At 37.3% G+C, this 55,837-nt stretch carries 52 protein-coding genes and 5 pseudogenes; 54 read left to right on the top strand and 3 right to left on the bottom strand.

The genetic code is table 11. From position 1 onward, the window contains the following. From E7C97_RS04875 to E7C97_RS04755, 25 genes and pseudogenes are all read left to right on the top strand, one after another. Nucleotides 1-202 (top strand): annotated as a pseudogene (locus E7C97_RS04875) (phosphopyruvate hydratase); the annotation flags it as partial. A gap of 249 nt (nt 203-451) precedes the next feature. Next, complete coding sequence (gene xseA, locus E7C97_RS04870; RefSeq protein ID WP_316108327.1) at nt 452-1,792, top strand: exodeoxyribonuclease VII large subunit; 1,341 nt, start codon at nt 452-454, stop codon at nt 1,790-1,792. Next, the gene (locus tag E7C97_RS04865) at nt 1,770-1,982 is read left to right on the top strand and encodes an exodeoxyribonuclease VII small subunit (RefSeq protein WP_000043228.1); all 213 of its coding nucleotides are present in this window, start codon (nt 1,770-1,772) and stop codon (nt 1,980-1,982) included. Before xseA ends, E7C97_RS04865 begins: the two co-directional genes overlap by 23 nt. Then, nucleotides 1,979-2,854 (top strand): farnesyl diphosphate synthase, encoded by an 876-nt coding sequence (locus E7C97_RS04860; RefSeq protein WP_316108326.1) that lies wholly within the window; start codon nt 1,979-1,981, stop codon nt 2,852-2,854. The genes E7C97_RS04865 and E7C97_RS04860 overlap by 4 nt, the downstream gene beginning before the upstream one ends. Next, on the top strand, nt 2,847-3,662 hold the full coding sequence (locus tag E7C97_RS04855; RefSeq protein ID WP_316108325.1) for a TlyA family RNA methyltransferase: 816 nt from the start codon (nt 2,847-2,849) through the stop codon (nt 3,660-3,662). The genes E7C97_RS04860 and E7C97_RS04855 overlap by 8 nt, the downstream gene beginning before the upstream one ends. Further along, complete coding sequence (locus tag E7C97_RS04850; protein WP_075227667.1) at nt 3,655-4,086, top strand: arginine repressor; 432 nt, start codon at nt 3,655-3,657, stop codon at nt 4,084-4,086. The genes E7C97_RS04855 and E7C97_RS04850 overlap by 8 nt, the downstream gene beginning before the upstream one ends. A gap of 6 nt (nt 4,087-4,092) precedes the next feature. Further along, entirely contained in the window at nt 4,093-5,760 is a 1,668-nt protein-coding gene (gene recN / locus E7C97_RS04845) for a DNA repair protein RecN (protein WP_316108324.1), read from the top strand. Next, nucleotides 5,761-6,489: a metallophosphoesterase family protein gene (locus E7C97_RS04840; RefSeq protein WP_316108323.1), complete on the top strand. Its 729-nt coding sequence runs from the start codon at nt 5,761-5,763 to the stop codon at nt 6,487-6,489. Between the two features lie 78 nt (nt 6,490-6,567). Further along, complete coding sequence (lepA, locus tag E7C97_RS04835; RefSeq protein ID WP_049510208.1) at nt 6,568-8,391, top strand: translation elongation factor 4; 1,824 nt, start codon at nt 6,568-6,570, stop codon at nt 8,389-8,391. A gap of 197 nt (nt 8,392-8,588) precedes the next feature. Continuing rightward, on the top strand, nt 8,589-9,197 hold the full coding sequence (locus tag E7C97_RS04830) for a hypothetical protein (RefSeq protein WP_049504634.1): 609 nt from the start codon (nt 8,589-8,591) through the stop codon (nt 9,195-9,197). A 200-nt stretch (nt 9,198-9,397) separates the two neighbouring features. Further along, nucleotides 9,398-9,874 (top strand): PTS sugar transporter subunit IIA, encoded by a 477-nt coding sequence (locus E7C97_RS04825; protein ID WP_316108322.1) that lies wholly within the window; start codon nt 9,398-9,400, stop codon nt 9,872-9,874. Between the two features lie 39 nt (nt 9,875-9,913). Then, the gene (locus E7C97_RS04820) at nt 9,914-10,219 is read left to right on the top strand and encodes a PTS sugar transporter subunit IIB (RefSeq protein ID WP_000590576.1); all 306 of its coding nucleotides are present in this window, start codon (nt 9,914-9,916) and stop codon (nt 10,217-10,219) included. Between the two features lie 44 nt (nt 10,220-10,263). After that, the gene (locus tag E7C97_RS04815; RefSeq protein ID WP_075227662.1) at nt 10,264-11,739 is read left to right on the top strand and encodes a PTS galactitol transporter subunit IIC; all 1,476 of its coding nucleotides are present in this window, start codon (nt 10,264-10,266) and stop codon (nt 11,737-11,739) included. Between the two features lie 102 nt (nt 11,740-11,841). Beyond that, nucleotides 11,842-12,735, top strand: a complete 894-nt coding sequence (locus E7C97_RS04810) for an aldose 1-epimerase family protein (protein WP_316108321.1) — start codon at nt 11,842-11,844, stop codon at nt 12,733-12,735. A gap of 257 nt (nt 12,736-12,992) precedes the next feature. Next, nucleotides 12,993-13,418 carry a galactose-6-phosphate isomerase subunit LacA gene (lacA, locus tag E7C97_RS04805; RefSeq protein ID WP_000029280.1) on the top strand — a complete coding sequence of 142 codons (426 nt, stop codon included), beginning with the start codon at nt 12,993-12,995 and terminating at the stop codon, nt 13,416-13,418. Nucleotides 13,419-13,566: 148 nt separating this feature from the next. After that, complete coding sequence (lacB, locus tag E7C97_RS04800) at nt 13,567-14,082, top strand: galactose-6-phosphate isomerase subunit LacB (protein ID WP_316108320.1); 516 nt, start codon at nt 13,567-13,569, stop codon at nt 14,080-14,082. A 10-nt stretch (nt 14,083-14,092) separates the two neighbouring features. Beyond that, on the top strand, nt 14,093-15,022 hold the full coding sequence (locus E7C97_RS04795; RefSeq protein ID WP_316108319.1) for a tagatose-6-phosphate kinase: 930 nt from the start codon (nt 14,093-14,095) through the stop codon (nt 15,020-15,022). A gap of 1 nt (nt 15,023) precedes the next feature. Continuing rightward, nucleotides 15,024-16,004 carry a tagatose-bisphosphate aldolase gene (gene lacD, locus E7C97_RS04790; protein ID WP_316108318.1) on the top strand — a complete coding sequence of 327 codons (981 nt, stop codon included), beginning with the start codon at nt 15,024-15,026 and terminating at the stop codon, nt 16,002-16,004. Nucleotides 16,005-16,238: 234 nt separating this feature from the next. Then, entirely contained in the window at nt 16,239-17,075 is an 837-nt protein-coding gene (locus E7C97_RS04785) for a PRD domain-containing protein (protein WP_061863124.1), read from the top strand. A gap of 35 nt (nt 17,076-17,110) precedes the next feature. Then, nucleotides 17,111-17,428 carry a PTS lactose/cellobiose transporter subunit IIA gene (locus E7C97_RS04780; protein ID WP_049527213.1) on the top strand — a complete coding sequence of 106 codons (318 nt, stop codon included), beginning with the start codon at nt 17,111-17,113 and terminating at the stop codon, nt 17,426-17,428. Further along, nucleotides 17,428-19,119, top strand: a complete 1,692-nt coding sequence (locus E7C97_RS04775) for a lactose-specific PTS transporter subunit EIIC (protein WP_316108317.1) — start codon at nt 17,428-17,430, stop codon at nt 19,117-19,119. Before E7C97_RS04780 ends, E7C97_RS04775 begins: the two co-directional genes overlap by 1 nt. Nucleotides 19,120-19,217: 98 nt before the next feature. Then, on the top strand, nt 19,218-20,624 hold the full coding sequence (lacG, locus tag E7C97_RS04770) for a 6-phospho-beta-galactosidase (protein ID WP_316108316.1): 1,407 nt from the start codon (nt 19,218-19,220) through the stop codon (nt 20,622-20,624). A gap of 343 nt (nt 20,625-20,967) precedes the next feature. After that, a complete protein-coding gene (locus E7C97_RS04765; RefSeq protein ID WP_316108315.1) occupies nt 20,968-24,069 on the top strand; it encodes a pneumococcal-type histidine triad protein in 3,102 nt (1,033 codons plus the stop codon). A gap of 164 nt (nt 24,070-24,233) precedes the next feature. Beyond that, nucleotides 24,234-25,163: a metal ABC transporter solute-binding protein, Zn/Mn family gene (locus tag E7C97_RS04760; protein ID WP_316108314.1), complete on the top strand. Its 930-nt coding sequence runs from the start codon at nt 24,234-24,236 to the stop codon at nt 25,161-25,163. Between the two features lie 7 nt (nt 25,164-25,170). Beyond that, the gene (locus E7C97_RS04755; protein WP_398581237.1) at nt 25,171-28,608 is read left to right on the top strand and encodes a pneumococcal-type histidine triad protein; all 3,438 of its coding nucleotides are present in this window, start codon (nt 25,171-25,173) and stop codon (nt 28,606-28,608) included. A gap of 77 nt (nt 28,609-28,685) precedes the next feature. Here E7C97_RS04755 and pepT read toward each other — a convergent pair whose 3' ends face one another. After that, nucleotides 28,686-29,909, bottom strand: coding sequence for a peptidase T (gene pepT, locus E7C97_RS04750; RefSeq protein WP_075228568.1), 1,224 nt, complete (start codon nt 29,907-29,909; stop codon nt 28,686-28,688). A 153-nt stretch (nt 29,910-30,062) separates the two neighbouring features. Here pepT and hemH point away from each other — a divergent pair, with 153 nt between their 5' ends. Further along, a complete protein-coding gene (gene hemH, locus E7C97_RS04745; RefSeq protein WP_075228569.1) occupies nt 30,063-31,157 on the top strand; it encodes a ferrochelatase in 1,095 nt (364 codons plus the stop codon). Between the two features lie 392 nt (nt 31,158-31,549). Here the strand turns inward: hemH and mnmE are convergent, their stop codons facing one another. After that, nucleotides 31,550-32,923, bottom strand: coding sequence for a tRNA uridine-5-carboxymethylaminomethyl(34) synthesis GTPase MnmE (mnmE, locus tag E7C97_RS04740; RefSeq protein ID WP_316108313.1), 1,374 nt, complete (start codon nt 32,921-32,923; stop codon nt 31,550-31,552). Nucleotides 32,924-33,045: 122 nt separating this feature from the next. Next, a complete protein-coding gene (locus tag E7C97_RS04735) occupies nt 33,046-33,228 on the bottom strand; it encodes a 4-oxalocrotonate tautomerase (protein WP_001117401.1) in 183 nt (60 codons plus the stop codon). A 123-nt stretch (nt 33,229-33,351) separates the two neighbouring features. Here E7C97_RS04735 and E7C97_RS04730 point away from each other — a divergent pair, with 123 nt between their 5' ends. The 28 genes and pseudogenes from E7C97_RS04730 to E7C97_RS04595 all read left to right on the top strand — a co-directional run. Then, nucleotides 33,352-33,951 (top strand): thymidine kinase, encoded by a 600-nt coding sequence (locus tag E7C97_RS04730; RefSeq protein WP_153225373.1) that lies wholly within the window; start codon nt 33,352-33,354, stop codon nt 33,949-33,951. After that, entirely contained in the window at nt 33,941-34,420 is a 480-nt protein-coding gene (locus E7C97_RS04725; RefSeq protein ID WP_316108312.1) for a GNAT family N-acetyltransferase, read from the top strand. Before E7C97_RS04730 ends, E7C97_RS04725 begins: the two co-directional genes overlap by 11 nt. A gap of 9 nt (nt 34,421-34,429) precedes the next feature. Further along, nucleotides 34,430-35,509, top strand: coding sequence for a peptide chain release factor 1 (gene prfA / locus E7C97_RS04720; protein ID WP_075231774.1), 1,080 nt, complete (start codon nt 34,430-34,432; stop codon nt 35,507-35,509). Beyond that, complete coding sequence (gene prmC / locus E7C97_RS04715; RefSeq protein ID WP_316108311.1) at nt 35,509-36,345, top strand: peptide chain release factor N(5)-glutamine methyltransferase; 837 nt, start codon at nt 35,509-35,511, stop codon at nt 36,343-36,345. The genes prfA and prmC overlap by 1 nt, the downstream gene beginning before the upstream one ends. Beyond that, complete coding sequence (locus E7C97_RS04710) at nt 36,329-36,931, top strand: L-threonylcarbamoyladenylate synthase (RefSeq protein ID WP_316108310.1); 603 nt, start codon at nt 36,329-36,331, stop codon at nt 36,929-36,931. Before prmC ends, E7C97_RS04710 begins: the two co-directional genes overlap by 17 nt. A gap of 1 nt (nt 36,932) precedes the next feature. Next, on the top strand, nt 36,933-37,364 hold the full coding sequence (locus E7C97_RS04705) for a GNAT family N-acetyltransferase (protein WP_316108309.1): 432 nt from the start codon (nt 36,933-36,935) through the stop codon (nt 37,362-37,364). Between the two features lie 67 nt (nt 37,365-37,431). Next, entirely contained in the window at nt 37,432-38,688 is a 1,257-nt protein-coding gene (glyA, locus tag E7C97_RS04700; RefSeq protein WP_316108308.1) for a serine hydroxymethyltransferase, read from the top strand. A gap of 7 nt (nt 38,689-38,695) precedes the next feature. Next, on the top strand, nt 38,696-39,670 hold the full coding sequence (locus E7C97_RS04695; protein WP_316108307.1) for a nucleoid-associated protein: 975 nt from the start codon (nt 38,696-38,698) through the stop codon (nt 39,668-39,670). Further along, complete coding sequence (locus E7C97_RS04690; protein WP_316108306.1) at nt 39,670-40,272, top strand: lysozyme family protein; 603 nt, start codon at nt 39,670-39,672, stop codon at nt 40,270-40,272. Before E7C97_RS04695 ends, E7C97_RS04690 begins: the two co-directional genes overlap by 1 nt. 82 nt (nt 40,273-40,354) lie before the next feature. Further along, nucleotides 40,355-41,329 (top strand): DUF1002 domain-containing protein, encoded by a 975-nt coding sequence (locus tag E7C97_RS04685; protein WP_316108305.1) that lies wholly within the window; start codon nt 40,355-40,357, stop codon nt 41,327-41,329. A 75-nt stretch (nt 41,330-41,404) separates the two neighbouring features. Then, nucleotides 41,405-42,760, top strand: a complete 1,356-nt coding sequence (gene rlmD / locus E7C97_RS04680; RefSeq protein WP_316108304.1) for a 23S rRNA (uracil(1939)-C(5))-methyltransferase RlmD — start codon at nt 41,405-41,407, stop codon at nt 42,758-42,760. A 472-nt stretch (nt 42,761-43,232) separates the two neighbouring features. Next, nucleotides 43,233-43,460 (top strand): DUF262 domain-containing protein, encoded by a 228-nt coding sequence (locus E7C97_RS04675; RefSeq protein WP_316108329.1) that lies wholly within the window; start codon nt 43,233-43,235, stop codon nt 43,458-43,460. Between the two features lie 35 nt (nt 43,461-43,495). Next, nucleotides 43,496-43,699, top strand: a complete 204-nt coding sequence (locus E7C97_RS04670; protein ID WP_316108303.1) for a hypothetical protein — start codon at nt 43,496-43,498, stop codon at nt 43,697-43,699. 353 nt (nt 43,700-44,052) lie between these two features. Further along, the gene (locus E7C97_RS04665; RefSeq protein ID WP_316108302.1) at nt 44,053-45,246 is read left to right on the top strand and encodes a phospholipase D-like domain-containing protein; all 1,194 of its coding nucleotides are present in this window, start codon (nt 44,053-44,055) and stop codon (nt 45,244-45,246) included. 238 nt (nt 45,247-45,484) lie between these two features. Next, on the top strand, nt 45,485-47,203 hold the full coding sequence (locus E7C97_RS04660) for a class I SAM-dependent methyltransferase (RefSeq protein ID WP_316108301.1): 1,719 nt from the start codon (nt 45,485-45,487) through the stop codon (nt 47,201-47,203). 1,292 nt (nt 47,204-48,495) lie between these two features. Beyond that, nucleotides 48,496-49,494: a hypothetical protein gene (locus E7C97_RS04655; RefSeq protein WP_316108300.1), complete on the top strand. Its 999-nt coding sequence runs from the start codon at nt 48,496-48,498 to the stop codon at nt 49,492-49,494. Beyond that, nucleotides 49,484-49,948 (top strand): annotated as a pseudogene (locus tag E7C97_RS04650) (hypothetical protein); the annotation flags it as partial. The gene E7C97_RS04655 and the pseudogene E7C97_RS04650, both read left to right, overlap by 11 nt. A 30-nt stretch (nt 49,949-49,978) precedes the next feature. Continuing rightward, complete coding sequence (locus E7C97_RS04645; protein WP_316108328.1) at nt 49,979-50,239, top strand: hypothetical protein; 261 nt, start codon at nt 49,979-49,981, stop codon at nt 50,237-50,239. A 129-nt stretch (nt 50,240-50,368) separates the two neighbouring features. Further along, the gene (locus E7C97_RS04640) at nt 50,369-50,491 is read left to right on the top strand and encodes a hypothetical protein (RefSeq protein WP_316108299.1); all 123 of its coding nucleotides are present in this window, start codon (nt 50,369-50,371) and stop codon (nt 50,489-50,491) included. A gap of 27 nt (nt 50,492-50,518) precedes the next feature. Beyond that, nucleotides 50,519-50,707 (top strand): annotated as a pseudogene (locus tag E7C97_RS04635) (hypothetical protein); the annotation flags it as partial. A 6-nt stretch (nt 50,708-50,713) separates the two neighbouring features. Next, nucleotides 50,714-50,851, top strand: a pseudogene (locus tag E7C97_RS04630) (DUF4343 domain-containing protein); the annotation flags it as partial. A gap of 132 nt (nt 50,852-50,983) precedes the next feature. Next, on the top strand, nt 50,984-51,667 hold the full coding sequence (locus E7C97_RS04625) for a hypothetical protein (RefSeq protein WP_316108298.1): 684 nt from the start codon (nt 50,984-50,986) through the stop codon (nt 51,665-51,667). Nucleotides 51,668-51,894: 227 nt separating this feature from the next. Next, entirely contained in the window at nt 51,895-52,239 is a 345-nt protein-coding gene (locus tag E7C97_RS04620; protein WP_316108297.1) for a hypothetical protein, read from the top strand. Nucleotides 52,240-52,314: 75 nt separating this feature from the next. Continuing rightward, nucleotides 52,315-53,598: a cellulose synthase gene (locus E7C97_RS04615; RefSeq protein ID WP_316108296.1), complete on the top strand. Its 1,284-nt coding sequence runs from the start codon at nt 52,315-52,317 to the stop codon at nt 53,596-53,598. A gap of 53 nt (nt 53,599-53,651) precedes the next feature. After that, nucleotides 53,652-54,434, top strand: a complete 783-nt coding sequence (locus E7C97_RS04610) for a hypothetical protein (protein WP_316108295.1) — start codon at nt 53,652-53,654, stop codon at nt 54,432-54,434. Between the two features lie 28 nt (nt 54,435-54,462). Then, complete coding sequence (locus tag E7C97_RS04605; protein ID WP_316108294.1) at nt 54,463-55,080, top strand: DNA alkylation repair protein; 618 nt, start codon at nt 54,463-54,465, stop codon at nt 55,078-55,080. 13 nt (nt 55,081-55,093) lie between these two features. Further along, nucleotides 55,094-55,516, top strand: a pseudogene (locus E7C97_RS04600) (VOC family protein). Nucleotides 55,517-55,580: 64 nt separating this feature from the next. After that, the coding region (locus tag E7C97_RS04595; RefSeq protein ID WP_316108293.1) for a TfoX/Sxy family protein at nt 55,581-55,837 on the top strand (257 nt) is incomplete at its 3' end.

Genomic DNA, 55,837 nt, shown 5'->3' with positions numbered 1-55,837 from the left:
TGTATCACACCGTTCAGGTGAAACTGAAGATTCAACAATCGCTGACATCGCAGTTGCAACTAACGCAGGACAAATCAAGACTGGTTCACTTTCACGTACTGACCGTATCGCTAAATACAACCAATTGCTTCGTATCGAAGATCAACTTGGTGAAGTAGCTGAATACCGTGGATTGAAATCATTCTACAACCTTAAGAAATAAAATAGTTCAGTGAACTATTTTATCCCGAACCTTGAAACTCAAAAGTTCGGCTCTTGATTAAACAAGATTTAAGCCCCTCGGATTTTATCCGAAGGGCTTTTTTTCTGTTCAGGGGGCAAAAATATTAAGAAATAATTTCGCACATAAATTCCCTGTATTTTCACTATTCTAGGTGGAAATTAAAGATTTTTAAGCATATTTTTGGTATAATAATACCCAGGAAAAGCTAGAGAAAAGAAGGAGGTAGAGATGGAAAAGTATTTATCGGTTACAACTTTGACTAAGTATTTAAAAATGAAATTCGATAAAGACCCCTACTTGGAACGGGTCTATTTAACTGGTCAAGTCTCTAACTTCCGCAAGCGTCCAACGCATCAGTATTTTTCTCTTAAAGATGACCGAGCGGTTATTCAGGCGACAATTTGGTCGGGGGTCTACCAACGTTTGGGATTTGATTTGGAAGAAGGGATGAAGATCAATGTGGTTGGTCGTGTCCAAGTCTATGAGCCAAGTGGAAGTTATTCGATTATCATTGAAAAAGCTGAACCAGATGGTGTTGGTGCCTTGGCTATCCAATTTGAACAACTTAAGAAGAAACTGGCAGAAGAAGGTTTGTTTCAAGAGCGATTTAAACAATCTTTACCACAATTTTCAAAAAAAATAGGTGTGGCGACCAGTCGAAGTGGTGCTGTTATCCAAGATATCATCACTACAGTCAGTAGACGTTTCCCTGGTGTGGAAATTGTCTTATATCCTACTAAAGTTCAAGGTGAGGGTGCTGCAGAGGAAATTGCTCGTAATATAACTCGAGCCAATGAACGCGATGACTTAGATGTACTGATTATCGGCCGTGGGGGAGGTTCCATTGAAGATCTTTGGGCCTTTAACGAAGAAATTGTAGTTCGAGCAATTTTTGAATCTCGTTTACCGATTATTTCGAGTGTAGGTCATGAAACAGATGTCACCTTGGCTGATTTTGTTGCTGACAAGAGAGCGGCAACGCCGACAGCTGCTGCTGAACTCGCTACACCAGTAACTAAGTTAGATCTTTTGACCTATCTTCAGAATCAAGAAAAACGCATGACTACAGCAGTTAAGTATAGTTTGTCAAAGAAACAAGAAGCTTTGAGAATCCTCTGTCAATCGGTCATCTTCAGACAACCAGAGCGTTTATATGACGGCTATCTACAACGCTTAGATCAGTTACAGCTGCGGCTGAAGCAAGGACTGAATGCTGAATTGGTTCAAAATCAACAAAAGGTGCAAGAACAAGTCCACCGTTTGGAACAATTATCACCAATTATTAAAATCCAGCGTTATCAGGATCATATCCAGCAATTAAAGAAACTTCTGCGTAGCCAGATGGCTGTGACCTATGATGCAAAAGTAGCAGAAGTAAAACGCCTATCAGAAGCTCTCCTTATGCTAGATACTAGTCGAATCGTAGCAAGGGGTTATGCTATCGTCAAGAAAGGCGAAGTAGTCGTCGCTTCGGTGAAAGATTTGAAAGAAAATGACCAAGTATCACTGTTGATGCGGGACGGTCAAGTAGAATTAGAGGTAAGAGATGTCAAAACAAAAGAAATTTGAGGAAAATCTAGCAGAGCTTGAGACTATTGTTCAAAGCTTAGAAAATGGTGAAATTGCTTTGGAAGATGCTATTTCAGCTTTTCAAAAAGGAATGCTCTTGTCCAAAGAATTGCAGGCAACACTTGATAAGGCTGAAAAGACCTTGGTCAAGGTGATGCAAGAAGATGGAACAGAAAGTGAACTGGTATGAACAAGCAGGAAAAACTAGCTTTGGTCGAGTCAGCTCTTGAAGACTTTTATGGCAACCAACAATTTGCGTCCAGTTTAAGAGAAGCTGTTCTTTATTCCATACATGCAGGTGGAAAAAGGATTCGTCCTTATTTGCTTTTAGAAGTTTTGGACTCCTTGCAAGTGCCTATTACTCAGGAACATGCTCAAGTTGCAGCGGCACTAGAAATGATTCATACAGGAAGTTTGATCCATGATGATCTACCTGCTATGGATAATGATGATTATCGCCGAGGACGTTTGACCAATCATAAGGTGTATGGTGAAGCTCTAGCTATTTTAGCAGGGGATGCGCTTTTTTTGGATCCCTATGCTTTAATTGCTCAAACTGATTTGTCTAGTCAAACCAAGGTAGATTTAATATCTAATTTATCCCTTGCTTCTGGAAGTATGGGAATGGTAGCTGGTCAAGTGTTAGATATGGAAGGCGAAGGAAAACACTTGAATTTAGAGGAACTTCAGACTATCCATGCTAATAAAACGGGTAAACTTTTAGCTTTTCCTTTCCAAGCGGCTGGTATCATTGCTGAATTGGATGAAAATCTTCAGAAGCAGCTTAAAACAGTTGGCGAGTTGATTGGCCTGGCTTTCCAAGTGAGAGATGATGTGCTTGATGTTACCGCTAGCTTTGAGGAAATTGGAAAAACACCCCAGAAAGATTTGCAAGCCGAGAAGTCAACCTATCCTGCATTGTTGGGATTAGATCAGGCGATAGCATTTTGCAATCAAACCTTGGATCAAGCTACTGCGAAACTAGAAGAAATTAGCCAAGTCGTGAGCTTTGATAAGGAACCAATTTTGAAAATAGTAGAAAGTTTGAGAATCAATGGCTAAGGAAAGAGTAGATGTACTAGCTTACAAACAAGGTTTATTTGAAACGAGAGAACAAGCCAAACGAGGTGTTATGGCAGGTTTGGTAGTCGCTGTTTTAAATGGCGAACGATTTGATAAACCAGGAGAAAAAATTCCTGATGATACAGAGTTGAAACTCAAGGGTGAGAAACTTAAGTATGTCAGTCGTGGTGGCTTGAAACTTGAGAAGGCGCTAGATATTTTTGGTCTATCAGTTGAGGGACAAACGACCATTGATATCGGAGCTTCAACTGGAGGTTTTACGGATGTCATGTTGCAAAATGGTGCTAAACAAGTTTTTGCAGTTGATGTTGGTACTAACCAACTGGCATGGAAATTACGTCAAGACCCTCGTGTTGTCAGTATGGAGCAGTTTAATTTCCGTTATGCTACAAAGACCGACTTTGAACAGGAACCAAGTTTCGCAAGTATCGATGTCAGTTTTATTTCCTTAGGCCTTATTTTGCCAGCTTTGCACCGAGTTTTAGCTGATCAAGGTCAGGTTGTAGCTTTAGTTAAGCCTCAATTTGAGGCTGGTCGAGAACAGATTGGTAAAAATGGAATTATCAGAGATGCCAAAGTTCACCAAAATGTTTTAGAATCAGTTACTAAAATGGCAGTTGATGAAGGATTTTCAGTCTTAGGATTGGACTATTCTCCTATTCAAGGTGGTCATGGGAATATCGAGTTTTTGGCCTATTTGCGAAAAGAAGATCACGCAATCAATCAGGTTACTTCTAAAATAGAAAAAGTTGTAGAGAGAGCACATAGAGAGTTTAAAGATGAATAAAAAAGAGAGACTTGAGAAGATTAGAAGATTTGTTACAGATTATCAAATCGGCACCCAGGAAGAAATCGTTGAACACTTGAGAGAAGCGGGTATCTCTGCTACTCAAGCAACAGTCTCCCGAGATATTAAAGAATTAGGTATTGTAAAAATTCCATTGAAAGACAATACTTACATCTATGAATTACCAAAATCAATCGTTAGAAGCTTGCAGTTGGCAGAAAATAATATTATTCATGCTGAGCGCATGGGGCATATGATCAATTTGCAAGTCATTCCAGGGAATACTATTTTCGTCAAGAGTCAGTTGACGACTGTTTTTTCTGACCAAATTTTTAGCTGTATTGCTGATGATAATTCCATCTTGATGGTATTGAGAAGTGAAGAAACAGCCAAGGATATTTTTGAGCAAGTTAAAAATTGGTAGGATTATATGTTACTGGAAATTTCGATTAAAAATTTTGCTATCATCGAATCAATTTCTTTGAACTTTGAACAAGGGATGACTGTTTTAACTGGTGAAACAGGTGCGGGTAAATCAATCATTATTGACGCTATGAATATGATGTTAGGAGCCAGAGCTACAACAGAAGTCATTCGTCATGGCGCTCCAAAAGCGGAAATTGAAGGTCTTTTTTCAATTGAAAGTAATCGCGCACTAGAAGAAATTTTTGATGAACAAGGATTAGAATTAAGTGATGAAATCATTATTCGTCGCGAAATTTTACAAAACGGTCGGAGCATCAGTCGTGTCAATGGACAGATGGTTAATCTTTCAGTATTAAGGACGATTGGTCAACAGCTAGTTGATATCCATGGTCAACATGACCAAGAGGAGTTAATGCGCCCACATCGACATATCCAGATGTTGGATGAGTTTGGGGATGCCTCTTTCTTTGAATTAAAAGAAGCCTATCAGATGAGCTTTGATAACTACCGCCGTATGCGCAAGCAAGTGCTTGACATCAAAAAAAATCAGCAGGAACACAAGGCTCGAATTGAAATGTTGGAATTTCAGATGGCTGAGATTGAAGCAGCTAATTTGAAAGCGGGTGAAGATATTGCCCTTAATCAAGAAAGAGACAAACTTCTTAATCATAAACATATCGCCGATACTTTAACAAATGCTTATGGTATGCTTGATAATGAAGAATTTTCAAGCCTTGCAAATGTTCGTTCGGCCATGAATGATATGGAAAGTCTTGAAGAGTTCGATCCAGAGTATCGTGAGATTTCAAACTCCCTTTCTGAATCCTATTATGTTCTAGAAGATATCACCAAGCGCTTGGAATCCATTATTGATGGTTTAGATTTTGATGGGAATCGTCTGATGCAGGTTGAAAGCCGACTAGATTTAATTCACACCATTACCCGTAAGTATGGTGGTAGTGTGGATGATGTCCTTGAATACTTTGCCAAGATTACAGACGAATACAATCTTCTAACAGGAAATAATCTATCTTCTGAAGATATGGAAATCGAACTCAAGAAACTTGAAAAAAATCTTGTGGATCTAGCAGGTCAAGTTGCTCAAGCTCGCCATAAAATAGCGCAGAACTTAGAAGCTGAAATCAAGCAAGAATTGCAAGACCTATACATGGAGAAAGCACAATTTCAAGTTCGTTTTAGTCAAGGAAAATTCAGTCGCGAAGGTAATGAGAGTGTTGAATTTTACATTTCAACCAACCCTGGAGAAGATTTTAAACCATTAGTAAAAGTAGCTTCTGGTGGAGAGTTGTCTCGTTTGATGTTAGCTATCAAGTCCGCTTTTTCTCGTAAGGAAGGCAAGACCAGTATCGTCTTTGATGAGGTGGATACGGGAGTTTCAGGTCGTGTAGCTCAAGCCATTGCACAAAAGATTCATAAAATTGGACAGCACGGTCAAGTATTAGCTATTTCTCACCTTCCGCAAGTTATTGCGATTGCAGATTATCAGTTCTTCATCGAAAAGATTAGCAATGAACATTCGACTGTTTCAACAGTTCGCTTGCTAACAGTTGAAGAAAGGATTGAAGAAGTCGCTAAGATGTTGGCAGGTGAAAATGTAACTGAAGCAGCACTTAGTCAAGCGCGAGAATTATTGCAAAGTAAGGAGAAATAAATGACAGACTATTATGTAATTGGTGATGTCCACGGAAAAGCTGGAATGTTAGAAGACTTACTTAAAACATGGGATGGCAAGACTCAATTACTTTTTCTTGGAGATTTGATTGATAGAGGAGAAGATAGCCGCCGTGTTCTTGAAATGGTCAAGGATTTAGTAGATAACCAAGGAGCTATCTGCTTATCAGGGAACCACGAGTATATGTTTTTAACTTGGTTGGATAATCCTGAAGAAAGCTATGACCACTATCGTCGTAATGGTGGGGATACAACCATTAATTCCATTTTAGGCCGTCCACTAGATGCACCAGTAGATGGAGTAGCAGATGCTAAGCGTGTTGAAACGGAAGCAGCCGACTTAGTGGATTTTATCCGTCAGATGCCTTTTGTGATTGAAACAGATAAGTATATCTTTGTTCATGCCGGTATTGATTTGACTTTGGATGATTGGCATGATACTACCGATTATAAGAAGGTATGGCTCAGAAAACCATTCCACGAAGCAGCCAATCATACTGGAAAAACCATTGTCTTTGGACATACACCAGTCTATGGTTTGTTGGATCAAAAACCTGGTACATCTGAACTTTGGATGACAGAAGACGGTAAGATTGGAATGGATGGAGGAGCTGTTTACGGTGGTGTCCTTCACGGTATTGTCTTTACCGACCAAGGTATGACAGAACATTACTTCATTGAAAATGACGGCTTTGTTGCTGAAGATTAGTACTCCTAACAGGGTATGGTCTTGTCAAAATGTTAAAAACAATTTATAATTAATAGATACCCTGAAAGGAAGAGAATGATGAACTTAGAAGAATTGAAAAAACGACAGGAGAAGATTCGTAACTTCTCTATTATCGCCCATATTGACCATGGAAAGTCAACACTAGCAGACCGTATTTTGGAAAAGACAGAGACAGTTTCCAGTCGTGAAATGCAGGCCCAACTATTAGATAGTATGGACCTTGAACGTGAACGTGGAATTACTATCAAGCTTAATGCTATCGAGCTTAATTATACGGCTAAGGATGGTGAGACTTATATCTTCCACTTGATTGACACACCTGGACACGTGGACTTCACTTATGAGGTATCACGTTCCCTAGCTGCCTGTGAAGGTGCTATTTTGGTCGTTGATGCTGCCCAAGGGATTGAGGCTCAAACACTGGCAAACGTCTATCTTGCCTTGGATAATGATTTGGAAATCCTTCCAGTTATCAATAAGATTGACCTACCAGCAGCAGATCCAGAGCGCGTGCGTACAGAAATCGAAGATGTCATTGGTCTAGACGCTAGCGAAGCAGTATTGGCTTCAGCCAAGGCGGGTATCGGTATCGAAGAAATTCTCGAGCAAATTGTCGAAAAAGTTCCAGCCCCAACTGGTGACGTGTCAGCACCATTGAAAGCCTTGATTTTCGACTCAGTATACGATGCCTATCGTGGAGTTATCCTCCAAGTTCGTGTCATGGATGGAGTAGTCAAACCTGGTGATAAGATTCAGCTCATGAGCAATGGTAAGACCTTCGATGTAACTGAAGTCGGAATTTTCACTCCTAAAGCAGTTGGGCGTGACTTCCTAGCAACGGGTGACGTTGGTTATATCGCGGCTTCTATCAAGACTGTTCAGGACACACGTGTCGGTGATACAGTAACCTTGGCGACAAATCCAGCGACTGAACCACTTTCAGGATACAAGCAGATGAATCCAATGGTTTTCGCAGGTCTCTATCCAATCGAGTCAAATAAATACAACGATCTTCGTGAAGCTCTTGAAAAATTGCAACTGAATGATGCTAGCTTGCAGTTTGAACCAGAAACATCCCAGGCTCTTGGATTTGGTTTCCGTTGTGGTTTCCTTGGACTTCTTCATATGGATGTTATTCAGGAACGTTTGGAACGTGAGTTTAACATCGACCTCATCATGACAGCTCCGTCTGTTATCTACAAGGTTAATCAGACTGATGGTGAGTCTATGGATGTGTCTAACCCATCCGAGTTTCCTGATCCTACAAAGATTGCAACTATCGAAGAACCTTATGTTAAGGCGCAAATCATGGTACCGCAAGAATTCGTCGGAGCAGTAATGGAATTAGCTCAGCGCAAACGTGGTGACTTTGTGACCATGGATTATATCGATGACAATCGTGTTAATGTTATCTATCAAATCCCACTAGCTGAGATTGTCTTTGACTTCTTTGATAAGCTCAAATCTTCAACACGTGGTTATGCAAGTTTTGACTACGAGTTGTCAGAGTATCGTCCATCTAAGCTGGTGAAAATGGATATCCTTCTTAATGGTGATAAGGTGGATGCTCTTAGCTTTATTGTTCACAAGGACTTTGCCTACGAACGTGGGAAACTCATCGTTGATAAGCTCAAGAAAATCATTCCTCGTCAACAGTTTGAGGTACCGATTCAGGCAGCTATTGGACATAAGATTGTGGCTCGTACAGATATTAAAGCCCTTCGTAAGAACGTTCTTGCCAAGTGTTATGGTGGTGACGTTTCTCGTAAACGTAAACTCCTTGAAAAACAAAAAGCTGGTAAGAAACGTATGAAAGCTATCGGTTCTGTAGAAGTACCACAAGAAGCTTTCCTCAGTGTCTTGAGTATGGATGAAGAATAGTCGCTATGTGAGAATAGCATTGATTTTAAGAAATCGATCAGTTGATTTAGATTGAAGAAAAGTCCATTTCGGACAATTTTCTTCAATCTTTTTCTTTGATTTGAATCACACGGTTACTTTTGTAAAGTGCCAAAATACAGTAATTTTTTGACACTTTTCCCTTCATACTTTAAAATAGAAGTGAAAGGAGAGTTATCATGAAAAAAATAATAACTTTATCTACACTTTTACTTTGTAGTCTTAGTCTAATTGCTTGTAGCAATTCAGAGAAGACAAATGAAGTAAAGACAGAAGCCTCTTCTAGTGTTCAAGAAGTTTCAAGTCAAGAGCCTAGTTCATCGCAAAAGCAGACGGAAGAAACTCAAATAGTTGGATCTGATGATTATGGATATGTGAAAATTCCTAAATCATGGGTTCATTTCAAAGAAATTGAAGGTGGAGATGACATTCAGTATTGTGATGGGACGGATGTCAATATTGTAACTCTCAATACCTTTAAACCAGAGCAGTTTGGTATTAGTGAAAGTGAATATGCAGCGCTTGAAACTGTTCAAATTTCAACTAGCATTTATGAATCTAAACAGAAAAGTCAAGACTTTTCCAAGGTATGGGGGTCAAAATCAACTATCGGAGGCTATGAGGCCTATGTAGTAAACTGTATTGCTAAGAATGGTAAATATCTAATTATCTGGGTATTTAAATCAGATGATGGGAAGTTTAGATATGTTTCTCTGGAAGGTGTTCCAGAGGTATTAAAAAATCTCCTTCCAATGGTGGAAGAAAGTTGGACCAATAAAAAGAGTTAATATCGTGAAAACAGGAGTCATTCCTGTTTTTTTTTATTATACTTATTAAGAAAATTATAAAAATATGTTTGAAATCATTAAATGTTTAATTCGTAAACAAAAAAAATAAAAATCAAACAAAATACAACAAAAGACATTGACAACGGTTTCATATAGTGTTATACTTGTACCATAAAAGTTAAATATGAAGGGAGAAGGTCATGGGATTAGATCATTTCTTTGACAAAGACTTAGTCTTTTGCTTAGAAGCAGATAATCAAGAGCAACTTTTCGATCAAGTTGCAACCCTATTGGAAGAAAAGAAAGTTGTTACGGATACCTATCGATCGGCCTTGATTGAACGTGAAAAATCATTCCCAACTGGTTTGGATATGGAGTTTTTAGGGAAGGACTTGCCTAACGTAGCTATCCCTCATACTGATACAATTCATAATCTAACTGAAAATGTTGTCGTGGTTCGTCTGGAAAAACCAGTAACGTTCCACAATATGATTGCACCTGATAAGGAAGTAGAAGTATCATTACTCTTCTTTATCATCAACAATTCAAGTTCAAGTCAAACAAATATACTTGCACAGTTGATGGACTTCTTTACAGGCAATGGTCATCTTGAAGCGCTGTCTAAGATTACGGAACCTGAAGCTTTGTTCCAATATATCTCAGAAGCGACTGCTTAATTTGTTAATAATTTTTATATAAAAACGGAGGAAATCCAAATGATTAAAATTCTTGCTGCTTGTGGTGCAGGTGTTAACTCAAGCCACCAAATTAAAAGTGCTCTTGAAGAAGAACTTTCTAACCGTGGGTACGATGTTCAATGTGATGCCGTTATGGTAAAAGATGTCAATGAAGACTTGATTAAAGGTTATGATATCTTCACACCAATCGCTGCTACTGATTTAGGTTTTGAACCAGGTATCCCAGTTGTTGAAGCAGGACCAATCTTGTTCCGTATTCCAGCTATGAGTGCTCCAGTTTATGACAATATTGAAGCAGCTATCAAAGAACATGGTCTAAGCTAATTATTAATTTGTAAATATTCCATAAAAATAAAGGGAGGAAAATTATGGATATCATTATCGACCTAGCCAATAAGGTCTTCAAACCTATCTTGGAGATGGGTGGACCAATCATCATGCTGATCATTTTGACAGTATTGGCTCTACTTTTTGGAGTGAAATTCTCCAAAGCGCTTGAAGGTGGTATCAAACTTGCCATCGCTCTTACTGGTATCGGTGCTATCATCGGTATGTTAAATGGTGCTTTCTCAGCATCACTTGCAAAATTCGTTGAAAACACTGGTATTCAATTGAATATTACCGACGTTGGTTGGGCACCACTTGCTACAATCACTTGGGGTTCAGCTTGGACACTTTACTTCTTGCTTGTGATGTTGATCGTCAACATTGTCATGCTTGCAATGAAGAAAACTGATACACTTGACGTCGATATCTTTGATATCTGGCACTTGTCTATCACAGGTCTTTTGATCAAATGGTACGCTGACAACAATGGAGTTAGCCAAGGAGTTTCACTCTTCATCGCGACTGCAGCAGTTGTTCTTGTTGGGGTTCTTAAAATCATCAACTCTGACTTGATGAAACCAACATTTGATGACCTTCTTAACGCACCAAGTTCATCACCAATGACTTCAACTCACATGAACTACATGATGAACCCAGTTATCATGGTTTTGGATAAGATTTTTGATAAACTCTTCCCAGGTCTTGATAAATACGACTTTGATGCTGCTAAATTGAATAAACGAATCGGTTTCTGGGGATCTAAATTCTTCATCGGTTTCATCCTTGGTATCGTTATCGGTTTGATGGGAACTCCACATCCAGTTCCTGGTGTTGAAGGTGCTGATAAATGGGAACTTGTTATTAAAGGTTGGTTGTCACTTGGTTTGACTGCCGGTGTCTGCTTGGAGCTCTTCTCATTGATCGGTTCATGGTTTATCGCAGCCGTAGAACCACTTTCACAAGGTATTACAAACGTTGCTACTAAACGTCTTCAAGGACGTAAATTCAACATTGGTCTTGACTGGCCATTTATCGCTGGTCGTGCTGAAATCTGGGCTTGTGCCAACGTACTTGCACCAATCATGTTGGTTGAAGCAGTGCTTCTTTCAAATGTCGGAAATGGTATCTTGCCACTTGCTGGTATCATCGCAATGGGTGTGACTCCAGCTCTCTTGGTAGTTACTCGTGGTAAATTGCTCCGTATGATTATCTTCGGAACACTCTTGTTGCCACTCTTCCTTCTTTCAGGTACACTTATCGCACCATTTGCAACAGAACTTGCTAAAGGTGTAGGTGCCTTCCCAGAAGGTGTAAGCCAAACTCAATTAATTACTCACTCAACTCTTGAAGGACCAATCGAAAAACTATTTGGTTGGGCAATTGGTAACGCTACAACTGGTGATATCAAAGCTATCCTTGGCGCATTAGTATTCCTAGTATTCTACGTTGGTATCTTTGCATGGTACAGAAAACAAATGATCAAACGTAATGAAGAATACGCAGCAAACGCAAAATAATTCGCTCCTAAAAATGTAAATTGTAAAAACTAGGTTGTCAGTTTCCAAATCTGGAGTCGACAGCCTAGTTTTTTTAAGCCTAAATAAATGAAGGTAATTCTAATGATTGAATTAAAAACAGAACAGTTAAGTGTGCAGTTTCAAACTTTTGGTGGTGCACTTTCTTCAATAAAAGACAAAGATGGAATTGAGTATTTGTGGCAGGGAGATCCAACTTACTGGAGTGGACAAGCACCTGTTTTATTTCCAATTTGTGGATCCGTTAGAAATGATACTGTCTTATATCATCAAGAAGATGGTAGTCAAGTAAAAGGTAAAATTCCACGTCATGGTTTGGTTCGAAAAAAAGAATTTGAATTAGTAGAACAAACAGAGAATTCTGTCACTTTTGCTATCGAAGATGACCAAGAAATGTATGAGAACTATCCCTATCATTTTCGCCTAGAAATAACTTATACTGTTACTGGAATGACTATTCGTACACAGTATAAAGTTACCAATAAGGAAACAGATAAGAAAATGCCTTACTTTATTGGTGGACATCCAGGCTTTAATTGTCCTTTATTTGATGATGAAGCTTATGAAGACTACTATCTTGAGTTTGAAAAAGCTGAAACTTGTACAGTTCCAAAACCATTCCCAGAAACAGGGATGTTAGATTTTCAAGATAGAAGTAGCTGGTTAAAAGAGCAAAAAGAATTGGATCTAAACTATGATTTCTTTAGCTATGATGCTGTGACTTTAGATGAGTTAGCCTCTCGCTCTGTTTCCTTACGGTCACGTAAGCATGATAAGGGATTAAAACTAGACTTTAAAGAGTTTCCAAACCTCATCGTTTGGTCAACGCTTAATAAAGGTCCCTTCCTTGCTCTGGAACCTTGGTCAGGTTTGTCAACTTCAGTCGAAGAGGGCGATCATCTAGAAGATAAGAAAAATGTTCGAATCTTAAATCCAGCTCAAAGTGATCAAATTGGTTTTGATATAGAAATTTTCTAAAAAATAAACAAAAACAAACATAAACTGTTGACTTTTTTAAACAATAGTAGTATATTATGTTTAGAAAGAACAATTTGTGTTTGTTTTAACAAATTATTCTTCCAATTTCTCTTAGGAGAAGTTTTTAAGAGTGATTAGATGAATCATTCTTAATGTAAAATAGTCAACAAAACTACTAGTAACTATTTGGTGATGGTCATTTTCTTTCCAGAACCAAAAAATTTTTACTGGTCTATTATAAAAAAGGAGTATACAATATGTCTATTGTTATTGGTGCAGATGCTGCAGGTTTGAGATTGAAAGAAGTCGTTAAAGATTTCTTGGAAAAAGAAAACTTCCACGTTGTGGATGTTACAGCTGAAGGTCAAGACTTCGTTGATGTAACTCTTGCAGTTGCTGAAGAAGTTAAAAAAGAAGAACAAAACCTTGGTATTGTCATTGATGCTTATGGTGCAGGTCCATTTATGGTTGCAACTAAAATCAAAGGAATGGTTGCTGCAGAAGTATCTGACGAACGTTCAGCTTATATGACTCGTGGTCATAACAACTCACGTATGATTACTATGGGTGCTCAACTTGTTGGTGACGAATTGGCTAAGAACATCGCTAAAGGCTTTGTAAATGGTAAGTATGACGGCGGTCGTCACCAAATCAGGGTCGACATGTTGAACAAAATGTGTTAATACTCTTCAAAAATCAAGATAATCTGTCGTCAGCTCACTTTAGCTAACCTCAGTTATGCTCGCAGCTCGCTTCCTAAGCTAATCTTGATTTTTCTTGAGTAAGGATAAATGATATTAGATTTATATAATTAATCGGAGGGAATAACTAATGAGAATTGCAATTGGATGTGACCACATCGTAACAAATGAAAAAATGGCGGTTTCAGAATTTTTGAAATCAAAAGGACATGAAGTCATCGACTTTGGTACTTATGATCACGCTCGTACACACTACCCAATCTTTGGTAAAAAAGTTGGTGAAGCAGTAGTTAGTGGCCAAGCTGATCTTGGTGTATGTATCTGTGGTACTGGTGTAGGTATCAATAACGCTGTTAACAAGGTTCCAGGTGTTCGTTCTGCTTTGGTTCGTGATATGACAACAGCTCTTTACGCTAAAGAACAATTGAATGCCAATGTTATCGGATTTGGTGGTAAAATCACTGGTGAGTTGCTCATGTGTGATATCATTGAAGCTTTCATCAATGCTGAATACAAACCATCTGAAGAAAACAAAAAATTGATCGCTAAAATCCAACACGTTGAAACTCATAACGATCATCAAACGGATTCCAACTTCTTTACAGAGTTCCTTGAAAAATGGGATCGTGGTGAATACCACGACTAAGAGGTGACTTATGATTTTAACAGTCACAATGAACCCATCCATTGATATTTCCTATCCTTTGGATGAATTGAAAATTGACACTGTCAACCGTGTTGTAGATGTTACGAAAACTGCTGGTGGTAAAGGTCTTAACGTTACTCGGGTCTTATCAGAATTTGGTGACTCTGTAGTCGCAACAGGACTTGTCGGTGGTAAACTTGGTGATTTTTTAGTAGAAAATATTGATAATAATGTAAGCAAACGTTTCTTCTCTATTCAAGGTGAAACCCGTAACTGTATCGCAATTCTACATGGAGAAAACCAAACAGAAATCCTAGAAAAAGGTCCTGAAGTTCAAGAAAAAGAAGGTCAAGATTTCTTGGCTCATTTCAAAGAACTTTTAGAGACTGTAGAGGTAGTGGCCATTTCAGGTAGTCTACCAGCAGGACTTCCAGTGGATTATTATGCTAGTCTGGTTGAACTTGCTAACCAAGCTGGTAAACCTGTTGTATTGGACTGTTCAGGCGCTGCACTTCAGGCAGTTCTTGAGTCTCCACATAAACCAACAGTCATCAAACCAAATAATGAAGAATTATCTCAACTTTTAGGAAGAGAAATTTCTAAAGACTTGGATGAATTAAAAGAAGTCCTTCAAGAACCACTATTTGATGGAATCGAGTGGATTATCGTTTCCTTAGGTGCTAACGGAGCATTCGCTAAACACGGTAACACTTTCTACAAAGTAGATATTCCAAGAATTCAAGTAGTAAATCCAGTCGGTTCTGGCGATTCTACAGTGGCAGGTATTGCTTCAGGTCTTTTCCATAAAGAAACGGATCAAGAATTACTGACTAAGGCGAATGTCCTTGGTATGCTAAATGCTCAAGAAAAAATGACTGGTCATGTCAATATGGCAAACTATCAAGGCCTATATGACCAACTAGTAGTGAAAGAGGTATAAAATGGTTTTAACAGAAAATAAACGTGCTTGTATGCAAAAACTCTCTAATGAGAATGGTATCATCTCAGCTCTTGCTTTTGACCAACGTGGTGCTTTGAAACGCCTTATGGCTCAATACCAAACAGAAGAGCCAACAGTAGCTCAAATGGAAGAACTTAAAGTCTTGGTAGCGGATGAATTGACAAAATACGCTTCATCTATGCTTCTTGACCCTGAATACGGACTTCCTGCAACAAAAGCTTTGGATAAAGAAGCTGGTCTTCTTCTTGCATATGAAAAAACAGGATATGATACTTCAAGTACAAAACGTTTGCCTGACTGTTTAGATGTTTGGTCTGCAAAACGTATCAAAGAACAAGGTGCAGATGCAGTTAAATTCTTGCTTTACTACGATGTAGATAGTTCAGATGAATTGAACCAACAAAAACAAGCTTACATCGAACGTGTTGGTTCTGAATGTGTTGCCGAAGATATTCCTTTCTTCTTGGAAATCTTGGCTTACGATGAAAAGATTGCTGATGCAGGTTCTGTAGAATATGCGAAAGTAAAACCTCGTAAAGTTATCGAAGCTATGAAAGTATTCTCAGATCCACGTTTCAACATCGACGTATTGAAAGTTGAAGTTCCAGTAAACGTGAAATATGTTGAAGGATTTGGTGATGGAGAAGTCGTTTACAGCCGTGAAGAAGCAGCAGCATTCTTCAAAGCTCAAGACGAAGCTACTAACTTGCCATACATCTACTTGAGTGCAGGTGTATCAGCTAAATTATTCCAAGAAACATTGCAATTTGCTCATGATTCAGGTGCTCGTTTCAACGGTGTACTTTGTGGTCGTGCTACTTGGGCGGGTTCAGTTGAACCTTATATCAAAGAAGGTGAAGCAGCAGCTCGCGAATGGCTTCGTACAACTGGTTTTGAAAACATTGATGAACTCAATAAAGTACTTCAAACAACAGCAACTTCATGGACCGAACGTGTCTAAATTTCCCCCCTTTTATGTCCTAAAACCTAGCTAAAAAACTTTTAAAAAAAGTTGTATGTAAAGGTTTACAAAATAAAAATCTTGTGCTATACTTAAGTCACAAGTTAATAAAAAGTGAGTGTTACTAAGTAATATTAGGCATGATCACAGATGACTCAGATGTATATTTTTTGAGTTCATTTGTGGTCATTTTTTATGCTCACAAAACTTAAATAATAGGGCAAGGAGGTTGCCATGTATCGGATATTAAATCCAATGAATAACAATGTTTCTCTCGTGCGGAATAGCAAGGGAGAGGAGTTGATCGTAATTGGTAAGGGTATTTCGTTCGGTAAGAAGAAAGGAGATTTGATTTCTGAGGATCAGGTTGAAAAAGTTTTTCGGATGAAAACAGAAGAGTCGCGAGAAAACTTTATGGCTCTTCTAAAGGATGTACCGCTTGATTTTATTACGGTCACTTATGAGATTATTGATAATCTTTCTAAAAAATATCAATATCCTGTCCAAGAGTATCTATACGTCACTCTGACAGACCATATCTATTGTTCTTATCAGGCTATTAGCCAAGGACGCTATAAGGATAGTAACTTGCCTGACATTTCTGCCAAATATCCTATCGCTTTTCAAATTGCACAAGAAGCTTTTGAAATTTATCGTCAAAAACTGACAGAAAATTTTCCTGAAGACGAAATCATTCGTATCGCTTATCATTTCATCAATGCCGAAGGTGAGAGTGAAGTCGAAGTTGTTGAGTCGATTGATAAGAGAAAGGAAATTTTAAAGAGGGTCGAAAGCGTTTTGAAGAGTTATAAAATCCAGCGAACACCTGAAAATAATAATTTCTACGACCGCTTTATGATTCATCTAAATTATTTCTTGGATTATCTGGATCGTAGTCGCGATGATAATCAATCCTTGCTCGATATGGAAGAACATATAAAGAATACCTATCCAGAAGCATTCGAGATTGGTAGCAAAATTTATGAGGTCATTGCTCAGGAAACTGGTCTTGACCTCTACAAGAGTGAACGAGTTTATCTTGTTCTACACATCCAACGTTTATTGTCATAACGCTTTACTAAAAAATTTATAAGGAGAATTCTATCATGAATAGAGAAGAAGTAACATTGTTAGGTTTTGAAATCGTTGCCTATGCAGGTGATGCTCGTTCAAAATTATTAGAAGCCTTGAAGGCTGCTGAAGCTAGCGATTTTGCTAAAGCAGAAGCTCTTGTTGAAGAAGCAGCAGGTTGCATTGCGGAAGCTCACAAAGCGCAAACATCTATGCTTGCTCAAGAAGCTGCAGGGGAAGAAATTCCATACAGCATCACAATGATGCACGGACAAGATCACCTGATGACAACAATCTTGCTAAAAGATTTGGTGCATCATTTAATTGAACTTTATAAAAGAGGAGCTAAATAATGAATAAGTTAATTGCCTATATCGAGAAAGGGAAGCCTTTCTTTGAAAAACTATCTCGAAATATCTATCTTCGTGCTATTCGAGATGGATTTATCGCTGGAATGCCTGTCATTCTCTTCTCAAGTATTTTTATCTTGATTGCTTTTGTTCCAAACTCTTGGGGCTTTAAATGGTCTGATGAAGTAGTAGCACTTTTGATGAAACCTTACAGCTACTCTATGGGGATTCTAGCAGTCTTGGTAGCTGGTACCACTGCTAAATCTTTAACAGACTCCGTCAATCGTAGTATGGAGAAAACCAACCAAATCAACTATATGTCAACGCTATTGGCGGCTATTGTTGGTTTGCTGATGTTAGCAGCTGACCCAATCGAGGGTGGCTTTGCAACTGGTTTCCTTGGAACAAAAGGGTTGCTTTCAGCCTTCCTGGCAGCTTTTGTAACTGTAGCTATCTATAAGGTTTGTGTGAAGAACAACGTTACTATTCGCATGCCTGACGAAGTTCCACCGAATATCTCACAAGTCTTTAAAGACGTTATTCCGTTTACGCTTTCAGTTGTTTCTCTTTATGCTCTTGATTTGCTCGCTCGTCAATTTGTTGGTGCAAGCGTTGCAGAATCAATCGGTAAGTTCTTTGCACCTCTTTTCTCAGCAGCAGACGGTTATCTTGGTATTACTATTATCTTTGGTGCTTTTGCCTTCTTCTGGTTTGTCGGTATTCACGGTCCATCTATCGTTGAACCTGCGATTGCAGCGATTACTTATGCAAATGCCGAAGTCAACTTGAACCTTCTTCAACAAGGTATGCACGCTGATAAGATCCTTACATCTGGTACACAAATGTTTATCGTCACTATGGGTGGTACAGGAGCAACTCTTGTAGTTCCATTCATGTTTATGTGGTTGTGTAAGTCTAAGCGTAACCGTGCTATTGGACGTGCTTCAGTAGTTCCTACATTCTTCGGTGTAAATGAACCAATCTTGTTTGGTGCACCACTTGTTTTGAACCCAATCTTCTTTATTCCATTTATCTTTGCACCAATTGCAAACGTATGGATCTTTAAGTTCTTTATCGAAACTCTCGGCATGAACTCATTTACTGCCAACCTTCCATGGACTACGCCTGGACCTCTAGGTATTGTTCTTGGTACCAACTTCCAGTTCTTGTCATTTGCTCTTGCAGCATTGTTAATCGTAGTGGATATTGCAATCTACTATCCATTCCTCAAGGTTTATGACGAACAAATTCTTGAAGAAGAACGTTCTGGTAAAGCCAACGATGAATTAAAAGAAAAAGTAGCCGCAAACTTCAATACTGCTAAAGCTGATGCTATCCTTGAAAAAGCTGGAGTAGAATCAGCACAAAATACAATTACTGAAGAAACAAACGTGCTCGTTCTTTGTGCGGGTGGAGGAACAAGTGGTCTTCTTGCCAACGCCTTGAACAAAGCAGCAGCTGAGTACAAGGTGCCAGTTAAAGCTGCAGCTGGTGGCTATGGTGCTCACCGTGAAATGTTGCCAGAATTTGACCTTGTTATTCTTGCTCCTCAAGTAGCTTCAAACTATGAGGACATGAAGGCTGAAACAGATAAACTTGGAATCAAATTGGCTAAGACTGAAGGAGCTCAATACATCAAGTTGACTCGTGATGGTAAAGGTGCTCTTGCATTTGTTCAAGAACAATTTCAATAATAATAAATACTGTTGATTGAAGTGAGATGGAGAAGGGTACCTCACTAACTCCTCTCCGCTCGCTTTTCATTTTATCCAATCAAGAAATAGGTGAAAAAATGACAAAAACACTTCCAAAAGATTTTATTTTCGGTGGCGCAACAGCAGCTTATCAAGCAGAAGGAGCTACGCATACAGATGGTAAAGGTCCTGTTGCCTGGGACAAATACCTAGCAGATAACTATTGGTACACAGCTGAACCAGCGAGTGATTTCTACCATAAATATCCAGTAGACTTAAAATTAGCTGAGGAATATGGTGTAAATGGTATTCGTATTTCTATTGCTTGGTCACGTATTTTCCCAACTGGTTATGGTGAAGTAAATCCGAAAGGGGTAGAATTCTATCATAACTTATTTGCAGAATGTCATAAACGCCATGTAGAACCTTTTGTAACCCTTCATCACTTCGACACACCAGAAGCTCTTCACTCAAATGGAGACTTCTTAAATCGTGAAAACATCGAACACTTTGTAGATTATGCTGCCTTCTGTTTTGAAGAATTCCCAGAAGTCAACTACTGGACAACCTTTAATGAAATCGGCCCTATTGGAGATGGTCAGTATTTGGTTGGGAAATTTCCTCCAGGTATCCAGTATGACCTTGCCAAAGTTTTCCAATCCCACCACAATATGATGGTTTCTCATGCTCGTGCTGTAAAATTGTATAAAGACAAAGGCTACAAAGGTGAAATCGGGGTTGTTCATGCCCTTCCAACCAAGTATCCATTGGCTCCTAAAAATCCTGCAGACGTTCGTGCTGCTGAGTTGGAAGATATCATCCACAACAAATTTATCTTGGATGCTACATACCTTGGACACTATTCAGATGCAACAATGGAAGGTGTAAACCACATCTTATCAGTAAATGGTGGTAGCTTGGACCTTCGTTATGAAGACTTTGCAGCACTTGAAGCAGCTAAAGATTTGAACGACTTCCTTGGAATTAACTACTACATGAGTGACTGGATGGAAGCCTTTGATGGTGAAACAGAAATCATCCATAATGGTAAAGGGGAGAAAGGAAGCTCTAAATACCAAATCAAAGGTGTTGGTCGTAGAGTAGCGCCTGACTATGTACCTCGTACTGACTGGGACTGGATCATCTACCCTCAAGGTTTGTATGATCAAATCATGCGTGTTAAGAAAGATTATCCAAACTACAAGAAGATCTACATCACTGAAAACGGACTTGGATACAAAGATGAATTTGTGGACAACACTGTTTACGATGATGGCCGTATTGATTATGTGAAACAACACTTGGAAGTATTGTCTGATGCGATTGCAGATGGTGCAAACGTCAAAGGATACTTCATCTGGTCACTCATGGACGTCTTCTCATGGTCTAATGGTTATGAAAAACGTTACGGACTTTTCTATGTTGATTTCGATACACAAGAACGTTATCCTAAGAAATCTGCACATTGGTATAAAAAACTAGCTGAGACGCAGATTATTGAATAAGCTAATCAAAGAATAAAAATAGCTTAGTATTACTGATATACATAATATGGGATTTAGTTTTGCATAGAGCATGACTAAATCCTTTTTATCTAGATTTTACCTGAAAGTCAAAAAAATTCTTGACAGATTTATGTGATAGGAGTAAACTATTAACTAGTTAAATAACTGGTTAAGCACATAAAGAGGTAACTCACTCGCTCAAATCTTGTTTGAAATATAGAAAATAGGAGGAGTTTTAAAAGTGAGTTATTTTTCTAAATCGATATTTAACCGGTTAAGGATGTTCTTGAGGAAAAGTATAGTTCTTCTTTAACGAATAAATGAAAATAGAAAGTGTGTTTAGATGAAAATCAATAAAAAATATGTTCTTGGTTCGGTAGCTCTTTTAGCATTAAGCCTTTCCAGTTATGAATTGGGGCGTTACCAAGCGTTACAGACTAGCAAAGAGTCTAATCGTGTGTCTTATATAGAAGGGAATCAGGCTAGTGCTAAGACTGAAAATCTGACGCCAGATGAGGTTAGTCAGCGAGAAGGTATTAATGCAGAACAGATTGTCGTTAAGATTACCGATCAAGGCTACGTAACTTCACATGGAGACCATTATCATTACTATAATGGCAAGGTTCCTTATGATGCTATCATTAGTGAAGAACTTCTGATGAAAGATCCGAATTATCAACTTCGAAATGAGGATATTGTCAACGAAGTCAAGGGTGGTTATGTCATTAAGGTTGATGGTCGCTATTATGTATACCTCAAAGATGCATCCCATACAGAAAATATTCGTAGTAAGGATGAGATCAATCGTCAGAAGCAAGAACACGGACATGGTAGTGGAACAAAAGTTAGCAATGAAGTTACCCTAGCAAGGGCTCAGGGACGTTATACTACGGATGACGGCTATGTTTTTAATGCAAGTGATATTATTGAGGATACTGGCGATGCTTACATCGTTCCACATGGCAATCACTTCCATTATATTCCTAAGAGTGACTTATCGGCTAGTGAACTCGCTGCAGCCCAAGCCTTCTTATCTGGAAAAGGTGGCCAATTAAGTACGGTTGAATATCGTTCTAGCAGGGGAGAAACAAGATCTAGTGTGAGAACGAGTCAATCTGAGATACCTCAAAATCCTGCAACAGATTCTGAAAGTCAAAGTGAGGATTTAGCTAGTCTTCTTCAAGAATTGTACGCTTTGCCACTTAGCCAACGTCATGTGGAGTCTGATGGATTAGTATTTGACCCAGCACAGATTACAAAACGTACTGCAAATGGTGTGGCAGTTCCTCACGGGGATCATTTCCATTTCATTCCTTATTCGCAAATGTCTGCTTTGGAAGAAAAATTGGCTCGAAATCTTCCAATTGGAGGTCAGCCAGTTCAAAGTCATTCTGACAATCCGAAACCAAGCAGTACAGATAAACCAAGTTCAACCATTAAACCAAAATTTGATCTCAATACGCCGGCACCGAATCGAGGAACTGGAGGAGCCTATACAACGGATGATGGGTATGTCTTTAGTCCGACAGATGTGATTGAAGATACAGGAGACGCTTTTGTTGTACCGCACGGCAATCATTTCCACTATATCCCTAAGAGTGATTTGTCAGCAGGAGAATTGGCTGCAGCCCAAGCTTATTGGAATGGGAAGCAGGGCTCACATTCTGCTACAAGCTCAAGTAAACCAAGTAGTAACAATCCAAATCCGGCTCCAGCCCAACCAAGTTTGACAGAGACTCCAAACCTGACTGTCACCCCAACTTATCATCAAAATCAAGGGGAAGACATTTCAACACTTTTAAGTGAATTGTATGCCAAACCTTTATCAGAACGTCATGTGGAATCTGATGGATTAGTCTTTGATCCTGCTCAAATCATCAAACGTACTGCAAATGGTGTCGCAGTGCCTCACGGAGACCATTATCACTTTATCCCTTATTCCCAAATGTCTGATTTAGAGCAGAAGATTGCAAGAATGATTCCGTTAAAAGGGCAAAATGGCAGTGTCTTGCCAAGTGTTACTCCTCTGAAGCCAGCTCCTACTACCAAATCTCAAGCACCAGTGGAAAATAAACCGACTGAACTTGATGTCAACCAGGTTGTTAGAAAAGTTGGAGACGGATATATTATCGAGGATAAGGGCGTTAGTCGTTATGTTCTAGCTAAAGATTTGGCTAAAGAGAATCTTATAGCTTTTGAGAAAAAACTAAATAAGGTGGCTACACCATCTCATACCTTAGCGGAGAAGAAAAGCACAATAGCTCCTAGGGATCAGGAATTCTATGATAAGGCTTATAGTTTGTTGGAGCAAACGCATAGGAACTTACTTGAAAATAAGGGACGGCTATCTGACTTCCAGATTTTAGATCAATTGCTAGAAAGATTAAATGATGAACATGTAAACAAGGTAGCCTTTGTAGATGATTTGCTTAAATTTATTGCACCGATTAGTCATCCAGAACGTCTTGGTAAGCCAAACTCACAAATCGAGTATAGTGCCGATGAAGTTCGTGTAGCTCAGCTAGCAGATAAGTACACAACATCGGATGGCTACATCTTTGATGTGCATGATATTATCAGTGATGAGGGGGATGCCTATGTAACACCACATATGGGGCATAGTCACTGGATTAGTAAGGATAGTTTGTCCGAAGCTGAGAGGGCAACTGCTCAGGCTTATGCCAAAGAGAAGAGATTGACGCCTCCTTCGACAGATAATCAGAACTCAACAAAATCGGAAGCAAAAGGGGCAGAAGCTATCTATAATAGGGTAAAAGCTGAGAAGAAGGTACCGCTAGATCGCATGCCGTATAATCTACAGTATGCAGTTGATGTCAAAAATGGTAACTTGATTATCCCTCACTTTGATCATTACCATAATATCAAGTTTGAATGGTTTGATGAAGGGCTTTACGAAGCTCCTAAGGGATATGCGCTTGAAGATCTTTTTGCGACTGTGAAGTACTATGTCGAGCATCCAAGCGAGCGTCCGCATTCGGATAGTGGTTGGGGAAATGCAAGTGACCATGTTCTAAGAAATCAAAATGGACAACATGACCATTCGAATAATGAAAAACCAAATAATGAAAAACCAAATGAGGAGAAACCTCAGACAGAAAAAACTGAAGATGAAAAAACTCTTGAGGAGAAACCGCAAACGGAAAAGCCAGAGGATACTAAACCAGCCGATGAACCAGCTGATGAACCAGAAGAATCTCCAGAGAAAGAACCACAGGTTGATACTGAAAAGATAGAAGCTAAACTACAAGAAGCAGAGGAGTTATTAAAGAATGTGACAGATGCAGGAGTGAAATCCAATGCTAGCGAAACCTTGGCTGGTTTACGTAATAATCTAACACTAGGTACTATGGATAACAATGGTATTATGGCTCAAGCTGAAAATCTCATAGCCTTACTAAAAAATAGTAAACCTAAAGCAAACTAAAACAATTAAAAGTCAAATGATAAAAATGACTAGTGAGAACTGATAATGAAATCTAGTTCTCACTTTTTTCATGAAAATGTATAAAAAATATTGACATTTTAAATTTTTAAGAGTAAAATGTTTACTAGTTAATTAAATGGTTAAATACTAGTTAAGGAGTTGTTATGAAAAAAAGAACTATCCTATGGCTCATGCTGGCCTTCTTTGCCCTCGTTTTAGGAGCTTGTGGACAAAAGACCAGTCAAGACAAGAGTGTTGAAAATAAGGGAATGAAGATTGTGACCAGTTTTTATCCTGTCTATGCTATGGTCAAAGAGGTTTCAGGTGATCTAAATGATGTTCGGATGATTCAGTCTAGTTCTGGTATCCATTCTTTTGAACCTTCTGCAAATGATATTGCAGCTATCTATGATGCCGATGTTTTTGTTTATCATTCCCATACCTTGGAGTCATGGGCAGGAAGTTTAGACCCAAGTCTGCAAAAATCTAAGGTGAAGGTTTTAGAAGCATCAGAAGGTATGACTTTAGAGCGCGTGCCTGGCTTAGAAGATATGCAGGCAGGAGATGGGATTGATGAGAAGACCTTGTACGATCCTCACACTTGGCTTGACCCTGAAAAGGTTGCAGAAGAAGCGCAGATTATTGCTGATAAGTTATCAGAATTGGACAGTGCCAACAAGGATACATATCAGAAAAATGCACAGAACTTTAGTACCAAAGCTCAAGACTTAACCAAGAAATACCAACCCATCTTTGAAAAAGCTAATCAAAAAACTTTTGTAACCCAACACACAGCTTTTTCTTATTTAGCTAAACGATTTGGGCTCAATCAACTTGGAATTGCGGGAATATCTCCTGATCAAGAACCAAGCCCAAGACAATTGACTGAGATCCAGGAATTTGTAAAAACTTATAAGGTCAAAACCATCTTTACAGAGAGTAATGCTTCATCAAAGGTAGCTGATACACTTGTCAAATCAACAGGTGTGAATCTGAAAACCCTAAATCCTTTAGAGGCAGACCCACAAAATGACAAGTCCTACTTAGAAAACCTAGAAGAAAATATGGCTATCTTAGCTGAAGAATTGAAATGAGGAGATTATGAAGATTAATAAAAAATATCTAGCAGGATCTGCAGTGGTCCTTGCTTTAAGTGTCTGCGTTTATGCTTTGAATCAACATCAAGCACCTGAGAAAAAAGATGATAATCGTGTATCCTATGTTGACGGTAAAGGATCTGAAGCTAAGAAGAATGAATCTCTGACACCAGATCAAGTTAGCAAGAAGGAAGGAATAGAAGCTGAACAGATTGTTACCAAGATCACTGATCAAGGTTATGTGACTTCCCACGGCGATCATTTCCATTACTATAATGGAAAGGTGCCTTATGATGCTATCTTTAGCGAAGAACTGGTCATGAAAGATCCGAACTATCAGTTGCGTGATCAAGATATTGTCAATGAGATTAAAGGTGGCTATATCATCAAAGTGGACGGTAAATACTATGTCTATCTAAAAGATGCGAGTCACGCTGATAATATTCGCACCAAAGAACAAATCGAGCAGCAAAAACAAGAACACACATCAGATAGTGGTAGTGCAAGTGAGGAAGTTCTTGCTGCCAGAGCACAAGGCCGATATACAACGGATGATGGTTATGTCTTTAATGCTGCAGATATTATTGAAGATACAGGGGATGCTTATATCGTTCCTCACGGTGGGCATTATCACTACGTTCCAAAGAGTGCCCTATCTTCAAGTGAATTAGCAGCAGCTCAAGCCTATCTAGCTGGAAGAGGAAGTCAACCAAGTTTGACGGATTATAAACCAAATCCAAGTGTTACACCAAGTTCTCAAGCCGATAGCCCAGCAACAAGCATCCCAGTAGATCCAGAGGATAGTCTCCAAAGTCTTCTTGCTCAGTTATATGCTTTACCAGTTAGTCAACGCTATCAAGAATCTGATGGTTTGGTATTTGACCCAGCTAAAATTACCAGTCGAACACCATCAGGAGTTGCGATTCCACACGGCAATCACTACCATTTCATTCCTTATAGTAGTATGTCTGCTTTGGAGAAAAGAATTGCTCGTTTGATACCACTTGGCGGTGCCCTAACACTAACAAAGCCGTTAGAAAATCAAAATAAACCAACAGTTCAGCGTGATCATGAAAATGTAAGTCATAAGAACCATCATGAGGATGAACATGATCATGGCTTTGCCGCTGAGCGTGTGATTAGAGAAGATGAGCAAGGTTTTGTAGTTTCACATGGGGACCATGCTCACTATTTCTTCAAAAAAGATTTGTCAGCAGAGCAGATAAAGGCAGCGCAAGAGCATTTGCATGGTCATGGCCGAACAGAAGTTCCAAAAGATAATCCTAACACTCCTAAAGAGGACCAAGCGAAGCACGAGCATCATGAAGATGAACATGATCATGGCTTTGCAGCTGAGCGAGTGATTAGTGAGGATGAGCAAGGTTTTGTGGTTTCACATGGAGATCATGCCCACTATTTCTTTAAAAAAGATTTGTCAGCAGAGCAGATAAAGGCAGCTCAAGAGCATCTGCATGGTCATGGCCGAACAGCAGTTCCAAAAGATAATCAAAACACTCATAAAGAGAATGAAGTGAAACACGAGCATCATGAAGATGAACATGATCATGGATTTGTAGCTGAGCGAGTGATTAGTGAGGATGAGCAAGGTTTTGTGGTTTCACATGGAGATCATGCCCACTATTTCTTTAAAAAAGATTTAACTAAAGAGCAGATTAAGGCAGCGCAAGAGCATCTGCATGGTCACCATCAGGCAGAACCTGTTAAACCTCTTGCCAAGACTGTAGAAAGTTTCTCTCGAGATGCCAGCGATGAAGAAAAGATAGCTTATATCTCTAAAACCTATGGTGTTCCGCTTGAAGCTATCCGAATTTCAAATGGATTCTTTGTATTTGGAAATCCAGACCAGGCTTATGACCCAACTCACATTCACCCTTATGCAGTTCGTAAGGAACACGTTCGTATTCCACTAGTAACTGGGGACCCAGAACTTGATTTCCTAAACGAACTCTATACAACCGCTCTTCGTGATGGCGTTTCTCCTTATAGTTTGCAGGTTGAAAATGGTAGCTTCGTCATTCCTCACGGTGATCATAATCACTACATCAAAGTACAAACTAAAGGCTATGAAGTGGCTTTGAAAAACAAAATTCCTGCATTACAGTCAACTTACCAACCTGGTGCTTTTGATGAAAAAGCAGTCCAGTATAAGATTGATCAACTCTTGGCAGAGAGTCGCGAACTTTATAAAGATAAACCAAGTCTGCAAAGACAAATTGAGCTTGCCTTGGGACAATTCTCTGAAAATATGAAGAAGCTCTCAACCAACTCAACAGCTGGTTATCTGGCTGCTTTAGATCTCTTTGACAAGCAGTATATCCACGTTGACTCTAGTGTAAAACCAACAGAAATCAGTCCATTAGACAAGAAATATCAAGCTTTAGTAGATAAGATTAATACCTTAGACACAGATGCTTATGGACTCCCTAAAAAGGATCTCTTGGCTCAACTCCAAGAAAATAAATTGGCTCAAGATGAGGCTGGTTTAGATGCTGTCGAAGCTAAACTAGAAGCTCTTCAAGACTTTAATGATCGTACTGGAGTTACAACAGTAGAGTACATTAAGTATTTCTATCAACATCTGTCAGATGGTCGTTTAAATGACACTCTTAGAAATAAGGTTGCCAACTTAACTTGGACCCTTTATCAGTCACAATCCTTCCTTAAGGCGACTGACTTGAACAAACTCTTCCCTGAAATCTATCAAACAAAATTAGAGGTAGAAGAAGCAGTGAAGAATGAAGCTGTTGCTCATAAGCCTTCTGAAACGATTTTAGATACTGAAAAAGTGGATGGTCACAGTGCTAAAACGGCAGTCTATGAATTTTTGAAAGGTTTGTATGATGATATTAAGCCTGAGGAACAAAGTAATCATGTTCGAAAAGGTCAAGTAGAAGAACTTTTAACAAAAGCTGAAGAATTAGTGGCTCAAGTCAAAGAAGAGGGAGTTAAAGCTTCACTTGCTGATGAAGTGAAAAATCTGAAAGCTGCTCTAGATAAAGAGGACGCAGACCTTGATGAACTAAACACTCAAGTCCAAGACCTTCTGAAGCGTATTTCACAAACCATTCAGACTGAACGTGAGAATGCCAACCAAGACCCAGAGGTTTTAGTTCTTTACCAAAAACTTTATAATGGTGTCATTGCCCTTCATACTTATTTGGAAGTGAATAATGGTTCTGATGCGGACTTTGAAAAAGTAGATGCCTTGTTTGATAAATTGTCAGCTGCAAGCAAAGACAAGCAAGCTCTTCTAGCTCTTGCTCAAGAAATTGTCTCATTAAACCAGGAATTTCAATCCAAAGTCAAGCCAGCTGAAGCTAGCACTGAAACAGCCAATAAAGAAACAAATGATAAACAAGCTGAGTCAACCTTAACTCCTGCAACTACATCTCCAGAAACAAGAGAAAAAGTAGCAGAATAATAAAAAAATCAGACAACTATCGTGTCAAAAGTAGGATGCTGATAAAAAAAGAGGTCGGGAATTTTTTCCCGATCTCTTTAGTCTTTATAAGCTACAATTCCGATGATTGTATCAACAGCACGTTCCATTGTTTGTAGACTAACGTATTCAAAACGTCCGTGCATATTTTCACCACCTGCGAAGATATTTGGTGTAGGAATTCCCATAAAGGAAATTTTAGAACCGTCTGTTCCTCCACGGATAGGCTCGATAATTGGTGCAATATCAAGACTTTCCATGACTGCTTTAGCGATGGTGATTGGAGTCATATCCTTTTCAATGACTTCCTTCATGTTGTAATATTGGTCTGTCAAAGTCAAGGCTACACGATCGCTACCAAGTTCTTGATTCATTTTGTCAGCAATAGCTTTCATAGCAGCTTTTCGTGCTTCGAAGTTTTCTTTTTCAAAGTCACGAATGATGTAACTAGCACGCGCTTCCTCAACAGTTCCTGTTACATCCATGAGATGGTAGAAACCTTGGTAACCATCTGTTAATTCTGGTCGGTCACCAGCTGGAAGTTGATTGTGGAAGTCGATTGCTAACTGTAGAGCATTGACCATTTGCCCCTTAGCTGTTCCTGGGTGAACATTACGACCTTGGAAGTGAAGTTCGGCACCTGCAGCTGAGAATGTTTCATACTGAAGTTCACCGAGAGGCCCGCCGTCTACAGTGTAGGCAAAGTCAACATCAAAATCCTCTGCATCAAATTTATTGGCACCAACACCGATTTCTTCATCAGGACCAAAGCCGACACGGATTTCACAGTGTTTAATCTCAGGATGAGCAGTCAAGTATTCGATAGCTGTCATGATTTCAGCGATACCAGATTTGTCATCAGCCCCGAGCAAAGTAGTTCCATCAGTAGTGATCAAGGTTTGGCCAGGATATTTCTCTAAGCTCTTGAAATCCGCTGGATCTAGTTTGAAACCAGAGTTCCCAAGCTCGATAACGCCACCATCATAATTTTCAATAACTTGCGGGTTAACACCTTCAGCATTAAAATCAGCTGTATCCATGTGGGAGATAAAGCCGATCTTACGAGTCAAACTAGGATCGTTAGCTGGAAGAGTACCTATAGCAAAACCGTTTGGCAAATAATAGACATTTTGCAAACCGACACGTTTCATCTCAGGGATGAGGACATTGGTTGCGAAGTCTACTTGACTTTGGGTACTTGGTGTAGTAGTTGAATGTTCATCAGAACGTGTATTGACTTTGACATAAGTCAAAAAACGCTCCAACAATGTTGGATATTTCATCGTAACTCCTTTTTTCCTTCTTTTAAAACCATTGTATCATAGAAAGAAGAGAAAAACAAAAGTCAGAAGGGAGTAACATTCTTATGTTAGCGTTTACTTATGGCTGTTTTAGTGATACAATAAAAAAGATAAAAATATCACAAGGATGCAGAGATGAAAAAAGCGATTTTAATGATGACATTTGGTTCTCCAGAAGAGATTACCTTTGAAGGAGTAGCCGACTTTTTTACCAACATTCGTCGTGGAGTTCGACCTCAAGATCACGAGATTCAAACACTTTATGATAATTATGTTCGAATTGGAGGAACTCCACTACAAAAAATTACCCGTGAAGAAGTTGCCTTGGTAGATGCTAGATTGGGAAAAGAATATAGTGTCTATTTTGCCAATAAATTTTCAACCCCTTTTATTCCAGATGTGATTCGGCAAATGGAAGCAGATGGAATTGAAAAGTGTATTTGCTTGATTTTGGAGCCACACTATTCCTTTTACTCTGTCATGGGTTATGAAAAGTTTTTGGAAAGCAAACAAATTCAGTTTTTAGTTATTAAGGACTGGTATCAAGAAGAAGCCCTCTTAAACTATTGGACAGATGAAATTGCTAGGATTTTAAAAGAAAAGGTGAAACAGGATAGCTTTAAAGTCATCTTTTCTGCCCACAGTGTGCCCATTTTTGCCTTGGATTTTGGTGATCCCTATATCGACCAGATTTTCGAAAATAGCAAACTAATTGCTGAAAAATTAGGCTTGAAACCAGAGCAATATACCAACACTTGGCAGAGCGAAAGTGATATTGGTATTCCTTGGATTAAGCCAGATGTTTTGGAGTATCTCAGAGAACAGACAGAACATCCAGACCATTATATTTTTGTGCCTATTAGTTTTATCAGTGAGCACATTGAAGTCTTGTTTGACAACGATGTGGAATGTCATGACTTGTGTCAGGAATTGGAGGTGAACTACCATCGTCCACCAATGCCAAATACAGATTCTCGTTTGATTGATGCCTTGGTCAATATTATCCGAGCTAACGAACATAAGGAATTTAGAGAATTCCTCCCAGAAGAAGAGACCTTTGATGAATTAGTCCCTTCGGATGAAACTAAGAATATTTTAGATGAATCACAAGACTTACAAATGCCAGAATTTGTCAAAAAATTAATTGAGAAAAAAGGTCGTGAAAATGTCAAGATGCCTTATTTAATCAAAAAAATGCTTGAAAAAGCTGGCAAATTACCTAAAGACTAAGTGAAAATAGAAAAGAACTGGTAATACTCTTCGAAAATCAAATTCAAACTGCGTCAACGTCGCCTTGCCGTACTCAAGTACAGCCTGCGGCTAGTTTCCTAGTTTGCTCTTTGATTTTCATTGAGTATAAGGTTTGTTTCAGATTTCTGCTAAGGTAGGATATAACTTAGAAGGTGAAAGAAAAGGCGGTGGGACAGAAATCAATAGACAAAGTCTTGATTTCGTAGTCCCAGCCCCGCGAGGATGATTAGGAGCTTTTTGGAGTCTAAAAGACGAACAAAAAGTTCAATCAGCTACCGCGTCAAATTATGATTTATAATAAAAAGTGAGGTCGGGATCGTTTTGTCCCAACCTCTTTTTAGGTGACTAGCATTTTTTGACCTAGTTTTTTCTTATTTACCCAAACAAAATTGGCTGAACAACTGTGTAATGAGCTCATCTGGAGCAGCATCACCAGTGATTTCCCCAAGAATTTCCCAAGTACGTGTCAAATCAACCTGAAGCAAATCAACTGGCATTCCCAGTTCAAGACCTTCGTTAACAGCTTGTAAGCTTTCAACAGCCTTTTCAATCAAGGAAATGTGGCGAGCATTGGACAAGTAAGTAGCATCTTGTTCGACCAAGCCAGCATTTTCAAAGAAGAGGTTGTTAATCCGTTCTTCAATCTTATCAATGTTTTGATTTTTGAGGACCGAAATACGGATGACATCTTCAGGAAGTTCCTGAGTTTCAATAGCCTCAGGTAGGTCAGTTTTGTTCAGTAGGATGATACGGTTGGTATCTTGGCTGATTTCAAGAAGTTGTCGGTCTTGGGCAGTTAGAGGTTCGCTGGCGTTTAAGACAAGTAAAACCAAATCAGCTTCCTTGAGAGCTTTTTTGGAGCGCTCGACACCGATTTGCTCGACGATATCATCTGTTTCACGGATACCTGCAGTATCAATCAACTTCAGTGGAACACCGTTGATGTTGACGTATTCTTCGATGACATCTCGAGTAGTCCCTGCAATATCAGTAACAATGGCCTTGTCTTCACGTAGGAGGTTGTTGAGTAGGCTAGATTTTCCAACGTTGGGACGACCAATGATAGCTGTTGAAATCCCTTCACGTAGGATTTTACCGCGACGAGCTGTTCTAAGGAGATTGGTTAGTAATTGTTCAAACTCCAAGGTCTTTTCACGGACAACAGCAGTAGTGGCTTCTTCAACATCGTCGTACTCAGGATAGTCGATATTAACCTCTACTTGTGCTAGTGTATTGAGAATTTCCTGGCGCGTATTGTTAATGAGGTCAGATAAAGAACCGTCTAGTTGTTTAACTGCAATATTCATGGCCTTATCAGTCTTAGCACGGATGATATCCATAACAGCTTCGGCTTGCGTCAAATCCACACGACCGTTAAGGAAGGCACGCTTAGTAAACTCACCAGGCTCTGCCATACGAGCACCTTCACGGATAGCCAGTTGGAGAATTTCATTGGTTACTGCGATTCCACCGTGGGTGTTAATCTCGATGATATCCTCACGAGTAAAGGTCTTTGGAGACTTCATTGCCCCAACCATAACCTCGTCCATGACCTTGCCTGACTGAGGATCAACAATGTGGCCGTAGTTAAGAGTGTGGCTAGCAACCTTGCTCAAGTCCTTGCCTTTAAAGATTTTCTGCGCAATGGCAAAACTATCCGTTCCGCTTAAACGAACAATCCCAATAGCACCTTCACCTAGTGGAGTGGAGATTGCTGCAATGGTATCAAATTCCCGTGTAATCATTTCAATTCCTTTATAGTTTATTTGTTTGTATTGACTAATATCTCTTAAAATTGTAACAAAATATAGTATTTTATTCAACGAATGGCACTTATAAAGAAAAGCCTAAGCAGATTGCTTAAGCTTTACTTAGTGCGCATTTCGCCTTGTGGGAAATAGGTTCCTTCAGGCATATCGTTGATAATGACATGAACAGCAGATTGAGGTGCACCAGTGTTGCGAACCACAGCTTCCGTTACTTCCTTAGCTAGGGCTTTCTTTTGCTCTAACGTGCGTCCTTCAAATAAATCGATGCGTACAAATGGCATAATTGCGTCCTCCACTAGTTATTTGATTTCTTCTATTTTACCACAATTTGCCGTTTAAAGCTTTGAGAAAATATGGTATACTAGAATGTAGCAAAAATTTAGAAATGGACGTGAAATAGAAGCATGGCACAGTTGTATTATCGTTATGGGACCATGAACTCAGGCAAGACGATTGAGATTCTTAAGGTAGCCTATAACTATGAGGAGCAAGGAAAGGGAGTTGTGATTATGACTTCGGCTCTGGATACGCGTGACGGTGTTGGCTATGTTTCAAGTCGAATTGGGATGAAAAGACCAGCAGTTGCTATTGAGGAAACAACGGATATCTTTGGATTTATCCGAGATTTACCTGAAAAGCCTTACTGTGTACTTGTTGATGAAGCCCAGTTTTTAAAGCGTCACCATGTTTACGACCTAGCTCGTGTTGTGGATGAGTTAGATATACCTGTTATGGCATTTGGTTTAAAAAATGATTTTCGTAATGAATTATTCGAAGGTTCAAAATATCTTCTGCTCTTAGCAGATAAGATTGACGAAATCAAGACCATTTGCCAGTATTGCAAGAAAAAAGCGACCATGGTCTTGCGTACGCAGGACGGATTGCCAGTCTATGATGGTGAGCAGATCCAGATAGGTGGCAATGAAACCTATATCTCGGTTTGCCGTAAACATTATTTTGCACCACTGATAACATCCAAAAAGGAACAAGACTATGACAATTGAACTAAGAGATGTTACAATGGAAAATTATTTTGATGTTCTGAATTTGGATGTTAAGGAATATCAAAAACAATTTATTGCTACTAACGCAATTAGTTTAGCTGAAGCATATGTCTACACAAAAAATGGAGATTTTGTAGTTCCATTGGCAGTTTACGATAATGATGCAATCATAGGTTTTGTGATGTTAGCATATGATAAAAAAATCGGAATTAGTAATGGAAATTATTTACTATTTCGTTTCATGATTGATAAGCATTTTCAAGATCAAGGATATTTTAAACCAATTATGGATAAGGTGCCAGACTATGTTCGGACAGCGCCAGCGGGTTTATCCAATAAACTTTGGTTGTCTTATGAACCAGAAAATGAACATGCAAGATCTTGTTACCTCAGTTATGGATTTAAAGAAACTGGGGAAATATTTGAGAACGAAGTAGTAGCCATATACGATTTAACAATTGAGAAATAAGGAGAAAGAATGAATATCTATGATCAACTACAAGCTGTAGAAGACCGTTATGAAGAGTTGGGAGAATTGCTGAGCGACCCTGATGTGGTCTCTGATACCAAGCGTTTCATGGAATTATCCAAAGAAGAAGCTGGGACACGTGACACCGTAACAGCCTACCGCGAATACAAACAAGTCCTTCAAAATATCATTGATGCCGAAGAGATGATTAAAGAATCAGGCGGAGATGCGGACTTGGAAGAAATGGCTAAGCAAGAATTGAAAGACGCTAAGGCTGAAAAAGAAGAGTATGAAGAAAAACTAAAGATTTTGCTCCTCCCTAAAGATCCAAACGATGACAAAAATATCATCCTTGAAATCCGTGGAGCTGCTGGTGGAGATGAAGCTGCCCTCTTTGCTGGTGATTTGCTAACCATGTACCAAAAATATGCTGAAGCTCAAGGCTGGCGCTTTGAAGTTATGGAAGCTTCAATGAACGGTGTCGGTGGTTTTAAAGAAGTGGTTGCTATGGTTTCTGGTCAGTCTGTATACTCTAAGCTTAAGTACGAATCAGGTGCCCACCGTGTGCAACGTGTCCCTGTGACAGAAAGTCAGGGTCGTGTTCATACATCGACTGCAACTGTTCTTGTCATGCCTGAAGTGGAAGAAGTAGAGTACGATATTGATCCAAAAGACCTTCGTGTGGATATCTACCACGCTTCTGGTGCTGGTGGACAGAACGTCAACAAGGTTGCGACTGCCGTTCGTATCGTTCACTTGCCAACCAATATCAAGGTTGAGATGCAGGAAGAACGTACCCAGCAGAAAAACCGTGAGAAGGCTATGAAGATTATCCGTGCGCGTGTTGCTGACCACTTTGCACAGATTGCCCAAGACGAGCAGGACGCAGAGCGTAAGTCTACTATCGGTACTGGTGACCGTTCAGAACGTATCCGTACTTATAATTTCCCACAAAACCGTGTGACAGACCACCGTATCGGCTTAACCCTTCAAAAACTTGATACTATTTTGTCTGGTAAACTAGATGAAGTTGTGGATGCCTTGGTTCTTTACGACCAAACTCAAAAATTAGAAGAATTAAACAAATAATGAAATTAGCTCAAATGTTTAAAGATTTTGAGGAAAAATTGATAGCACAAGGAGAGGAAGCAGAAAGCCTCTCCTTTGTCTATCGTAGCCTGAAAAATCTATCTTTTACAGACTTTGTCTTTGCCCTCCAGCAAGAAGTAACAGAGGAAGAAAAAGAGTTTGTGGAGGATATCTACAAGAAATTAGTAGCACATATACCTGCCCAGTACATTATCGGTCATGCTGAATTTTTTGGGATGCAGTTAAAGGTTGATGAGAGGGTCTTGATTCCTCGCCCAGAGACAGAAGAGTTGGTGGATCTCATCCTAGCTGAGAATCCAGAGGAAAATCTCAAAGTTCTGGATATCGGAACAGGAAGCGGTGCTATCTCCCTTGCTCTAGCTAAAAATAGACCAGATTGGACAATCACAGCTAGCGATATCTCCCAAGATGCTCTCGATTTGGCTAGCAAAAACGCTAAAATTCAAAATCTTAATATATTTTTAAAAAAATCTGATTGTTTCTCTGAAATTTCTTCAAAATATGATATAATTGTTTCCAATCCACCCTATATCTCTCGTAGAGATGAGTCAGAAGTTGGTTTGAATGTTTTACATTCAGAACCTCATCTGGCACTCTTTGCAGATGAGGACGGTCTTGCAATCTACCGCAAAATTGCGGAAAATGCAAAAGACTATCTCAAAGATGGTGGTAAGATTTACCTTGAAATTGGCTACAAGCAAGGTTTTAGTGTTCCTACTCTTTTTAAGGAAAATCTTCCTGAAAAAAGAGTGCGAACCCTCAAAGATCAATTTGGCCAAGATAGGATGGTTGTCATTGATGATGGAGAAAATTAAGAAAGAGCTTGAAAAAGGTGGAGCAGTTGTTCTGCCGACAGAAACAGTTTATGGTCTTTTTGCCAAGGCGCTAGACGAAAAAGCAGTTGATCATGTCTATCAACTTAAACGTCGTCCAAGAGACAAAGCACTCAATCTCAATGTCGCTAGTCTAGCTGATATCTTGAACTTTTCTAAGAATCAGCCAGCTTATCTCCAAAAACTGGTTGAAAGTTTTTTACCAGGCCCTTTGACCATTATCTTAGAAGCTAATGACAAGGTTCCTTACTGGGTCAATTCAGACTTGACGACTGTTGGATTTCGCATGCCGAGTCATCCAGTAACTCTGGAGTTGATTCGTAAATTTGGTCCCTTAATCGGACCTTCCGCCAATATCTCAGGTCAATCAAGTGGAGTAAATTTTCACAAGATTCTTCATGATTTTGACCAAGAGGTCTTGGGACTTGAAGACGATGCATTTTTAACAGGTCAGGATTCGACTATTTTAGACTTATCTGGTGACAAGGTAAAGATTCTACGTCAAGGAGCGATTACTCGAGAGGATATCCTTGCCAAGATACCGACAATTCCTTTTGAGGAGGTATAATATGCTACGTGATTTGAAAACAAGAGATGTTGCAGCTATTTGTGAGATTAACAAAGAAGCTTTAGGTTATTCGTTTAGTTTAGAGGAAACGGCTAGTCAACTAGCTAAGTTATCTCAGGACTCTCATCACTACCTACTGGGTTTCGAGGATTCGACCAGCCATGACTTACTTGGTTATGTTCATGCCGAGGTTTATGAATCCCTTTATTCAAAACCAGGTTTTAATATCCTAGCTTTAGCTGTTTTGCCTCAAACACAGGGTCAGGGGATCGGAAAAACTTTGCTCCAAGGATTGGAACAAGAAGCAAAAAAACGAGGCTATAACTTTATTCGCTTAAATTCTGCAGACCATCGTCTGGGGGCCCATGCATTTTACGAAAAAGTTGGTTATACTTGCGATAAAGTGCAGAAACGGTTTATTCGCATTTTTTAGTTTGGATTTTATATTCTTGTTGTAAAAACAAACTAAAAGACCTGTCATACTATAAAGGAGAAGACCTATGATTTTTGACAAAGATGATTTTAAAGCCTATGACGCGGATCTTTGGAATGCTATTGCCAAAGAAGAAGAACGCCAACAAAACAATATTGAGCTAATCGCCTCTGAAAATGTCGTTTCTAAAGCAGTTATGGCGGCTCAAGGGTCTATCTTGACCAATAAATACGCCGAAGGTTACCCAGGACGTCGTTATTACGGTGGTACTGATGTAGTAGATATCGTTGAAAGTCTAGCTATTGAACGTGCAAAGGAAATCTTTGGTGCCAAGTTTGCCAATGTCCAACCTCACTCAGGAAGTCAAGCCAACTGTGCGGCTTACATGGCTTTGATTGAGCCAGGTGATACGGTCATGGGAATGGATTTGGCAGCAGGTGGTCACTTGACCCACGGAGCTCCTGTAAGCTTCTCTGGTCAAACCTACAACTTTGTTTCTTATAGTGTTGATCCTGAGACTGAACTCTTGGACTTTGACGCTATCTTGAAACAAGCTCAAGAAGTAAAACCAAAATTAATCGTAGCAGGAGCTTCAGCTTATTCTCAAATTATTGACTTCTCAAAATTCCGTGAAATTGCAGATGCTGTTGGTGCTAAACTTATGGTCGATATGGCGCACATTGCTGGTTTGGTTGCTGCAGGTCTTCATCCAAGTCCAGTCCCTTATGCACATATTACAACAACAACGACCCACAAAAGCCTTCGTGGACCACGTGGTGGTTTGATTTTGACTAATGACGAAGACCTTGCTAAGAAGATTAATTCTGCTATTTTCCCAGGTATCCAAGGTGGGCCATTAGAGCATGTTGTTGCTGCTAAGGCTGTTGCCTTCAAAGAGGTATTGGACCCAGCCTTCAAGGAATATGCAGCAAATGTTATTAAGAACAGCAAGGCTATGGCAGAAGTCTTCTTGCAAGACCCTGATTTTCGTATTGTCTCTGGTGGTACTGAAAATCACCTCTTTCTAGTTGATGTAACTAAGGTTGTAGAAAACGGAAAAGTTGCTCAAAACTTGCTAGATGAGGTCAATATTACCCTAAATAAAAACTCAATTCCATACGAAACTTTGTCACCATTTAAGACAAGTGGTATTCGTATCGGAGCAGCAGCAACAACTGCACGTGGTTTTGGTGAAGAAGAAAGTCGTAAAGTGGCTGAGCTTATCATTAAAGCCCTTAAAAATGCAGAAAATGAAGCTGTCTTAGAAGAAGTGAGAAGCGAAGTCAAAGCCTTAACAGATGCCTTCCCATTGTATGAGGACTAATACTATTATGGACATTTATATTAAGAAAGCCATTATCCATCAGTTCAGCCCTGATGACACAGAGTTGTTTCTAGCGGATAAATTTCTCAATATCACTCCAAAAATCGAGGAATACCTACGTAAGAAAATTGAACGTGTGTATTCAGATGAAGCCAAGACTGGGATTTTCGAAGAAGAAAATCCCTTCTTCAATCACATCACAGACGATTTATTGGAGACTTCAGTAACACTAGCAAATCTCTGGAAAGAGGAATTCAGCATTTCTGAAAATCTCAAGACCAATGACTTGATTTTTGTGCAGTTTTCTAAAGAAGGAGTAGAGCATTTTGCTTTTCTACGTATTGCCTTGCGTGAGACCTTGACCCACCTCGGTGGAGAAGTTGACAATCCAATCAAGCTGACTCAAAACAATCTTCCTGGATTTGGTACAGGCGCAGATGAGGCCTTGGTGGTCAATCTTCAAAGCCGAAAATATCACCTGATTGAGAAACGAATCAAGTATAACGGGACTTTTTTGAACTATTTTTCTGAGAATCTGATACAGGCTCAACCAAAGATTTCACCTAAAAAGTCAATCAAGGAACTGGAAAAAACAGCTCAGAGAATTGCTGAAACATTTAATACAGATGATTTTCAATTTCAATCTAAGGTCAAGTCTGCTATTTTTAACAATCTTGAAGAAAGCAATGAATTGTCTCCAGAAAAATTGGCAAATGACCTTTTTGACAATAATCTCACTGCACGTCTTAGCTTTATTGACCAAGTCAAGAAAGCAGTGCCAGAGCCAGTTCAATTTGATGAAATCGATGCCAGTCGTCAATTAAAGAAATTTGAAAACCAAAAACTTTCTCTGTCAAATGGGATTGAATTAATTGTACCCAATAATATTTATCAAGATGCTGAGTCGGTCGAATTTATCCAAAATGACAATGGTACCTACTCTATCTTAATCAAAAACATCGAGGATATACAAAGCAAATAATGTTTAAATTTATAAGAAGGGTCTTGGTGCTTGTTCTTATCTTATTTACTGGCTATAAACTTTTTCATATGTATCGGGATGTGAAGCAGGTCATGACCTATCAATCCTTGGTACGAGAGGTTTTAAGTGAGCAAGATACACCAGCAAATGAAGAACTAGTCCTGGCCATGATTTATACCGAAACCAAAGGTAAAGAAAGTGACGTGATGCAGTCAAGTGAGTCTGCCAGCGGAACTACAAATACGATTTCTGACAATAGGAGTAGTATTCGGCAGGGAATTCAAACCTTGACAGAGAATCTTTATTTAGCTCAAGAAAAGGGTGTAGATGTTTGGACTGCTGTACAGGCCTATAACTTTGGGCCTGCTTATATTGATTTTATCGCCCAAAACGGGAAAGAAAATACCCTTGCCCTAGCCAAGAAATACTCAAGAGATACCGTTGCGCCGACATTAGGAAATACAACTGGAAAAACCTACCGCTACATCAATCCAATTTCCATCTTTCAAGGTGGAGAACTTTATGTGGATGGTGGAAACTATTATTACTCTAGACAGGTTCAACTAAATCTCTATATTATTAAATTTTTTAATTTAGTTTAAGCACTTAGAAAATTCTAGGTGCTTTTATAAGCTTTCTTTAAGGCTAATCTACTATCCTAGATAGGAAAAGGAGGAACGTCTCATGCGAAAGAAATTCTTTCTGACTAGTGCTGCAGTTCTTTTAGCAGTTGCAACTTTGCAAAGTGCTCAAGCAGCCACTGATGTTCAAAAAGTAATTGATGAAACTTATGTTCAACCTGAGTATGTCTTAGGTTCTTCACTAACAGAAGATCAAAAAAATCAAACATTAAAAAAACTCGGCTATAACGCCTCTACAGATACCAAAGAACTGAAGACTATGACGCCAGATGTCTACTCAAAGATTATGAACGTCGCCAATGACTCTAGTCTCCAGCTCTATTCGTCTGCAAAAATTCAAAAATTAGGTGAAAAATCTCCACTTGAAGTGAAGATTGAAACCCCTGAAAATATCACTAAAGTGACCCAAGACATGTACCGTAATGCGGCCGTTACCTTGGGTGTTGAGCACGCGCGCATCACCGTAGCTGCACCAATCCCTGTAACAGGTGAAAGTGCCCTAGCTGGTATCTACTATTCATTAGAAGCTAATGGTGTTCAACTTCCTCAAGAAAATAAAGACCTAGCTCAGGAAGAACTAAAAGCTTTGTCAGACATCAACGATGAAAACAAGGACAAATCAGGCTATGATGCCAATAAACTTAATGTAGCCCTTGCCGATATCAAATCTGCTATAGCTAAAGCTAAAGAGTCCAATGGTGAGCTTACTGAAGATGATGTTCGTAAGATTGTTGAAGATACATTGAAAAATTATAAGCTGGATCAGGTTATAACAGGAAACCAGATCAATGTCATCATCAACTTTGCCTTCAATCTTTCCAAGAGTGATATTCTCAATAACGAAGATTTCACAAAGACTCTAAAAGATCTGAAACAAAGTATCGTTGCGCAAGCAGGAGATAGTTTTAGCAATATCGACCTTAACTTTGATGCTAATAAAGCTATTCAAGACGGTGGGAATATCCTCAGTGCTATTTGGCAAGCAATTGTAAACTTTTTCAAGAGTTTTGGTGCTTAGGCTAATTCATGGTATAATAGATGGTAACAGAACAGTTGCCGTCTTTTTTTTGTCGGTTGATAGAAAGTGAAACATATGTTAAAGAAAAATGATATTGTAGAAGTAGAGATTGTCGATTTGACACATGAAGGAGCAGGTGTTGCCAAGGTAGATGGCTTGGTCTTTTTTGTTGAGAATGCTCTACCGACTGAGAAGATCCTTATGCGTGTCCTTAAAGTCAACAAGAAGATTGGCTTTGGTAAGGTTGAGGAATACCTTACACAATCTCCTTACCGTAATCAAGACTTAGATTTGGCTTACCTGCGTTCAGGGATTGCTGACTTGGGACATCTAGCTTATCCAGAGCAACTCAAGTTCAAAACCAAGCAAGTGAAAGACAGCCTCTATAAAATTGCTGGAATCAGGGATGTAGAGGTTTCTGATACTCTTGGTATGGAAAATCCTATCAAGTATCGCAACAAGGCTCAGGTACCTGTTCGTCGTGTTAATGGTGTTCTAGAAACTGGTTTCTTCCGTAAGAATTCTCATGACCTTATGCCATTGGAAGATTTTTACATTCAGGATCCAGTCATTGACCAAGTTATTATAGCCCTACGTGATTTACTCCGTCGATATGACCTGAAGCCTTATGATGAGAAGGAGCAATCTGGCTTGATTCGTAACCTTGTTGTCCGTCGTGGACATTATTCAGATCAAATCATGGTTATATTTGTGACAACTCGTCCTAAAGTTTTCAGAGTTGAACAGGTGATTGAACAACTAATCAAGCAATTTCCAGAAATTGTATCTATCATGCAGAACATCAATGACCAGAATACCAATGCGATTTTCGGGAAAGAATGGCGTACGCTTTATGGTCAAGATTACATTACTGATCAAATGTTGGGAAATGATTTCCAAATCTCTGGTCCAGCCTTTTATCAGGTCAATACCGAAATGGCGGAGAAACTTTATCAAACAGCCATTGACTTTGCGGAGTTAAGAGCAGATGATGTAGTGATTGATGCCTACTCAGGGATTGGGACTATTGGCTTATCTGTCGCTAAGCATGTCAAGGAAGTCTATGGCGTAGAGGTTATCCCAGAAGCAGTAGAGAATAGCAAAAAGAATGCTGTCTTAAACAATATCAGTAATGCCCACTATGTCTGTGACACTGCTGAAAATGCCATGAAGAATTGGCTCAAGGAAGGCATCCAACCAACTGCTATCCTAGTCGACCCACCACGCAAGGGCTTGACCGAAAGCTTTATCAAAGCAAGTGCCCAAACAGGCGCTGATCGTATCGCCTATATCTCTTGTAATGTCGCCACCATGGCTCGAGATATCAAACTCTACCAAGAGTTGGGCTATGAATTGAAGAAAGTACAGCCGGTTGATTTATTTCCGCAGACGCACCACGTCGAGTGTGTAGCTTTGCTTGTAAAAGCGTAAAAACCTTGTAACGAAAGGGATAATCAAAAACCTTGATTGCAAGGCTTTTTGTATTGAGGTGGGGAAGTATCAGAGTGAGAATACAAGTTGAGTGTCTTGATGTGATAGTTTGATAGGCTGTCAATCTATTTCCATAAACCCTAGGGGGTACGGAGTTGTTACCATAGACTAGGCATTAATGGGAATAAACGTATCCCCTATTAATGAAACTCAAGCAAGGTTTGATCCAGGGAGATAAGTAGAAGTTAAATGATGCAATTTAATTCAATAAAATCCTTGAAATTTTAATCTTTCAAGGATTTTATTTAGGGATGTAGATAGATTTCAAGTTATAATGGTCCAACATGTCATTGTTAAAAAAATGTAATCGTTAAAATGCTATTAAATCGTTAGATAGTTCGAATATACTTAGAGTTTAAATGTTAGCGTTTCGTGATATAATTTCATAAGAAAAAATTATTGGAGAAACTGAATTAGAAACAATATTAAAACGGCTTTACAAACAATAAAATCTTATTTTGAAAAATCAGAATTTTATATTCCTACCTATCAGAGATCCTATGCTTGGCAAGTATCACAATGTGAACAACTCATTGAAGATATTAATCTTCATATGGAAAATTTCGATGATAGATCCCAAGACAATTATTTCTTCGGTGCTGTTTTCATCGCTCAAGAATCTGTAGAAGACATGAAGTAACCTTGATTGATGGCCAGCAAAAAACAACGACATTTATGTTACTTCTTAAGGCAATCTTATTGAAGATTGAAAAGGAGCTTGAACTTCAACCGACTCTAGATACTGATGCACGCAGATTAGTGAGACGTCTTAATTGTCTTAAAGAGCAGATTGTCAAAATGATTTTCAATGTTTCAGATGACGAAAAAGATGATTTCGTTGATGGACTTTATTATACTAGTGATGGTAGGCTGTCCTAGTAACATTCAAATAGTTTGCGACAGACGTTTGAGATAGGTTTTTATCAGTTCTTCGTTGTTTAAATCTTTCTTTAGACAACATATAGCCTCCTTGTTTAGTTATAACTTAATAAAATTTTATCAGTATAGTGAAATATTTTCAATAATCATTTGTAGTTCTTTATAATCTAATATGGATTTATTTCATAAACTTCAAAATAAAGACATATCTCTGTAGAAAAAAATACATACAAATAACAAAAATCAACGTTTTTTCAGCAACAAACAAGAAAAACCTGTAGTTTTTTCTTGTATAAAACTACAGACTTTGATATAATTTATTTAAAGATATTAAATCGAAAGGAATTTTAATTATGGCTATAGCTAAATACTCATTACAACGAATTGATGAAGGGAGTTTTGAAGACATTGTAAAAGATATTCTTAAAAAAACTCACTCAAAAGCTTTTTATTATTCTGCTTTTTTGAGAAAAGAAAGTGTTCTTGAATTGGAAGAGCTATTGAAAAATGAAGAGAATTTTTCAGCAGTGATTGGAGTTAGGAATGGTACCACCTCTTTTCAAGGTTTAGAAGCATTGCAAACTACTGGTGTTAAACTGTATGTAGTTGATACTGGATCTGCAATGACAATTTTTCATGCTAAATCATTATTGGTAGTAGATGAAGAAAATAATCTAGCATATGCTGTTTTTGGAAGTTCAAATTTTACGCCGGGTGGCTTCTATCGTAATATAGAAAGTAATGTCTACCTTGAGCTTGACCTGAACAATGAAGAAGATTTCAAATTTTATAGTGATTTTATTAGTAATCATGAAAACTTAGTAGAGAATAATAATAACAGTGATAATGTTCTGTTAATTTCTGATGTAAGTAGCATCAATAATTTTCTCTTAGATGGTAGAGTAGTGGATGAGACTAAGCATAAAATTAAAACCAGTGTCGGAAAAAGTTCTATATCAACCGATACAATTAAATTGATGAAATTACAACCAACAAGAAAGCATTCAGCTAAAACTTCTAATAAAAAGGTACAAGTTACAGACTCATTAGCTGAGGAAAGGAAGTTTACAATTGCGACAGATTCACTACTTGGGACGGTTAAAGAGGTTTGGAAGTCGAAACCATTAAACGAACGAGATTTATCTATTCCATCTAAACCAGGAACAAATCCTACAGGTTCTATGTTGATGAAGAGGGGTGAGTATAATATAGATCAGCAAAGTTATTTTTATGATGAGGTCTTTAGTAATTTGAAATGGTCTACACATCCATCTAAGAAGTCGTATTTTCAATTTGCAGATGCAAAATTTCATATTTTAATTGAAGGAATCGAATTCGGTTCTTATACACTTACCTTAAAATATGATGAAAGAACTGACACTACTAGTTATAAACAAAGTCAACCGAATGTTAGTCTGAGTTGGGGTGAAGCAGGTAGTATCATCAAAAATCCAAATCTTCTTGGAAAAACCATGTTCCTTTATAGGGTAGAGGACAAAGTTGGTGAATATTTGATTGAAATTAAAGACGACGATGGAACTAATTAATATTTAACATGTAGTTATAGACAAATAAGAATTGTTTGTTTTCAAAAATTTTAAACTATAAGCTCTCTATTACGGAATGAGCTTATTTTTTTGATATAATACTATTTGATAAATTTTTATTTAGTATGGTACTATAATTCAATTTAGTAGTTGAACTTACCTAGAAGTTATGCTAATATCAAAACACGTAAGTAATACTGCGAATTCTAATTAAATTGGCTAGGAGGAGTGATCTAATTTGCTATTAAAACAAGATGCTTCAATAGAGAAATTAAATGGAAGATATTTTACACCAAATCTGATTTCTGATTTTGTAACGGAATGGGTTTTGGCCCAAGAAGGTGAGATAAAAAATATCTTAGAACCTAGTGTAGGTGAAGGAGTGTTTCTTTCAAGTGCAATAAAGTTTGACAAAGTAAGTGAGAGTAATATTATTGCGGTTGAAATTGATGAAGACACTTCGAAGGAAGCGTCAGCAAAAAATGATTTCATACATTTTCCTGATTGGAAGTCTTTTGGTGACCTGACTGATAATATAGAACCCAAAAGGGTAGTTGTAAACGATGATTTTTACTATGCGTATAAGAATGGTTTAGATAAATTGAAATTTCAAGGTATTCTTGGCAATCCTCCCTATATAAGGTACCAATATTTAACAGAAGAACAACGAGCAGAACAAAGTGAGATTTTAATAAACAATTCAATGAAACCAAACAAACTTATAAATGCTTGGGTATCCTTTACAGTAGCATGTATAAGTTGCATGGATGATTCTAGTAGGATTGGTATCGTAATACCAGCAGAGTTATTACAGGTGAAATATTCACAAGATTTAAGACGATATCTTGTTAGGGAGTTAAATAGGTGTACAATTGTTACTTTTGAGAATTTAGTTTTTGATGATATTGAACAAGAGGTTGTTTTATTACTAGGTGAAAAAATCGCTGGTGATCAGCAAAACCTTATAAAAATTGTACCATTTAATAATGCCGAGTCACTAGATGTGAACATCCTCGAGGAAATTGAATTTATTGGTGCAGACCTTGGTTCAAGTAAATGGACCAAATTCTTTCTTAATAATTCACAGATTGATATAGTTAAAAAAATTAAGAGCAGCAATAAATTTTTGAAGTTCTCACAAATTGCTAAATGTGAGGTGGGAATTACAACAGGCAACAATAAGTATTTTTGTTTGGATGATGAAACGGTAAAGAAATACAATCTAGAAAAGTACTGTAGACCTTTAATTGCACGAAGTGTCAACATTAATGGAGTTCAATTTTTACCAGAAGATTGGAATGAAAATATACTAAAGGGTGCTAGGACATATTTACTGGACTTATCTCCTTTTGAATCTAGAGACTTTAATGATGGATTAAATAAGTACATAAAGTTGGGGGAAGAAAATAAGCATAATACCTCATATAAGACTAGAATTCGAGAAGAGTGGTACAAAGTTCCTTCTGTTTGGAGTCCAGATATTTTCTTTTTAAGAAGAAATTACCAATTTCCAAAGGTTATGCTAAATACTTCGGAAGTCGACGCTGTGAGTACAGATACTATGCATAGAGTTCGATTAAAAAATCCTCAACATAAAAAGCGATTAATAGTTGCGTACTACACTACTGTGGGATTGCTATTTTCAGAATTAGAAGGTAGGAGCTATGGTGGAGGTGTGTTAGAAATCTTACCTAGTGAGGTTTCAAATATACAATTACCTAATATTTTTGAAAATGATATTTTGAGTGAAGAAGAAGTTGATAAACTTTTCGATAAAATTGACAATCATATACGTATAAATGGTAATGATAATATAGAAATGTTATTGGATATGGTGGATTCAGAAGTACTTATTAATAAACTTAAGATAAGTAAAGAAGAAGTTACTAATATGAGGGAAGCCTGGCATACGTTAAAGAATCGTCGACTGGGAAGAGGTAGAAGCAATTTAGATTAAAAATTCCTAGGTTTGAGAATATAATTATTTACCAGAATTACTGTTAAAAAGCTTTCCCAAAATATCAAAAACGCTAAAAATCAATATGTAGTGTCTATGTATCTTTCAGTGACTAGATATAGTGCTACATATTGATTTTTTATTTTTGACCTGTTAAAATAAGATTACAAATAAACGAAATAAACTCTATTAAAATATAATAGCTAGAAAGGTTATTGGTACTCCTATTTGGACTTTAAACATTTTCTGAACCATAACAATCAAGCAATTGGATTTCAAACCATAGATTTTATTGTTCATTTCTTAACTGTTGTTCAACTTTAGAGTTCGCATTGTATTCACGTTTACAAAATTCAAACTTTTCTATTTTTCATTGAGGGAAAGTTGAATCGAGCATAGCAGATGAGTTTTCGGAACATTTCTATAAAGTGATTTCAAGTAGTGGGGATTTTTATTAATAAGTGGTGATAACTACGTTTATACAAGTGCCGATATTGAAGAAATTGAATATGAACCCAATCAATTAGATGAAACTTTAGTCGCAATTGAACTTCCACTCCAGAATACCGATATTGATAGTACTGCACTGTTGATTTCAATAATTGATGCTGGAGAAAAAATAGCAGCTCACGATATGATATCTATTTCTAAAGCATCATTTCCATCTAAAAATATAAAATTTTAATGTATTTCGTTTAAAAGTACATTCCTAATTCTGACAAACTTCATTTTGTTTCATAGTATATGTAGTTACTAGCATCACATGTTGAGGCAGTATCACTGCTTGTACCAGCTGAGACATCAGCAAAGTAGAAGCAGATTTCCGCCCATGGTATAGCTGTCGTAGAGTGAGGAGATTACGACGAAACTGTACGGTAAGTCCGAAACGCTGAATGTGTGAGTTTGTTAGTGAAACGCAGCTAATCCTCAAAAGGTTCCCCAAACCTTTTGAGTTCCACAGATACAGCATGTGGAGTGTGTAGTGTTACTACAACGACTAAAAGGGTGAAAATTCTTGATTTTAAGCACTTTTTCAAGCATTTTGTCTTTATTGAAAAGAGTGATTTTGACATAAAAAAGGTGCAAAAAAATACATTGATGTGAACGTCTGTTTGAATGTCGACTGCGTAGACAAAAAATAGATACGTCAGTAATAAATGAATACAGCGAGAACATTTTGATAAGTGTTCTCGCTTTTTTTATCTTTTGTAAGTCACTTTTTATTATCAAAAAACTTGCATTTTATCATTTAAAATGATAAAATACATAAAAAATGATAAAAAGGGAAAACAATGAATGTTAAAAAGATAATTTCTATTTTTCAATCGTTTTATATTAATGTAAGTGTTGAAAAAATAGCTTTAACTTTACCAATTAGTTTTGAAAAAAGATTTCAATATGCTCAAATGAAGTTTCATAAGGAGTCATTTTTATTGATTAAAGAAAAGAGAAGAGGAAGTTTAGACTCATTTGTTACTCAAGCTCGTAATATGGGTGAAAAAGCTAGCATGGACGTTGTTTTGGTTTTTTCAAAGCTATCTGACATTGAAAAAAAACAACTCCTTCAAGCTAGAGTTCCTTTTGCAGATTTCAAGGGAAATCTCTTTTTTCCTCCATTGGGATTAGTATTGAATGCTAATGATGATGTTGTAGCATCTAAAGAATTAACACCTAGTGAACAATTAACTTGGATTGCCTTTTTATTGACAAAAGGTCAAAAAGAAGTAGATGTTGATATGCTTTCACAGGTAACTGGACTTCCAAACTCAACGATTTATAGGTGCTTGAGGACTTTTAAAACTTTAGATTGGTTAAATAAGCCAAATAAACTTTACACCTATACAGCATCAAAAAAAGAATTATTCTTAAAATCAGAATCCTATTTATTTAATCCAATCAAAAAACGGCTCTTATTGCCCAATGTAGATCTAGAGAATATAAAATCTGCTTCTAGGCTTCTATACGGTGGTACTTATGCTTTATCCTATTTGACTTTTTTAGCTGAATCGGATGAAAATAGTAGCTATGTCATATCACAGAGACAATTCAATAAATTATCCTTGCCATTATCTCAGCATGTTTTAGAAGGCAAGGTATTAGAAATATGGCGATATCGCCCTTTTGTATCTGAATTTTGGAACGATTTTAAAGAAAATCAAGATAGACAGTTTGTAGATCCTATTTCTCTTTATTTGACCTTAAAAGATGATGATGATCCACGTGTGGAGGAAGAGATTGAAGTACTAAAAAGTAATATATTACAGTATCTAGGAGAAGATGATGCCAGCTAATACGAAAGCTATTTTTCAAGAAATGTTTGCGAATTTTCAAGACTATTATGTTTTGATTGGAGGGACTGCAACCTCTATTGTATTGGACTCGCAAGGATTTAAAAGTCGGACAACAAAAGATTATGATATGGTAATCATTGATGAATTAAAAAATAAGGAATTTTATGATACCTTGAATCACTTTTTAGAATTGGGAGAATATCAAGGAAATCAGAAGGATGAAAAAGCACAGCTATTTCGATTTACAACAAATAAACCTGAGTTTCCTTCTATGATTGAACTATTTAGCATTTTACCAGAATACCCATTAAAGAAGGAGGGGAGAGAAACACCCTTACATTTTGATGAAGATGCTAGTTTGTCGGCCTTATTATTGGATAAGGATTATTATAATATATTGGTGAATGAAAAAGAATCCATTCAGGGATACTCGGTGTTGAGTAATCGTGGTTTAATTATTTTCAAGGCTAAAGCTTGGTTGGATATGAAAGAACTCTCTGCCACAGGTACTCAAGGTTTAAGTAAATCCATTAAAAAACATTTGAACGACATTACTCGATTAACAGCTTTATTAGTAGGGGGTGAAAAGCTATCAAATATAACCTCTAGTGACACGGTGAAAGCAGATATGCACCGTTTTGTGATAGAACTTGAGTCTGTGATATCAACTATTCCTCAAAATGATGATATTTTATTGACTCGGAATGAAGTTTTTGAAATTTTGAAAGATTTTTTAGATAGTTAAAATAATTGTAGAAACATAGCTATATTGGAATGTGACATACTTGTTTATGTCTGGGAGGACTGATGCGTCAGTTCTCCCGTTTTTTATATTCAAGTCTCTTGATTTTGTTCAGTGGCGATTGGAACACTGATGATCTCAGTTGTTGGTCTAGGTGGACAACTTGTTCGTGCAGATGAGGTTGTGAGAACTGAAAATTCTGCTACCAATCTTACACAAGCAAAGCCAGCTGATAGTGCTGAACACATAAACTAAGCAAAATTAAGTGGTCAGGCAAGTGGCGAATTGCCCTTTACCGTTCTACACGAGGAATTAGATAAAGTATCCCAAGTAGCTAAGCATGAAGCTGTTCAAGTTACCACAGATATGGAAGTCAATCTGGCTACAAAAACAGCAGTGGAAACAAGCATCGCTCTTTCAAAAGAACAGACTGACTCTGATAAGCAGGTCTCGGAAGTTAAGAAAGCGACAGCTGATTATGCATTGGGAAATTATGGCCTATCTCCTTTAAAATCAATCAAATTTAACAAGGCTAGATGGAAAGAAATGGTAAAACCTTATTTTGAAAAAAATGATGTTTTTACTATGCCTCAAAATGAAAATATAAGTTTTTAAAAGAAACAAAAGTAATTCTGTGTGTAACTGCAACGAGTAAGTTGCAGTTTTTTATTTCAAATAATGATATAATAGATTAATAAAACAATGAAAACGCTATATATTTGAAAGTTGATTAGGAAAGTTGAAAGTATGAAAACAATCGATATGATTATTAAATCATCAACTGAATTTTATAACGATTTAAAAACTGATGAACATGATAGATATCGTTCATGGGAGCATTGTTATTCACATTTTATGACAGCTCGTAAAGAGAATGATGTGAATCTTGATTACCTGAGTTTACAACTTGCATTTTATTTAGCAAGTTGGGGGATGTATCGAGGTTCTTCATTCTTATTACAAAAGGATTATAGAGTACATATACCTGTAGTAAGAGAAATCTTAAGCAATAAATATGATTCTCTAGCGGGAATAGAATGTAAAGATTTTAAAAATGAAACTAACCAAAAATTGCTAAAGGAAATTAATGAATTTATTGCTAATTATTATGATGGAATCAGGCGTGAAGTGAGAGGTTCAGCTCTCAAAAACAACTTATCAGATATACTAATCACAAAGATACTGATGGGCACACTCGGTTGTGTTCCAGCATATGATATATATTTTGTTTCTGGGGTAAGATCACAAAAGATTGCAATTGGTACCTATAATATTAAATCTATTTTACAACTAGTAGATTTTTATGAGAAAAATATAGAACAATTTGATTCAGTCCAAAAAAGTTTTATTGTTGCTGATATGCTATATCCTCAAATGAAAATACTTGATATGGGATTTTGGCAGATTGGTTTTGACTTAGATAATAAATAACTATTTACTTCTGTATCTGGAATTTATAAATGGATTTACTTTGAAAAGATAGTAACTCTAAATCTTAATAATAATTTTTCATTGAATAGATTTTAGATAATTGGCTTTTAGAGTATGGTATGCTACATATTAATTTTATTATTAGGGAAAGCGACTAGATAGCATCGTATTAAGATATTTTTACATAGATGATATTGCATTTTGAATTATAACAAAGGAGTATTAACATGGCGAAATATACCGACGAAGATATTAGAAAATTAAATAAAATCACATTAAAAATTGCTGGTGATTATTTAGGTATAAGTTCACAAGCAGTTGCGATAGGTCTTAGAAACAATCTTCTTCCAATTGGTTTTGCTATTCATAACGAAGAAAGAGATAGACGTTTCACTGAGAGTTGGTCCTATCATATTATCGCCGAAAGAATGATTTCATACAATCACGGTAAACTATCAGAGATCCGTGTTGAAAATATAGAAGCCAGTTTAGATAAAATTATAGAGGAATTTAACGGTTTAAAACAAGATTTACTTTTTATATTAAGCGAAAATGCAGAAGTGAAGAATTAGAAGTTTTTGAATTTGCGTTTTCGCTTGGTAAATATAAAAACAGTGATGTAAAGTATAAGGGTAAAGGTGTTTCAAATGAAGATGATAAAGACCTTTTCTAGAGAAGAACTCTATGAAGAAATCTGGGAGATAAGTGCGAAACAAGTTTCATTGAAATATGATTTAAGTTATTCTGACTTACTCAAGAAATGTAAAGAATTTGAAATCCCAATTCCAAAGGGTAGTTATTGGTATCGTAAGAATACTGGACAAGACTTAAGTGAACTTATCGTTCCATTACCACAAAATGACATAAATGAGGTTCATATTGATAGAAAAAGTTTAAAGAACAGTAGAATTAAAGCTGCTAAACATAAAGAAGATAGTACGGAAGATAAAAAAGAAGATACTGTTAAACTTGATACAACTAGTATAAGAAGTTCATTATCATTTTTAGAGGACGATAAAATAGAGCTTATTATTGAAGCCGTTTTAAACCTAAACCAGGCTCCAAATAAGAGATTACATAAATCCGTAGCTAATCTAAGAGATAAAATTACAGAGTGGAATAAGAGGGAAAAAGCAGCTTCTTATCCTTACTTTGATTCTAGGCACAGATATAATGATTTAAAAGAACCTAAATTTGTAAAAAGTATTTCATTAAATTCTCTTCCACGTTTATATCGCTTTTTAGATTCACTAGTTACTGTTATTGAAAAAATCGGTGATAATGTAACTTCAAATTGGGATATTCAAATTGAAAAGGATATTGTTCGTTTTGAAGTTATAGAATCAACAGACAAAGTAAGTCATGAATTAACAAAAGAAGAAGCTAAAGAACTAGCAGAGTACAATGATAGCGTAAAGTTTAAGGGGTATGCTTTTAAACCAAGAATAAAGAAGTATGACTATATTCCAAATGGAAAATTTCGATTTAAGATAATAGATGGTAAATACATTAAAGATACTAAAGAATTCACACTTGAACAATCAATCCCAGAAATAATCGTTTTAATTTACCAAGAGTATTATAAAGTTAAGAACTTACGACTTGAACGTGAAGAGAGAGCAAGACAATACGAAGAGGAGCAGGAGCGAAAAAGAAAATTACAAAATAGAATCGAAGAAGAGAAGAAGCGGACAATGTCTCTTCTGAATATGCTAGAAGATTTTCAAACAGCAAATGATTTAAGATTGATGGCTGATAAATTGGAGATAGCAGGGAAACTTAGTAAAGAGGAAATTGATTGGATTAGATCCAAAGCTGACTGGATTGACCCAATAGTTTCTTCAACAGACGATTTACTAGGAATTAGAAATCATGAAAATTCTAGAGAACAAAAAGAACAATATCTAAGTGAGAAAAGGTACTACTGGTAACTTTATTTTTCTTATGTTTTATAAAGGCAATTGTAAATAAAGGAGTTTTAATTATGACAACTAGTCTAGAAAATAATGAGTTTATAGAAAAAACAATAGAGGCTTTAGATGTAAAAGGGAAAGATCCAAGACTTGGGGTTATAGGCTTTGAATTTGATAATTCAACATCTGAAAAAGATTGTGTTTTAGTTATTGGTCTAAATCCTGCAGGAAATGAGGATGATGCAAACAATGAGAAAAATAACAGGACATTTCTGTATAGTTTGAGAGATAGCAGTAAAAGTAAATATGTTTATAATAAATACTATAAACCTATTTATGAACTAATGAATGATATCTTTGATAATGGTGCTAAATGGCATTGGTGTAATAAATCATGGGACATTTTAAGTAAAGAAATAGAACATTCTATAGAATATTCTAAGAACAAAAAATTTTTAGATGTGATACATGAAGAGTATTTATACCATCAAAATAGGAAAGTATCAATCTATATTGGAGATATGTTCTACTATCATGAAACAAATTCTAAAAAACTTCCACTTAAAAAATCAATATCTTACCCTCAATACTGCAAAGAAATGTTGGAACTTCACATTGAGTCTCTTATAGAAGCTGGTAAAAGTATAAAATTTGTATACATAAATAATTCACAAGTTTCTCAATGGTTGTGTGATAGTGATATAAAGACATTTACAGTTTTCGGGGATAGGAAAATTCCTGTTTTCTTTGGTGGAATGGTTTCAGGTGGTAGAATGGATTTATTTTCAAAGAAAAGATTAGTTCATGAGATAAAAAATTATTTAAATAAACTTGAACCAAAAATCGAAAACTAATTAAAATTCTATGAGGAACCGAAGTTACATGAAAGAATATGTTTTAAGTTTGGAAAAAGAATTCTCTTTAATAGAAAATGGATTTAAAGAAGAAGAAAAAAGAGCTCTTGCTGACTATCAATCAAACGATAATGCGTATACCAAAGAATTAGCATTTTTAGCCTTTAAATCCAATGTATATCAAGTTAGAATGTATAGTGTATTTCTCTTTGGCCATTTGTCATCGTATGAAGAAATTTTGATCTTTATGAGGGATGAGGTTTCAAAGGATGACAATTGGAGAGTACAAGAAGTATTAGCAAAAGCATTTGATGAATTTTGTAAGCAAACAGGTTATGAAAAATCCCTTCCGATTATTGACGACTGGCTAAAAAATAATAATCCAAATGTCCGAAGAGCTGTTACAGAAGGCTTGAGAATATGGACAAGTAGACCATATTTTAAAGAAAATCCATATGAAGCTATCAGACGAATTGCAGCATTAAAAGAAGATTCTAGTGAATATGTTAGAAAATCAGTTGGTAATGCTTTGAGGGATATTAGCAAAAAATTTCCAGAGTTTATCAAAGAAGAACTTGATAGTTGGGATATTAATAGTAAAGAGATTCAACAAGTTTACAAGCTAGCAAGTAAATTGATTGTATGACAAATAAGAATTCATACGAGGTAACGTTTGTTTAGGTGTGAAAGATATGGAAAGGTCAATAAAGTTTTATAGAGATGGTTTAGGATATAAGACTGATTGCAGAGAAAATAATCCATCAGTATGCTTTTTTGATACTCCGGGAACAAAGTTTGAACTATTTCCTTTGGAACAATTAGCAAAAGATATTGATGAAAATAATCCACCAAAAGGGAATGGATTTTCAGGAATTACATTAGCCTACAATGTTGAACATAAAGAAGATGTAGAGACTGTAATTGCATTAGTAAGAAAAGCAGGTGGAAAAATTGTAAAAGAGCCATAGGAAGTTTTTTGGGGTGGATATCACGCATATTTTTCGGATTTAGATGGATACTATTGGGAAGTTTCATGGGGACCGAATTTTCAATTTGATGAAAATGGATTGCTGAAATTTTGAGGATAAATAGGGAAAGAGTTTGCCATAAAGTAAGGAATATTTGATTTTGAAGGAGGTAATCATAGTGAATGAATTTAATGAATTTGTTCGTGAGATTTTTTCTGCAGCAGGTGATATTGTCATAAGATCCATGATGGGCGGCTACCTTATATATTTTAACGGTAAGCTGATAGGTGACATTTGCGATAATGAACTATTTTTAAAGAGGACGCCGACATCGGACAAACTTCTTGCAGACTCAGAATTGCGTTATCCGTATGAGGGTTCAAAGACATTGATGTATGCATTCGACAGATTTGAGGATATGGATTTGATTACTGA

This window comes from Streptococcus sp. (genome assembly GCF_032481935.1).
Taxonomy (GTDB): domain Bacteria; phylum Bacillota; class Bacilli; order Lactobacillales; family Streptococcaceae; genus Streptococcus.
Note: the sequence above shows the minus strand (reverse complement) of the source record. Positions and strands in the feature narration are given on the sequence as shown.

Excerpts from the sequence above, each read along its gene's own strand:
- xseA (WP_316108327.1), top strand. The coding sequence starts at position 452 with ATGGAAAAGTATTTATCGGTTACAACTTTGACTAAGTATTTAAAAATG.
- E7C97_RS04865 (WP_000043228.1), top strand. The coding sequence starts at position 1,770 with ATGTCAAAACAAAAGAAATTTGAGGAAAATCTAGCAGAGCTTGAGACT.
- E7C97_RS04860 (WP_316108326.1), top strand. The coding sequence starts at position 1,979 with ATGAACAAGCAGGAAAAACTAGCTTTGGTCGAGTCAGCTCTTGAAGAC.
- E7C97_RS04855 (WP_316108325.1), top strand. The coding sequence starts at position 2,847 with ATGGCTAAGGAAAGAGTAGATGTACTAGCTTACAAACAAGGTTTATTT.
- E7C97_RS04850 (WP_075227667.1), top strand. The coding sequence starts at position 3,655 with ATGAATAAAAAAGAGAGACTTGAGAAGATTAGAAGATTTGTTACAGAT.
- recN (WP_316108324.1), top strand. The coding sequence starts at position 4,093 with ATGTTACTGGAAATTTCGATTAAAAATTTTGCTATCATCGAATCAATT.
- E7C97_RS04840 (WP_316108323.1), top strand. The coding sequence starts at position 5,761 with ATGACAGACTATTATGTAATTGGTGATGTCCACGGAAAAGCTGGAATG.
- lepA (WP_049510208.1), top strand. The coding sequence starts at position 6,568 with ATGAACTTAGAAGAATTGAAAAAACGACAGGAGAAGATTCGTAACTTC.
- E7C97_RS04830 (WP_049504634.1), top strand. The coding sequence starts at position 8,589 with ATGAAAAAAATAATAACTTTATCTACACTTTTACTTTGTAGTCTTAGT.
- E7C97_RS04825 (WP_316108322.1), top strand. The coding sequence starts at position 9,398 with ATGGGATTAGATCATTTCTTTGACAAAGACTTAGTCTTTTGCTTAGAA.
- E7C97_RS04820 (WP_000590576.1), top strand. The coding sequence starts at position 9,914 with ATGATTAAAATTCTTGCTGCTTGTGGTGCAGGTGTTAACTCAAGCCAC.
- E7C97_RS04815 (WP_075227662.1), top strand. The coding sequence starts at position 10,264 with ATGGATATCATTATCGACCTAGCCAATAAGGTCTTCAAACCTATCTTG.
- E7C97_RS04810 (WP_316108321.1), top strand. The coding sequence starts at position 11,842 with ATGATTGAATTAAAAACAGAACAGTTAAGTGTGCAGTTTCAAACTTTT.
- lacA (WP_000029280.1), top strand. The coding sequence starts at position 12,993 with ATGTCTATTGTTATTGGTGCAGATGCTGCAGGTTTGAGATTGAAAGAA.
- lacB (WP_316108320.1), top strand. The coding sequence starts at position 13,567 with ATGAGAATTGCAATTGGATGTGACCACATCGTAACAAATGAAAAAATG.
- E7C97_RS04795 (WP_316108319.1), top strand. The coding sequence starts at position 14,093 with ATGATTTTAACAGTCACAATGAACCCATCCATTGATATTTCCTATCCT.
- lacD (WP_316108318.1), top strand. The coding sequence starts at position 15,024 with ATGGTTTTAACAGAAAATAAACGTGCTTGTATGCAAAAACTCTCTAAT.
- E7C97_RS04785 (WP_061863124.1), top strand. The coding sequence starts at position 16,239 with ATGTATCGGATATTAAATCCAATGAATAACAATGTTTCTCTCGTGCGG.
- E7C97_RS04780 (WP_049527213.1), top strand. The coding sequence starts at position 17,111 with ATGAATAGAGAAGAAGTAACATTGTTAGGTTTTGAAATCGTTGCCTAT.
- E7C97_RS04775 (WP_316108317.1), top strand. The coding sequence starts at position 17,428 with ATGAATAAGTTAATTGCCTATATCGAGAAAGGGAAGCCTTTCTTTGAA.
- lacG (WP_316108316.1), top strand. The coding sequence starts at position 19,218 with ATGACAAAAACACTTCCAAAAGATTTTATTTTCGGTGGCGCAACAGCA.
- E7C97_RS04765 (WP_316108315.1), top strand. The coding sequence starts at position 20,968 with ATGAAAATCAATAAAAAATATGTTCTTGGTTCGGTAGCTCTTTTAGCA.
- E7C97_RS04760 (WP_316108314.1), top strand. The coding sequence starts at position 24,234 with ATGAAAAAAAGAACTATCCTATGGCTCATGCTGGCCTTCTTTGCCCTC.
- E7C97_RS04755 (WP_398581237.1), top strand. The coding sequence starts at position 25,171 with ATGAAGATTAATAAAAAATATCTAGCAGGATCTGCAGTGGTCCTTGCT.
- pepT (WP_075228568.1), bottom strand. The coding sequence starts at position 29,909 with ATGAAATATCCAACATTGTTGGAGCGTTTTTTGACTTATGTCAAAGTC.
- hemH (WP_075228569.1), top strand. The coding sequence starts at position 30,063 with ATGAAAAAAGCGATTTTAATGATGACATTTGGTTCTCCAGAAGAGATT.
- mnmE (WP_316108313.1), bottom strand. The coding sequence starts at position 32,923 with ATGATTACACGGGAATTTGATACCATTGCAGCAATCTCCACTCCACTA.
- E7C97_RS04735 (WP_001117401.1), bottom strand. The coding sequence starts at position 33,228 with ATGCCATTTGTACGCATCGATTTATTTGAAGGACGCACGTTAGAGCAA.
- E7C97_RS04730 (WP_153225373.1), top strand. The coding sequence starts at position 33,352 with ATGGCACAGTTGTATTATCGTTATGGGACCATGAACTCAGGCAAGACG.
- E7C97_RS04725 (WP_316108312.1), top strand. The coding sequence starts at position 33,941 with ATGACAATTGAACTAAGAGATGTTACAATGGAAAATTATTTTGATGTT.
- prfA (WP_075231774.1), top strand. The coding sequence starts at position 34,430 with ATGAATATCTATGATCAACTACAAGCTGTAGAAGACCGTTATGAAGAG.
- prmC (WP_316108311.1), top strand. The coding sequence starts at position 35,509 with ATGAAATTAGCTCAAATGTTTAAAGATTTTGAGGAAAAATTGATAGCA.
- E7C97_RS04710 (WP_316108310.1), top strand. The coding sequence starts at position 36,329 with ATGATGGAGAAAATTAAGAAAGAGCTTGAAAAAGGTGGAGCAGTTGTT.
- E7C97_RS04705 (WP_316108309.1), top strand. The coding sequence starts at position 36,933 with ATGCTACGTGATTTGAAAACAAGAGATGTTGCAGCTATTTGTGAGATT.
- glyA (WP_316108308.1), top strand. The coding sequence starts at position 37,432 with ATGATTTTTGACAAAGATGATTTTAAAGCCTATGACGCGGATCTTTGG.
- E7C97_RS04695 (WP_316108307.1), top strand. The coding sequence starts at position 38,696 with ATGGACATTTATATTAAGAAAGCCATTATCCATCAGTTCAGCCCTGAT.
- E7C97_RS04690 (WP_316108306.1), top strand. The coding sequence starts at position 39,670 with ATGTTTAAATTTATAAGAAGGGTCTTGGTGCTTGTTCTTATCTTATTT.
- E7C97_RS04685 (WP_316108305.1), top strand. The coding sequence starts at position 40,355 with ATGCGAAAGAAATTCTTTCTGACTAGTGCTGCAGTTCTTTTAGCAGTT.
- rlmD (WP_316108304.1), top strand. The coding sequence starts at position 41,405 with ATGTTAAAGAAAAATGATATTGTAGAAGTAGAGATTGTCGATTTGACA.
- E7C97_RS04670 (WP_316108303.1), top strand. The coding sequence starts at position 43,496 with ATGTTACTTCTTAAGGCAATCTTATTGAAGATTGAAAAGGAGCTTGAA.
- E7C97_RS04665 (WP_316108302.1), top strand. The coding sequence starts at position 44,053 with ATGGCTATAGCTAAATACTCATTACAACGAATTGATGAAGGGAGTTTT.
- E7C97_RS04655 (WP_316108300.1), top strand. The coding sequence starts at position 48,496 with ATGAATGTTAAAAAGATAATTTCTATTTTTCAATCGTTTTATATTAAT.
- E7C97_RS04645 (WP_316108328.1), top strand. The coding sequence starts at position 49,979 with ATGAAAGAACTCTCTGCCACAGGTACTCAAGGTTTAAGTAAATCCATT.
- E7C97_RS04640 (WP_316108299.1), top strand. The coding sequence starts at position 50,369 with ATGATCTCAGTTGTTGGTCTAGGTGGACAACTTGTTCGTGCAGATGAG.
- E7C97_RS04625 (WP_316108298.1), top strand. The coding sequence starts at position 50,984 with ATGAAAACAATCGATATGATTATTAAATCATCAACTGAATTTTATAAC.
- E7C97_RS04620 (WP_316108297.1), top strand. The coding sequence starts at position 51,895 with ATGGCGAAATATACCGACGAAGATATTAGAAAATTAAATAAAATCACA.
- E7C97_RS04615 (WP_316108296.1), top strand. The coding sequence starts at position 52,315 with ATGAAGATGATAAAGACCTTTTCTAGAGAAGAACTCTATGAAGAAATC.
- E7C97_RS04610 (WP_316108295.1), top strand. The coding sequence starts at position 53,652 with ATGACAACTAGTCTAGAAAATAATGAGTTTATAGAAAAAACAATAGAG.
- E7C97_RS04605 (WP_316108294.1), top strand. The coding sequence starts at position 54,463 with ATGAAAGAATATGTTTTAAGTTTGGAAAAAGAATTCTCTTTAATAGAA.